This is a genomic window from Dissulfurirhabdus thermomarina (assembly GCF_012979235.1).
GTDB classification, from domain to species: Bacteria; Desulfobacterota; Dissulfuribacteria; order Dissulfuribacterales; family Dissulfurirhabdaceae; genus Dissulfurirhabdus; species Dissulfurirhabdus thermomarina.
This window is the reverse complement of the sequence record NZ_JAATWC010000003.1, coordinates 162,868-219,137: the sequence shown is the minus strand read 5'-3', so window position 1 is coordinate 219,137 and position 56,270 is coordinate 162,868. Positions and strand designations below refer to the sequence as shown.

The following is a 56,270-nucleotide window of genomic DNA, read 5'->3' as shown; positions in this document are numbered from 1 at the left end:
AGAAAAGCAAAGACCCCGCCGGGTCATCCCGACGGGGCCTCGCGTTAACTAAGAACCGCCAGAGTTGGCGGATTGAAATCTGGCTCCCCGGGACGGACTCGAACCGCCAACCTAGTGGTTAACAGCCACCCGCTCTGCCGATTGAGCTACCGGGGAACATATTCAGTTGTCATCGAGCCGCCGATCCCGCCCTGGGCGGGATTGACAGCCACCCGCTCTGCCGGAACGGCGTGAATGTACCAATGGGGCCGGGCATCGTCAACACCGGCCGATCCCGCCGCCCCGGCGGGATCGGCCGCCACCCTTCTTCACCGGCCGCCCCCGGATTATAATAGGTAGTTCCCCGGGCCGGAGGCCGGGGGCCCTTCGCCCATGGCACGCGCAAACCTGCAAAAACCCAAAACCGGCGGCCTCTCCTGGTGCGACGCGGTCCGGCCCCTTTTCCTCCCGGTGATCCGCGGCCGGGGGGAGCGCTACGCCCGGGAGGGGCGGGTGCATCTCGAGCGCGTCTCGCCGGCGGAGATTCGGGGCGTGGTCCAGGGCGAGCGCGATTACGCCGTGTGGGCCAAGCGGGACCCGCTTGCGCCCCTGGCGGTGGACCTCGGCTGCACCTGTCCCTTCTTCCGCCAGGGCTTCTTCTGCAAGCATCTCTGGGCCGCCTTGCTGGAGGCCGACCGGGCCGGCCGCCGGCCCGCCGCGGCCGTCGCTCCCCCCGAAGACTGGCGCCAGGTCCTCGACCCGGGGCTGTGGGCCCCCTCCGGGCCCGGGACCGAGCCCGAGGGCGCCCCCGGCACCTTCCGGCTGGAGTACCACCTCCAGGTGGAGCCGGTGCCCACCCTCACGGTGCAGGAACGCTACGTCCGGAAGGACGGGCGGCCGGGACGGCCCCGGCGCCTCCGAACCGCCACCCTGGACCGCGGCGACCTTCCCCGGGCGGACCGGACGCTGCTGGCCGTGCTCTCCGACGTCGCCCGGGTGCAGGGGGTGTACGGGGGCGGCTGGCGGCTGGGCCCGGGGCACCTCGAGCGGGTGGCACCGTCGCCGCGCGACCTCGAGGTCTTGCTGCCGCTCCTGGCCGAGACGGGCCGCTGCCGCGTGAGCCGGGGGGAGGAGGTCCTGGCCGATCCCCTGCGCCCCGGCGGCCCGGGCCGGGTGCGCCTCGAGCTCCGGCTCGCCCCGCCGCCCGGCGACCCGGAGGGCGATCCCCTGCTGGCGCCCGTCCTCTGTTTCCCCTCCGGCGAGACCGCCGGGCCGGAGCAGGTGGCCGAGGTCTTCCGCACCCGGCCGGTCTTCTTCGTGGCCGGCGGCCGCCTCCACGTCCTGGCGGACGTGGACCCGCGGGTCGCCCGGCGCCTGCTGGCCCGGCCGGGGGTGCCGGTGCCCCGGGAGGAACTGGCCGACCTCCTGGCGTGGGCGGAGCGGGTCTCCGGCCTGCCCCCGGTGCGGGTCGAGGGGCGGCTCGCCCCGCCGCTGGTCCGGGGCATTGGGCCCGAGCCCCGGCTGGTGGTGCGGCTCAGGGAAGACCGGGTCGAGGCCGGGCTCACCTTCTCCTACGAGGGCCTCGTGGCGGACCCGGGCGACCCGGCCGGGGAGATCCTCGACGCCGGGAGGTGGCGGCGCATCGCGCGGGATCTCTCCGCCGAGGCGGCGGCCGCCGGGCGCCTCCGCGAGGCGGGGTTCCGCCCCCTGGCGCACGGCGGCTTCGAGTGCGGCCTCGCCGCCGCAGCGAGGGCCCTCGGGGAACTGGCCTCGGAGGGCTGGCACGTCGAGGCCGAGGGCGGCCGTCCGCTCCGGGCCGGGCGGATCCGCCGCCTCCAGGTGGCCTCCGGAGTGGACTGGTTCGACCTCCGGGGCACGCTCGATTTCGGGGGCGTCCAGGTCCCGCTGCCCCGGGCCGTCCGGGCCTACCTCCAGGGGCGGCGCCTGGTCCGCCTCGACGACGGGTCCGTGGGGCTCCTCCCGGAAGAGTGGTTCGCCCGGCACGCCCCGGCCATGGAGCTGGCCGAGGCCACGGGCGGCGCCAAGGGGGGCTTCCGGTTCCGATCCTCCCACGCCCTGCTCCTCGACGCCATGCTCGCCGAGGCGGCGGAGGTGGAGACGGACGCCCGGTTCGACGAGATGCGCCGGGCCCTCGAGGGGTTCACCGGGATCCGGCCCCTCCCGGCCCCCCGGGAGTTCCGGGGCCGGCTCCGGCCCTACCAGCGCGAGGCACTGGGCTGGTTCGGCTTCCTGAAGGACTTCGGCCTCGGCGGCATCCTGGCCGACGACATGGGGCTCGGAAAGACCGTCCAGGTCCTGGCCTGGCTCCTCCGGGAGCGGGGCCGCGGCCCTTCCCTGGTGGTGGCCCCGACTTCCCTCGTGCACAACTGGGTGGAGGAGGCCCGGCGCTTCGCCCCGGCCCTCGAGACCGGGGTCCACGCCGGCCCGAGGCGCGACCGGCGCCTTTCGGGCCTGCTGCCGGACCTCCTCGTCACCACCTACGGGGTGCTCCGGCGTGACATCGCCCGGCTCCGGGAGATCCCCTTCCACTACGTGGTCCTCGACGAGAGCCAGGCCGTCAAGAACCCCGCCTCCCAGGCGGCCAAGGCCGTGCGGCTCCTCCGGGCCCGCCACCGGCTCTGCCTCACCGGGACGCCCATCGAGAACCACGCCGGGGAACTCTGGTCGCAGATGGAGTTCCTGAACCCGGGCCTCCTGGGGCCCCTGGCCCGGTTCGAGCGGAACTTCGTCCGGCCTCTCGCGGCGGGGGACCCGGCGGCGGCCGCCGCGCTCCGGGACCTGGTCCGGCCCTTCGTCCTGCGCCGCACCAAGGAAGAGGTGGCGGCGGAACTGCCCGAGAAGGTGGAGCACGTGGTCACCTGCCCCATGACCCCGGGGCAGGCCCGGGTCTACGCCCGGCTCCGGGACCACTACCGGGGGGAGGTGCTGGCCGCCGTGGACCGGCGCGGGGTTGCCCGGGCCCGGATGAAGGTCCTCGAGGGGCTCCTGCGGCTCCGGCAGGCGGCGGTCCACCCGGGCCTCGTGGGGGCGGAGGCGGCGGGTTCCGGCAAGCTCGAAAAGCTCATGGAGCTCGTCCGGGGGGCCGTGGAGGGCGGGCACCGGGCCCTGGTCTTCTCGCAGTTCACGAGTTTTCTCGCCCTGCTCCGCCAAGCCCTCGCCGACGCGGGGATCCCCTTCGAGTCCATGGAGGGGCGAACGCCGCGGGCCGCCCGGGCACGCCGCATCGCCCGCTTCCAGGCCGGGGAGGTTCCGGTCTTCCTGGTCAGCCTCCGGGCCGGCGGGGTGGGGCTCAACCTCACCGCCGCGGACTACGTCTTCCTGGTGGATCCCTGGTGGAACCCCGCCGTGGAGGCCCAGGCCGTGGACCGGGCCCACCGGATCGGGCAGGAGAGGCGCGTCTTCACCTACCGGCTGGTCAGCGCGGAGACGGTGGAGGAGAAGGTCCGGGCCCTCCAGGAGCGGAAGCAGGAGGCGGTCCGGGCGGTGCTGGCCGGCGGGCGGAACCCCGTCCGGGAGCTGACGCGGGAGGATCTCGAGCGCCTCTTCTCGTGACGGGCGCGGGGCCTCCGGCCCACCCGCCTCTTGCCGCCCTTCCACCGGCCGGCCGTTTCCCGCCCGGTCCAAAGGCCGGGCTCTTCCTGTGCCGTTCCGGCGCGCGCCGGGGGCGGGGGCTCCCATCATCGGGGCGCTTCGCCCCGCCCCTTCTTCTCGATCCGCCCGTCCGCCCCCCGGACGAGGCCCAGCACCTCGGCGCTCCGGGTGAAGACCGCCCCGGGGAACCCCAGGGCCCGCTTGAGCCGCACGTCCCGGTCCCACGGGTTCGGCTCACGGAGCACGGCCCAGAGGTCCCGCCACCCCACCCGGAAGGCGAAGAAGAGGGGCGAGACCAGGGGGGTTGCGATCAGCGGCATGTCCGTCCCGTAGACCAGGCGGGGGAAGAGCTCCGGCCGGCGGAGCAGCCGGAAGAGCCCCGCCCGCTTGTTCACCTGGGTGAGGCTCGAGACGTCGGCGTAGAGGTTCGGGTAGCGGGCGAGGAGGACGAAGAGCGTCTCCTGGTAGGGGCGGCCGCCGCGGGCGCCGTTGGCCGCGGCATGGGCCGCGATGACGGTGACCCCCTCCCGGAGGGGGAGCTCGAGCCGGGCCGGGTCGCCGAGGTCGTCCCGGGAGCGGGTGAAGGAGCGCTCCAGCCCCGTGTGCACCAGGAGCGGGAGCCCCAGCTCGCGCAGCCGGCGGTAGAAGGGGACGAGGCGCGGGTCTGCGGGGTCGATGAGCTGGACGTCGGGCAGCCACTTGACCAGAACGGCCCCCTGGCGGGCGGCCCGGTCGAGCCGTTCCAGGGCGTCGGCCCGGTAGGGGTTGATGCTGGCCCCGAAGAGGAGGTTGGGGAAGCGGGTGGTCTCGCGTGCCACGAAGGCGTTGGGCACGTAGATCTCGGTCCGTTCCCGGTCCAGGGCGCCGTCCGGCCCCACCACCCCGTCCAAGGCCAGGACCACCGCGGCGTCCACGAGGCGCGCGGCGGCGAGGCGCTCCGAAAGGCGCCGGATGAGAAGGGCGTCGCCCTCCCGGCGGAGATCCCCCTCGGTGACCCCGAAGGCCCGCAGGAAGACGGGGAAGCGCCAGTTCCGGCGGAGGGCCGCCGAGACGAAGCACCCGCTCCCCCCGGCGCCGATGCCCGCCGCGTGGCAGTGGAGGTCCACCACCGGCGGCGGGGGCGCCGCGGCGGCCGCCGCGGCTGCGGCGAGCCAGAGGCCGCAGGCGGCGGCGAGGGGCGGCCTCACGGGCCCCACGCCACCGGGATCCGCACCCGGGACCCGGCCTTGTTCCGGAAGAGGAGGTAGCCGTTTCGGCGGCCGAAGAGGTAGAGGTCGCGGGTGAGGAGCACGTCCTCGCGGCAATAGGCCGCCAGGAGGTCCATCCGGCCCTCCCGCCACCACCGGAGGGCCTGGAGCCCGTCGGCGGATTTCCGCGCCCCGAGGGTCTCGGCCGCCAGGTGGTCCAGGGAGAGTCGGTAGCCGAGCCGGCGGTGCACCTCCTCCAGGATGTCCAGGGTGGGCAGCGCGTGCCAGTCGAGGCCGCCGTAGGCGCCGAGCACCCGGTAGTCGAAGCGCTTCACGTTGAAGCCCACCAGGAGGTCCAGGGCCCGGACCCGCTCCGCGAGTTCCGGGATCCGCTCCTCGGTGAAGACATGGAAGGCGTCCCCCTCCGCCTCGTAGAGCACGGCGACGCTCACCCCCATGCGCTCCGCCCGGTGCCAGCCGCCCACCTCCTCGGCGGAACGGCGGGTCTCGAGGTCGAAGACCCCGAAGCGGGGCGAAGGGCGCGCCGGCCGTGCCCGGGGGCGCTCGGCCGGCCCGGGAGCCGCCGGGGGGGGCGGCGGCTTCGGCGGCGCCGGCCGTTCCGCGGCGGCGGCCCGCCCGGTGCAGAGCCCCTCCAGGACGGCCAGGGCGGCGGCCTTGTCGATGGGCCGGTTGCCCGAGCCGCACTTCGGGGAGTGGACGCAGGAGGGGCACCCCAGCTCGCAGGGGCAGTCCCGGACGGCCCGGAGGGTCTCCTCCAAGAGGTCCTCGGCCCGCTGGAAGGCGAGGCGCGAAAGCCCCACGCCGCCCGGGACGCCGTCGTAGATGAAGACCGCGGCGGTCTCCAGGTCCGGGTGGCGGGGCGTGGAGATCCCGCCCAGGTCGTTCCTGTCCGCGAGCACCAGGAGCGGCAGGATCCCGATGGCGGCGTGCTCCATGGCGTGGATGCCCCCCATGAAGTGGAGGAAGGCCCGCTCCACCGCGGCCTGCACCGGGGCGGGGACCTCGATCCAGAGGCCCTCGGTCTCGAAGACCCGCGGGGGCAGCTCCAGCGGCACCACGGTGAGCAGGGCCTGGCCCCGAACGCGCCGGCGCTCGTAGCCCGTCACCCGGTCGGTGACCCGGATCCGGGCGAGCCCCACCCGGGTCCCGGCCGCCGGCCGCCGGTCCAGGACCTCGAGGATCTGCGTCTCCTTGCGGCCGCGGACCCGGGTGAAGTAGTCCACCCGGGCCGGGCGGGCGCGCACCCTCCGCCCCTCGAGGTCGAGTTCCTCCACGAGGTAGGTGACGCCCCGGTGGAGGTAGACCGCGCCCGGGTGGGTCTCGCGGTGGGCGCGGTACTCGTCGATCCGCCCGATGGTCTCGCCGGTGGCCGCGTCCTCGATGTGCAGCGCGCCCCCGGCGCCCCGGAGGTCCACCCCGCGGTGCGGCCGCCGCCGGGCGGCGTGGAGCCGGGCGCCGTCGGCGCTCCGCAGGAGGCGGCCCCGGGCCTCGAGGTCCGCCGCGACACGGGCCGCGGCCGGGGAGGCCAGGAGGGCCTCGTCCGCTGCCAGGGGGGCCTCGGCGGCGGCGCATTCCAGATGCCGGGCCGCGATGACGGGGTTGTCGGGGTTCAGGACCGCGGGCTCGGGCGGGCGGCGGAAGAAGTCCTCCGGGTGGCGCATGAAGTGCTGGTCCAGGGCGTCTTCCTGGGCGATGAGCACCACGGCCGAGGGGCGTCGGGCCCGGCCCACGCGCCCCCCCCGCTGCCAGGTGGCCATCACGGTGCCCGGGTAGCCCACGAGGAGGCACAGATCCAGGGTCCCGATGTCGATCCCGAGCTCCAGGGCGCTGGTGGTGACCACGGCCAGGAGGTCGCCCCGGGCCAGGCGGGCCTCGATCTCCCGGCGTTCCTCCGGCAGGAACCCGGCCCGGTAGGCGCTGATGCGGTCCCGGTAGGGGCCGGAGCGCTCGGCGGCCCAGAGGGCGATGAGCTCCGTGAGCCGGCGCGACTGGGCGTAGACGATGGTCCGGAGCCGCCGCTCCAGCGCGGCCCGGAGGAGCTGGATGGCCGCGGCCGCCGCCCCGTCTTCCGGGTCCAGGAAGAGGACGTGGCGCTCGCCCGCCGGGGCGCCGCTCTCCGTGACCGCCTCGGCCGGGCGGCCCGTGAGGTTCCGGGCGAGCTCCGCGGGGTTCGCCACGGTGGCGGAGCTGAAGACGTAGGCCGGGCGCGAGCCGTAGCGGGCGGCCACCCGCTCGAGGCGCCGCAGGACCCACGCCATGTGGGAGCCGAGCACCCCGCGGTAGGTGTGGACCTCGTCCACCACCACGTGGGTGAGGCCGGCCCAGAAGGCGGCCCAGCTCGGGTGGTGGGCCAGGAGCGACAGGTGCAGCATCTCGGGGTTGGTGAGGAGCACGTTGGGAGGGCGTTCGCGGAGCCGGCGCCGGCGGTAGGGGGATGTGTCGCCGTCGTAGACCGCCGCCGTCGGCCGGGCCGGCCCGGGCCAGCCGGCGGTGAGGGCCTCGAGGGCCCGGAGCTGGTCCTGGGCCAGGGCCTTCAGGGGAAAGAGATAGAGGGCCCGGCTGTCGGGATCGGCGAGCACCTGCTCCAGGACGGGCAGGTTGTAGACCAGGGTCTTGCCGCTGGCGGTGGGGGTGGCCACCACCACGTCGCGGCCGGAGCGGACGAGGTCCAGGGCCCGCGCCTGGTGCCGGTAGAGGGCGCCGACGCCCGCCCGGTCCAGGATCGCCCGGAGGGGCCCGGGAAGGGGCCGGACCGGCTCCGCGAACCCGGCCGCCCGGGCGGGGATGACCTCGTGGTGGACCACCCGGCGGCCGAGCCGGGGGGCGGCCTCGAGGGCGCGGAGGAAGTCGTCGAGGCGGGATTCCGTCATGGAACGGCGCCGGCACGTGGTCCCCGCCGGCAGGGGAAATCTACCACGGCGCCCCGCCCCCGGCCAGCCGCCCCGCCCGGCGGATTCATCGGTTTTTGACAAGAGTCCGAAGAAAGATTAAGAAAAGGCCCTTTCCGACACCCGGCGCCCCCGGCTCCAGCCCGCTGCGACGCGAAGGCCAGATGACGCTCCAGATAATCTCCCTCGTCCTCACCGTGGTGGGGACCCTCCTCCTCGGGGTCTCCCTGCCGCCCATCCGCTCCATCTGCGAGGGGGACGTCTACCAGTGCCGCCGCTGGAAGGCCCTGGGCGCCCTGGTGATGGCCTTCATGGTGGGCTACGTCCTCTTCGGCGTCGAGGTGGCCCGGAGCGGGGCCGGGCCCGTGGAGCTCGTGGTGGCCCTGGTGCTCTGCGGCGGCGGGATCTTCGTGATCCTGGTGGTGCGGATGAGCCTCGCCAGCATCCGCAACATCCAGCGCATCGCCGCCCTCGAGCGGTACCGGGCCCTCCACGACGACCTCACGGAGCTGCCCAACCGCGCCCTCCTCCACGAGCGGATCCAGCAGGCCATCAGCCTGGCCCGGCGCCGGGGCGAGGCCGTGGCGGTGCTCCTCCTGGACCTCGACCGGTTCAAGGAGATCAACGACGCCCTGGGCCACTTCTACGGGGACTACATCCTCCAGCTCACCGCCTCCCGGCTGCGGGAGGCGGTGCGCGACTCCGACACCGTCTCGCGCCTCGGGGGCGACGAGTTCGCCGTGGTGCTCATCGGGGCCGGCGTCTCCGAGGCCGCGGCCGTGGCCGAGAAGATCGCCAAGGCCCTGGCCGAGCCCTTCATGGTGGAGGGCCACAGCCTGAACGTGGGGGCGAGCGTCGGGATCGCCCTCTTCCCCGACCACGGCGACGACGCCGAGATCCTCCTCCAGCGGGCCGACGTCGCCATGTACGAGGCCAAGCGCGCCGGCGAGACCCTGGCCGTCTACCGGGCCGAGCACGACCAGTACACCTGGCAGCGGCTCACCCTCATCGGGGAGCTTCGCCAGGCCATCGACAAGGGCCGCCTCGACCTCCACTACCAGCCCAAGGTGGATCTTGCCACCGGCCGGGTCCGCGGGGTGGAGGCCCTGGTCCGCTGGCCCCACGAGCAGAAGGGCCTCCTCTACTCCGACGCCTTCATCCCCCTGGCGGAACAGGCCGGGCTCATCCGGCCCCTCACGCTCTGGGTCTTCGAGCACGCCGTGCGCCAGGCCACCGCCTGGCGGCACGAGGGCCTCGTTCTCACCGTCTCGGTGAACCTCTCGGTGAAGGACCTCCAGGACGTGGACTTCCCCCGGAAGGTGGAACGGATCTTCCACCTCGAGGGCGGCGACCCCTCCCGGTTCATGGTGGAACTCACCGAGGGGAGCATGATGCTGAACCCGGAGCGGGCCCTCCAGGTCATCTCGGCCCTCCACCGGATCGGGCTCCGGCTCGCCATCGACGACTTCGGCACCGGCTACTCCTCCTTCGCCTACCTCAAGCAGTTGCCGGCCTCCGAGATCAAGATCGACAAGTCCTTCGTGCGCCACATGGTGGAGGAGGAGAACGACGCGGCCATCGTCCGGTCCACCATCGACCTCGCCCACAACCTCGACCTCCGCGTGGTGGCCGAGGGGGTGGAGAACGTCGCCACCCTGGAGGCGCTTCGCCGGCTCCGGTGCGACATGGTCCAGGGGTTCGTCGTCAGCCCGCCGCTGCCCGCCGCCGAGATCCCCGGCTGGATGCGCCGCTTCAGCCTGGGCGGGACGTGGGACGCCCGGGAGGGAACGGCGGCCCCGCCCCTTGGCACGGGGGGCGGCGGGGGTTGACAGCCCTCGCGGACGTCCTTTATTTTATGGACGCTTTCGACCCGTGAGCGGGAATAACTCAGTGGTAGAGTGCAACCTTGCCAAGGTTGAAGTCGCGGGTTCGAATCCCGTTTCCCGCTCCACATAAGGCCCACCAAAGGAACGGTCCCGGCCGTTCCTTTTTTTCATCGACCCGGGCCGCCCCGAGAGGATCCCTCCATGCTCATCGACGCCGGTCTCCTGCTCCTCGGCCTCGCCCTGCTCGTGGGCGGGGGCGAGGTCACGGTGCGCGGCGCCTCGGCGCTGGCCCGGGAGGCGGGGGTCCCGCCGGTGGTGGTGGGGCTCACCGTTGTGGCCTTCGGGACCAGCGCCCCGGAGCTGGCGGTGAACGTGGCCGCCGCCGTCACGGGGCGGGGCGGGGTCTGCTTCGGGAACATCGTGGGCTCCAACCTCGCCAACATCGGCCTGATCCTCGGCACGTCGGCCCTCCTCCGGCCCATCCGGATCCGGGGCGTCATCATCACGCGGGAGATCCCCATGATGCTGCTCGCCACCGCGGCGGCGCTGGTCCTGGGCTTCGACGGGGCGCTCCGGGGGCTCCCGGAGGCCTACGACCGCGCTGACGGGCTGGTGCTCGTCCTCCTCTTCGGGGTCTTCCTCTACTACACGGCGGCGGACGTCCTCCGCAACCGCCCGGACGACGCCCTGCTGCGGGAGGCCCGGGAGGCGGGGGCGCCGCGCCTTCGGGCGGCGGCGGGGGCCTTCTGCCTCACGGGCGTCGGCCTCGTCGCCCTGGCGGGGGGCGGGCGGCTCGCCGTGGATGGCGCCGTGGGGCTGGCTCGGGCCTTCCATGTCTCCGAGGCCCTCATCGGGCTCACCCTGGTGGCGGTGGGAACGAGCCTCCCCGAGCTGGTCGCCTCGGCCATGGCCACCCTGCGGGGCCAGGCGGACCTCGCCGTGGGCAACGTGGTGGGTTCCAACATCTTCAACCTGCTCTTCGTGGGGGGGGTCACCGCGGTCATCCGGCCCATCCGCGTGCCGCCCGGCGGTCACTGGGACCTCTGGTTCCTGGCGGCGATGTCGGGGGTGCTGCTGCCGCTGTCGATCTCCAACTCCCGGTCCATCGTGCGGCTGGAGGGGGCGGCGCTGCTCGCCGCCTACCTGGCCTACACCGCCTGGCGGTGCCTTGTGGCCCCCGGCGGCGCGGGCTAGAAGAGGGTCCGCTGCCGGGGCCGGCGGCGCCCGGCCGGTGCGGCGGGGCCCCGGGCCTCCCGGAGGGCGGGGGGGATCCGGTCCAGGAAGGGGCTCGGCCGGCCCGGGAGGCGGCGGCCGTGGAGGCGGCGCCGGCCGGCGTGGCAGAGGACGAGCCGTTCCGAGGCCCGGGTGAGGCCCACGTAGAAGAGCCGGGCCTCTTCCTCGGGGTCGGCGCCGGGCCAGGGGAGGACCTCCGCCTCGCAGCCCGCCACGAAGACCACCGGGAACTCGAGGCCCTTGGCGGCGTGGAGGGAGAGGAGGCGCACCGCCTCGAGGTCCGGGGCGACGAGGTCCGCCGGGTGGCCGAGGGCGGGGGCGGGGTCGGCCCCCGGGGGGATCCGGGCCGCCACCCGGGCGAGCGCCTCCAGGGCGGGGTCCCGCGGGTCGAGGTCCAGGGCCTCCAGGAGCCGGGGAAGGGCGCCGCCCAGGGACCGGCCGTGGAGCTCCACGCGAAGGCCGGGGAGCCGGGCCTCCCAGGCCGCCCTCCCGCCGGGCAGCCGGTCCAGGTGGAACGCCACCCGGCGGCCGCAGGCGGCCTCCCAGAGCCGGCGGACGGCCCGGACGGACGGGTGGTCCAGGGGGGAGCGGGCGTCGGCCCGCTGGAAGGGGATCCCCGAGGCGGCCAGGGCCGCGGCCACCGGGTCTGCCAGGGCGTTGACCCGGTAGAGGATCGCCACGTCCGAGAGGCTCCGGAGGCGGTCCCCGCCGGCCGTCCCCGCGTCCAGGGCGTCGTGGCTGAGCCCGCCCACCGCCCCCTCCACGGCCCGGGCGATCCACCGGGCCTCGGCCCCGGGGTCGGCGAAGGCCCGCACCTCCAGGCGGGGCCTTTCCGGGCGGTCGGCCCGGAGCCGCCCCGCCTCGGCCCCGAGCACGGCCCCGGCGGCGTCGAGGAAGGTCTGCGGGCACCGGTAGGCCTGCCGGAGCCGCACCACCGTGGTGCCGGGGAAGTCGCGGCGGAACCGCGCCATGAAGGCGGGGCTCGCCCCGCGGAAGCCGTAGATGGCCTGGTCGGGGTCGCCGATCACGGTGACCTCCCCGCCCGGGGCCGCCATGGCCCGGACCAGCTCGTACTGGGCGGGGCTGACGTCCTGGAACTCGTCCACCAGCAGGATCGGCAGGGCCCGGCGCAGGGCCGCCCTACGGCCGGGATCCCCCAGGAGCCGGAGGGCGTGGAGGATGAGCCCGTCGAAGTCCGTGAGCCCGTCCCGCCCGAGGCGGGCCTCGTAGGCGGCCGCCAGGCGCGCGAGGGTCTCGTCCGGGAGTCGGGGCGGGTGGTGCTGCCGGCCGGTGGAGACCTCCGGCCACCGCCGTCGTCCCTCCGCGGGGGAGAGGCCGATCTCCGCGGCCGCCTCGGCGCAGAGTTCCCGTGCGTCCGCCTCGTCCACGGGGGCCGGCGCCGCCGCGCCGAGGGCCTCGTTCAGGAAGGCGAGGGCCCAGCCGTGGAAGGTGGCCACGCGGACCTCGGTTCCGCCCGTCCAGGCGGCGATCCGGCCGCGGATCTCCGCCGCCGCCTGGTTGGTGAAGGTGACGGCCAGCATCCCGCCGGCCCGGGCGGTGCCGTCCGAGAGGAGGTCCGCCGCCCGGGCGGCGAGGACCCGGGTCTTGCCGGTGCCGGGGCCGGCCTCCACGAGGAGGGGCCCGCCCCGGTGGCGGACGGCGGCGAGCTGTTCCGGGTTGAGACCGGCCAGGTGGGCCGGCGGCCGGGGGGAAGGGGGCATCCGGTCTCCTCTCGCGGGTTTTGCCAGGAGGGGTGCTCCGTGCTAAATAATGCCACAGTGCGGCCGTGGCAACCGGGCGTCGGCGCGGCCGGGCTCCGGCCGGCGCACGACAGGATGCATGGGAGGCGGCGATGGGCGAAGGCAAGCGGCTGAGGGTGGCGCTCCTCTGCGGCGGCAGGTCCGCCGAGCGCGAGGTCTCGCTGGCCGGCGCGGCCGGGGTGGAGGCGGCCCTCGACCCGGCCCGCTACGAGGTCCGCCGTTACGATCCCGCCACGGACCTTGCCCGCCTCGTGGCCGAGGCGCCGGACCTCGACGTGGCCTTCATCCTCCTCCACGGCCGCTACGGCGAGGACGGGACCATCCAGGGCCTTCTCGACCTCCTCGACCTCCCCTACCAGGGCGCCGGCGTCCTCGGCAGCGCCCTGGCCATGGACAAGCACGTCACCAAGCTCCTCTACGAGCAGGCGGGGATCCCCACCCCCCGGTGGGTGCTGCTCCGCCGCGGGCGCCCCTGCGACCTCGCGGCCGTGCTGGAGGGGCTCGGCCTGCCCCTCATGGTCAAGCCCGCCACCCAGGGCTCCAGCGTGGGGATGGCCAAGGTCACCGAGCCGGAGGGGCTCGGCCCCGCCCTGGAGGCCGCATGGGAGTGGGACGAGAAGGTGATCGCCGAGGCCTTCGTCCCCGGGCGGGAGATCACGGGCGGAGTGTTGGGCCTGGACGAGCTCGAGGCCCTGCCCCTGGTGGAGATCGTCCCGGGGGAGGGCTACGCCTTCTTCGACTACGAGGCCAAGTACCGCCCCGGCGCCACCCGCGAGACCTGCCCGGCCGATCTTCCGGAAGAGACCGCCGAACACGCCCGGGCCGTGGCGTTGGCCGCCCACCGGGCCCTTCAGCTCCGGGGCTACAGCCGGACCGACATGATGCTCTCCGAGCGGGGCGAGATCTTCGCCATCGAGACCAACACCATCCCGGGCATGACCCCGACGAGCCTCTTTCCCCAGGCCGCGGCCGCCGCGGGGCTGCCCTTCCCGCGCCTCCTCGACCGGCTCATCGAGCTGGCCCTCGAGGCCCGCGGCCGGACTTGAGGCCGCCGTGGCCGACGTCCCCACCCACCACCTGGTCTACGGCACCCTCCGGGACTACCTGACGGGGGAGGAACTCCCGGACACCGACGACGAGCGCTTCCGCCAGGCCATCGCCCGGATGCTGGTGGAGGAGAAGGGCTTCGCCCGGGAGGAGATCACCCCCCGGTGCCGGATCGAGACCCTCTTCGCCGGACGGTTCGTCACCTCGCGGATCGACTTCGTGGTCCGGGTGGCGGACCGCCCCGTCATGGTGGTCCGCTACGGGCCGGGTTCCCTGGTGACCCGCGAGCGGGCCGCCGTGGCGGCGGCCCGGGTGCTCGACCCCGAGGTCCGGATCCCCTTCGCCGTGGTCACCAACGGCCGCGACGCCGAGGTCCTCGACACCGCCACCGGGAAGGTGATCGGCACGGGGCTTTCGGCCGTCCCCACCCGGGCGGAGATCTCCGGGCGGCTTCCCTCCATCCGCTTCGAGCCCTTCCCGGAGGATCGGCGCGAGCGGGAGCTGCGCATCCTGAACGCCTACGACGTGGAGGTCTGCTGCGCCGGGGGGCCCTGTCCCCTCCCCGGCGCCTCGGAGGGCTAGGCGTCTCCGGGGGGCCGATCTCCTCTGCGGTCCGGTGGCCCGGGAGTGGGTTGGCCTTGACTCGGGGGACCGGCGTCCCTAGCGTGGAACCAGAGACGCCATCCGGCCCCGGCGGGGGCGGTGCCCCCGGCGGGGCGCCGATGCCGAAAGGAGCCGGGCATGCGCGATCAGTACGGGCGACGGGACAGGCTGGTCCAGGAGGAGCGACACGACACCTACCGGGGGCGGGGCAAGCTCCCGGAGCCCGCCGTCTGCGGCCGCTGCGGCGCCCTCTTCGCCGGCGGCCGCTGGAGCTGGCAGGAGGCGCCGCCCGGCGCCGCCCGGGTCACCTGCCCGGCCTGCCAGCGGGCCGAGGACGGCTACCCGGCGGGGCGGGTGGAGATCCGGGGCGACTTCTTCCGGCGCCACCGCGACGAGATCCTGAACCTCGTCCGGAACGAGGAGGCGGCGGAGAAGGCCGCCCGCCCCATGGAGCGCATCATGGCCGTCGAGGAGACGGCCGACGGCGTCCTCGTCCTCACCACCGGGGTCCACGTGGCCCGGCGCATCGGCGAGGCCCTGGCCCGGGCCTACCAGGGCGACTTCTCCTTCCAGTACGCCGAGGGCGAAAAGCGGATCCGGGTCAGCTGGAGCCGGTAGGGGCGGGCCGGTCCCCGAGGAGGCGGGCGAAGGCGCGGGCCGCCTCGGCCGGGCGCGGCGCCCAGAGGACGGCCGAGATGAGGGCGACGCCGGCGGCGCCTGCTTCCAGGACCTCCGCGACGTTGGCGGCCTTGACGCCCCCCAGGGCGAAGACCGGGAGGGCGGCCCGGCGGCAGGCCTCGCGCAGGGGCCCGAGGCCCACCGGGGGGCCGTAGCGGGCCTTCGACGGCGTGGGGTAGACCGGGCCGAAGGTGACGAAGTCCGCCCCGGCCGCTTCCGCCTCCAGGACCTCGGCCACGCTGTGCGTGGAGACCCCCACCAGGAAACCGGGCCCGGTGATCCGCCGGACCGCCGCCACCGGCAGCGACGTGGCGGCGAGGTGGACGCCGTCGGCCCCGGCGGCCAGGGCCACGTCCACCCGGTCGTTGACCAGGAGCCGGGCGCCGTGGCGGCGGGTGAGGTCCCGCAGCTCCAGGGCCAGCGGGAGGAGGTCCCGGGGGGGGAGGTCCTTCTCCCTGAGCTGGACGGCCCCCACGCCCCCCTCCAGGGCCTCTCGAACGGCATCCAGGAGGCCGCGGCCGCCGGGGATGCCCCGGCGGCCCGTGACGAGGTAGAGGGAGAAGTCCACGGCGGCCGCCGCGTTCGAGGCGGGGCGCCCGCTGCGGCCCGGCCGCTCCGCGGCGGCCGTCACGGCGCGGCGGCCCGGCCCGGGGGGGGCGCCGGCTCCGCGAATCGCCGGAGGGTTCGGGGCGGGCGGCGGCGCCACCTGCGGTGCATCCAGACCCACTGCTCGGGCCGGCGGCGGATGGCCGCCTCGATCAGCCGGGTGAAGAGGGCCGTGTTGGCCACGATGTCGGTCTCGAGGTCACCGGTCTGCACGAGTTCCAGCGGGCCCTCGATGGTGATGGTGTGGCGCCCGTCGGGGTCGCGATGGGTCCAGCCGAAGACCACCGGGGCGCCGAACTTGAGGGCCATGGCCGCGGCCGCGGTGGGGGTCCAGGCGGGGCGGCCGAAGAAGTCCACGTAGGCGCCCTCCACCTTGGTGTCCTGGTCGATGAGGATGCCGAGGGCCCGTCCCTGGCGGAAGACGCGGATGAGTTCCCGGGCGGCGCCGGGCCGGTCCCGCAGGATGGTCCGCACGCCGAGCCGCCGGCGAAGTGCCACCACGAGGTCGTTGACCGGCTCGGGCTTCACGGGCGCGGCCACCACGCTCACCGGGTACGCCTGGGCGATGGCCGCCCCCATGAGTTCCCAGTTGCCCACGTGGCCGGTGACGAAGACCACGCCCCGGCCCATGTCCATGGCCTTCCGGAGGTTGTCCGCCCCGACGAACCGCGTGACCTCGCCGAGCCGGTCGGGGCGCGCCAGGGCCAGCTCGAAGATGGCCCTGCCGATGTGGGCGAAGCAGGCCCGGGCGGTGGCGGCGTGCCAGGCCTCGTCCCGTTCCGGAAAGGCCTGGGCCAGGTGGGCCAGGGCCCGCTCGCGTTCCCGGCGGAGGAACGGGTACAGGAGATTCCCGAGCGCGCCCCCCGCCCGGACGCCGAGCCGGTAGGGCACGAAGCGGGAGAGCAGCCACACGCACCGGGCGAAGCCCCGGAGGGCGGCGGCGTGCCAGGCCTTGCGGAGGCGGACCCGGAGGGGGCGCTTCCGGGCCTCGAGGGTGAAGACCTTTCCGTCCACGGTTTGTCGGGTGCGTTCTTTCATGGCGCGGCCTCGCCCCGTGGCGCCTCGGCCGGGGCGGGCGGTCCCTTTTTATCCCGCCGGCGCAGTTCCTGCAATTTCCGCAGGACCCGGTCCGCCCGTTCCACGTGGCTCCGGGCCAGGCTGTTGTCGGGGTCGATCCGGAGGACCTCCTCCCACCGGGCCTTGGCCTCCTCGATGTGCCCGCCCCGGTAGAGGATGCTCCCCTCCCGGAAGAGCTCGGCCACGCGCCGCCTCGTGGCCGCCTCGAGGTCCGCCTGGAAGGCCTCGGCCGCCGTGCCCGAGGCCCCGAGGGTTACGAGGTCCTCGGCGAGCCTTCGGGCCCGGACGAGGTCCCCGGCGGCCAGGGCCCGGCGGGCGGCCTCGAGGGTCTCCGCGATGCGCCGCGTCTTCTTCTTCCGGGTCTTCTTCTCCACCCGGAGCTTGACCCGGCGGGCCCGTTCCGCCTGTATCCCCCTGAGCCGGGCCAGTGCCTGGCGGGCGGCGGGGGTGTCCTTCAGCCGGGCGGAGAGGGTGAGGAACTCGTCCGCGGCCGCGAGGTCACCGGAACGGAGCCGCTTGAGCCCGCGGTCCAGGAGCTGGTCGGCGATGGCGGCCAGCTCGAACTCGATGCGGCGGGCCCGCCAGCGGGCCTTGAGGTTCTTGGGCGGGGCCTCCACCCGGGCGATGTCGCGGTAGACCGGGAGGGATTTTTCGAGGTGCTCGGCCCTGAGCAGGAGCAGCCGGTCGTCGAGGCGGCCGAGTTTTTCCTCCTGGCGGCGCCGGAGGTCCTGGTCCGCCTGCTCGAGGCGTTTCCCCTGCGGATACTTCTCCAGGGCGGCGTCCAGGGCCTCCGAGGCCCCGTACCAGTCGTCCCGGGCGAGCCTGGCCTTCACCTCGCGGAGGACGCGCTCCTCGTAGGCGCGGGCCCGGGCCTCGATCTCGGGCCGCCGGGCCCGGAGCCTCTCGGCCTCCGGGTCGGTCCCCTTGACCCGCTCCAGGGCGAGGAGGGCGAGGCCGTACTCGTCCTCTTCCAGCCACTGGTCGATGCGGTCCATGGTGGTGGGCTGGAGGAGGAGGGAGATCCGGGCGCAGCCGCCGGCCAGGCACAGGCAGAGGGCGGCGAGGATGATGGCCGGGAAGAGGCGCGGGCGCATCAGGCCGCGGCCTCCGCGAGGATCCTTTCGATATCGGCCTGCATCCGGCGCTCCACCTCCGGGACGACCCCCTGGACCACGTAGGTGGTGACGGGATCGGTCCGCCCGCGGACCCGGATGGCGGCATGGGGCCGGGCGATCACCCGTTCCCGGACCGCCGGGTCCGCGTGAACGTGTTCCGGTATCACCACCTGGCCGGGGTCCGCCGTGGAGCAGAGGCGGGAGGCGAGGTTCACGGCGTCCCCCACCACGGTGTATTGCATGCGTTCGCGCGAGCCCATGTTGCCGGCGAGCATCTCGCCGGTGTTGATCCCCATGCGGAACTCCACGGGCACCTCCCCGCGCTCCGTGCGCCGCCGGTTGAGCTCGGCCACGAGGCGCTGGATGAGCACGGCGCAGCCCACGGCGTGGAAGCAGTGCTCCGGGTCGCTTTGGGGGGCGCCGAAGACCAGCATGGCACAGTCGCCCATGTACTTGTCCACCGTCCCCTGGAAGCAGGAGCCGGCCCGGGCGATGAGCGAAAAATAGGCGTTGAGGAAACGGACCACCTCGTCCGGCTTCATCTTCTCGGAAAGGGACGTATATCCTACGATATCGGCAAAGAGGACGCTGGCCGTGACGTGTTTCCCACCGAGCTCCACGTGGTCGAGGTTGTCGAGGACCTCGCGGGCCACCTCGGGCGAGAGGTAGCGGGAGAAGGCCGCCTCCACCTGGGTCTTGTGGAGGAGGCCCTCGGCCATCTGGTTGAAGGAGGCGATGAGGTAGCCCAGCTCGTCGTTCCGCCGCTCGCGGATGCGGTAGCGGTAGTCGCCCTCGCCGATGGCCCGGCTGGCGTCCATGAGGTGCCGGATGGGCCGGGAGAGGCGGCGTCCCATGAAGAAGGCCAGCCCGATCCCCACGAGGATCATGAAGACCGTGGCCGCCAGGACCACCCGGACGGAGTCCTGGAGGACCTTGTTCATGGTGCCCCGGCTGAAGGTGAGGGTCACGTAGCCGGCGATGACGTCACGGAACCGGACCGGCGCCACGAAGGAGACGTTGTGGGGGTCGCCGTGGGCGCGGCCCGCCTGGCGCCACTCGAAGATCCGGACCTCGGGGCCCAGGAAGTCCTTCTGGCGCCCGGCGTAGGGGGCCCCGGGGTCGAAGGGGCTGAGGCCGTTCTTCGCCAGGAGCTTCCCGTCCACCGAGAAGACGGCCGTGCCGAGGACCGCCGGGTCCTTGGCCAGGTTGGTGGCGAGCATCTCCAGGGTGAGGGTGTCGCCGGCCAGGATGGGCTCCTTGGCGGCCTCGGCCATCTGGTTGACGATGGTCATGCCGTAGGCGCTGATCTGGTTCTGGAGGAGGCGGGTCTGGTTGTTGAGGATCACGAGGCCGAGGCCGGTCATCCCCAGCACGATGAGGAGCGAGATGGCCAGGGCCATCTTGATGGCGATGGGGACGTAGCCGGGGCGCAGGCGGTCCAGGAAGGGGACGCGGGGGCGTCCGCCGCGGGTCTCGACGGTCCCGTTCTGTGCCAAGGATCCTCCCGGCGGCCCGGCGGGCCGCCCCGTGTGCTGGCGCCGTGACATGTCCGCGAGAGGCGGCCGGCCCCGGAGCCTACCGGCGGCCGGGGGATGGGTCAAGGCCGCGTCCTTACCTGGTTCTTCCTCGGCCGCCGGCGCCCCCGGGGTTAATCTCCGGGTGCGGCGGGGCGGCGGAGCCGCTTGATGTGCGACCGGCGCCGCTTGGCCTCGAGGCGCCGGCGGCGCGAGGTCCGGGTGGGCCGGGTGGCCTTGCGCGGCGCCGGCCGCTCGGCGGCCCCCTGGATGAGCCGGACCAGCCGGGCCAGGGCGTCTTCCCGGTTTCGGGCCTGGCTCCGGAAGCGGTTGGCCTCGATGACCAGCACCCCCCCGGCGCTCAGCCGGCGGCCCGCCGCCCGGCGGAGCCGCCGCCGGACCTCGTCGGGCAGCCCCCGGGCGCGGTCGACGTCGAAGCGCAGTTGGACCGCTGTGGCGGCGGTGTTGACGTGCTGCCCCCCGGGACCTGGGGCCCTCACGAAGCGGAACTCCAGGTCCGCCTCGTGAAGGACGATGTGCGGAGTGACCCGGATCACGGCAAGCCCCATTTTACGTCCGGCCGCCGGGTTCGCCAACGCCCCGCGGGATGGCGTCCCGACGATGGGCTACAATGAAAAGGCGGCCCGGAGCCCCGGCCGCCGGAGGAGAGGCCGCATGGATCCCGGAGATCTGCTCATACCCGAGACGCCGGTCTCCCCGGAGGAGGCCGAGCTCGTGGCCCTGGTGCTCCGGGCCCGGGGGATCCCGTGCCGCGTGGTGGCCGCCGGGGGCGGGGCGCGGGTGGCGGTGCGCGCCGGGGACGCCCCCCGGGCCCTCCGGGAGATCGAGGCCTACCGGGCGGAGAACCCGGACCGGCCGGCGGCGCCGCCGGCCGGTCCCCGGGTGGCGCGGCCGGCGCCCTGGGCCTTCCTGCTGGTCGCCGGGCTCCTCGGCTGGGCCCTCCTTGACCCGTGGCACGCGCGGCTCGTGGAGGCCGGGGCCGCCGACGCCCTCCGCATCCGACAGGGGGAGTGGTGGCGCCTCGTCACGGCGCTCACCCTCCACGCCGACATCGAGCACCTCTTGGCCAACCTCGCCGTGGGCGGGCTCGTCCTGTACCTCCTGGCCGGCCGGGTGGGCCCGGCGGCGGCCTGGTGCCTGGCCCTGGTCTCCGGCACCCTGGGGAACCTGGCCAACGCCCTGGCCGTGACCCCGCCTCACGTCTCCATCGGGGCCTCCACGGCGGTCTTCGGGGTCATCGGGGCGTTGTGCGGCCTCCAGGCGGCGGCGCCCGGGGACCGGCGGTCGGCCGGGGAGCTGGTCCGGCCCGTGGTCGCGGGGGTGGTGCTCCTCGCCTTCCTCGGCACAGGCGGGGAACGGACGGACGTGACGGCCCACCTCTTCGGGTTCCTCGCCGGCCTGGCGGCCGGGGCCGCCGCCGGGGCGGGTCCCCTGCGCGCCGGCCCGCCGGGACCGCGGGCCTCCCTCTGTCTCTCCCTGGCGGCCTGGGTCGGCCCCGCCGCGGCCTGGTGGGCGGCCCTCCGCTGAGGGGGGGGCGGTCAGCGGACGAGGACCAGGGAGAGCGCGGGCCAGTAGGTGATGACCAGGACCGCCAGGAGCAGGATCGCCAGGAAGGGGAGGCTGGCCAGGTAGAGCTCGGTGACGGGCTTCTTGAAGCGGTAGCTGGCGATGAAGAGGTTGATGCCCACCGGCGGGGTGCAGTAGCCGATCTGCATGTTGGCGAGGAAGATGATCCCCAGGTGCAGCGGGTCGATGCCGTAGCCCACGGCCACCGGCAGGACCAGGGGGACCACGATCACCAGGGCCGAGAAGATGTCGAGCAGCATGCCGAGGACCAGGAGGAAGAGGTTCAGGAGCAGGAGGAAGGTCAGCCGGCTCTGGATGTGGGCCTGGATGAAGGCGAAGAGACGGGCCGGCACCTGGGCGTCGATGAGGTAGTTGGTGGAGGCCAGGGAGACGCCGAGGATGACCAGCACGCCGCCCACCAGCACCATGGACTCGCGCATGATGCGCGGGAGATCCCGCGGCCGGACCTCCCGGTAGACGAGGACCTCCACCACCAGCACGTAGAGCACCGAGACGGCCGCCGCCTCGGAGATGGCGAAGTAGCCGGAGTAGATCCCGCCGAGGACCACCACGGGGAGGGGCAGCTCCCAGGCCGCGGCCCGGAGGGCCGTCCAGGCCGCGCGGGCGGAGAAGGCCGCGACGGGGGCGGTGCGCCGCCGCCCCCACCACACGCAGGCGGCCGACAAGAGCGCCACCATGAGGAGCCCCGGCAGAAGCCCCGCCAAGAAGAGGTCGCCGATGGCCACGGTGCCTCCCCCGGCGTCCAGCTGCTGGGCCACGATCCCGTACAGGATGAGGGCGATGGAGGGCGGGAAGAGGAGCCCCAGGCTCCCGGAGGAGGTCAGGAGCCCCAGGCTGAACCGGTCGTCGTAGCCCGCCTGCCGGAGCGCCGGGTAGAGCAGGGCCCCGAGGGCGATGATGGTGACCCCCGAGGCCCCGGTGAGGGCCGTGAAGAAGGCGCAGGCCACGAGGGCCACCACGGCGAGTCCCCCGGGCATCCAGCCGAGGAGGGCGTCGGTGAGGGCCACGAGGCGCCGGGAGGCCCGGCTCTCGCTGGCCACGTACCCGGCGAAGGTGAAGAGCGGGATGGCGAGGAGGACCGGCGTCTCCGTGATCCGGTAGATCTCCATGGGCACCACGGAGAGGTCCACCCCGGCGGCGTGGAAACCGAGGAGCGCCGCGGCGGCGATCACCGCGAAGAGCGGCGTCCCGGCCAGGGCCGCGGCGAGGAGCAGGAGCCCGGCGAGGATCACGGCCGCTTCCTCCCGAGCCATTCCGCGGCGCGGGTCCAGGCGAAGGCCAGGTAGCGGAGGGCGATGACCCCGAAGGCCAGGGGCAGGATCGCCTCGCAGGCCCAGGCCGGGACGCCGGGCATGGCCTCGGTGCCGTAGCTCCAGTCCATGTAGGCGAAGCGGGCGGCCTGGGCGGCCACCACGCCGGCCACCAGGGCCGTGACGAGGTCCGAGGCGGCCTCGATCCCCGGCCGCCACCTGTCCGGGAGGAAGCGGCGGAGGGCGGAGATGCGGATGTGGTCGTCGTCGCGGGCGGCCACCATGGCGCCGGCCATGCCCACCCAGAGGACGAGGATCCGGAGCAGCGGCCCGGACCAGGCGAGCCCCGAGCCGAAGAGCTCGCGGAGCACGATCTGGAGCCCCGCCAGGGCCACCATGGCCCCGAGGAGGGCCACGAGCAGGGCGTCCTCCAGCCGGGCGAGGAGCCGGAGGAGGGCCGGCCCCGGGCGTCCGCCGTCGGGCACTGGCTAGGGCCCTCCCCGTGCCGCCGCGGCCCGGCGCCGGTATTCGGCCAGGTGTGTCCTGAGGGCCGCCAGGGTGGCCGGCCGGTAGACGCCCTTTCCGGCCAGGTCGTCGACGGCCCCGGCGGCGATCCGCTTGAGCTCGGCCACCTCTTCCGGCGGCGCCTCCACGAAGGTGATCCCCTGGCGGCGGAGGGCCTCGAGGGCCTTGCGGTTCTCGTCGCGGTTCTGGCGGTCGAGTTCCCGGAAGACCCGGGACATCACCTCCCGCACCACGGCCTGGTCCGCCGGCGACAAGCGCGAGAAGAGGCGCCGGTCCACCACGAGGAGCCCGTAGACGTAACTCAGCGGGATGTCGGTGAGGTACCGGATCCGGGTATGCCACTGGAGGGCGATGGCCCCGATGGGGGACGTGGCCACCGTGTCCACCAGGCCGGTCTCGAGGCCGGTGAGCACGTCCGCCAGGGGGAGCGGGATGGGGGTGACGCCGAGGGCCTTGAAGACGGTGGTGCTCACCACGTCGCCGCTGGGCACCCAGACCTTTCGGCGCCGGAGGTCCGCCACGGCGCGGATGGGGGCCGCGGACATGAGGTAGACGAAGCCGCCCTCGGCCAGGCCGAAACTCACGAAGCCCCGCTGTTCGAGCCCCTCGAGGATGCCGGGGTCCATGCGCCGGCGGACGTAGTCCACCTCGTCCAGGGAGTCGAAGAGGAAGGGGATGCCGTAGACGGCGACGTCGGGGAAGACGGAGGAGAGGCTGCCGCCGGTGACGGCGCCGCCCCCGAGCTGGCCCACCCGGATCTTGCGGAGCACGCTCTGGTCGTTGCCCATGACCCCGCCGGGATAGAACTTGAAGGCGACCCGGCCCGAGGTGCGGCGGGCGATCTCCGCGGCCCCCTCGCGCATGTGGACCATCCAGGGCGCCCCCTCGGGGGAGAGGGTGGCGATCTTGAAGACCACGGTGCCCGCGCCCGCGGGCGGGGCCGGGGCGAGGACGGCGGCGAGGGCGAGGACGGCGGCGAGGAGGGCGGCGGGTCGGATCATGGGGGGTCTCCCGGGAGCGAGGGGCTCACCCGGGATTATTACCCGGGATCGCCCTTCGGGCCAAGGGGCGCGGGGGGAGGCACCGGGGCCGGGCGCTCAGAAGTAGGCGTCGCTCTCGGCCAGGAGCCGCCGCGCCCGCTCCTGGGCCAGGGTGTTCGTGAGGGTGAGGCCCGGGGCCGAGGGGTCGGCCGCCAGGACCTCGCGGAGCAGGCGGTCGTGGAGGGCCTTGTCGAAGACCATCCGGGCGTAGCGCTCGGCGTAGAGGACCTTGGCCATGAGGTTCCGGCCGCCGGAGAGGGCGATGGCCCGCTCGAAGTGGCGCCGCGCCGCCTCGGGCCGCCCCCCCAGGGCCGGCGGGCGGAGGGCGAGGAGGGCGCCGAGGTAGAGGTGGGCCTCGCCCGCCCGGTAGCCCTCGTCCAGCTCCAGGATCCGCCGCAGGAGGGCCTGGACCTTGGGGAGTTCCGCCACGGCGTTCCAGTCGTTGGCGTTGGCCTGGATCCACCCGGTCCAGGCCGTGGCGAGGCCGAAGAGGGCGGGGACGTCGCCGCGGCCGAAACCGTCGAGGGCCGAGCGGAAGGCGTCGAAGGGGAGGCCCCGGAGGGCGCAGGCGGCCGCGCGGCGCCGGCACAGGGCCCGGGCGCCGTAGCCGAGGGCCTTTCCGGCCAGGCGCCGGGCGCGGGCCGGGTCGTCCACGAAGAAGCCGGCGTAGGCGCCGTAGAGCGAGGCCCCGGCGGAGAGGAGTTCCTCGTTGTCCGGGGACCCGGCGATAAGGGCGTCCACCAGGAGGAGGTAGGCCGGGCCCCCCTGGCGCACCGTCTCCGGGTCGTCCTGGTTGCGGATGGCCTCGGTGAGGTCGGCGGCCAGGCGGCTCGTGGCGCGGTCGACCATCCAGCCGCAGGAGGAGAGGCACAGCGGGAGGAGGAGCCAGAGAAGGAGGCCGCGGAGCCGGGCGGAGGGGGCGGCGGCCCTGGGAATGCTGGGCATGGATGGACTCGCGGCCGGTGGATCCGGCGGGCCCGCCTGCACGGGAGCGCCTCCACGCTAGCACGGTCCCGGCCGGGGATGCAAGGCCCGGCCCGGCGGCGGTCAGGCGGGCACCGTGACCTCGAGGGGCTCGGCCCGGCCCAGCTCGCCGTGGAGGGCGTGAATGTGCCCGATCTCGCGCCAGTCCCTCCCGAGGAGCCCCGCCCCGTAGGCATCCAGGGCCACCGGGTCGAAGCCGGCCACGAGGCGGTTGACCGGCGGGCGGCAGGCGGGGCCGGCGAGGTGCGAGAAGGGCAGGCCGGCCGAGGCGTCCAGCAGGGTGAAGTCCGGGGCCCGGTAGCGGGCGAGGTCCGCCACCGCCGCCTGCATCCCCTCGTGGAAGGCCGACTTCTTCCAGTGCCCCGGCACCTGGTAGCGGCCCGGGGGCGCCAGGCCCATCATGTTCTTCAGCGTGAGGGTGACGCCGGCCAGGGTGTGGACCTTGAGCACCGGGACGGAGACGAGGAAGGCCTCGAGCGCCACCCGGGGAAGGTGCATCTCGGGCCACCGCCCCAGCTCCGGCCGGCGGAGGCGGACCGTGGGGGCCCGGTTGAGGTCCAGGAGTTCCACGTCCTTCTCCCGGGCCAGGGCCTCGTAGCCCAGGGCGCGGAAGACCTCGCCCGTCTCGAGGCGCCGGGCGCCGGTCCCCTCTCCGATGACGACCCGGGCCCCGGGGGCGGCGGCCCGGACGAAGTCCACCACGGCCCCCACCAGGGCCGGCGGCGTGGTGACGGGCGGCGGCAGCGCCTCCACCAGGTTGGGCTTCACCAGGACGGTCTCCACGCCCGAGAGGGCCGCGGCCAGGCCGCAGGCCTCGAGGAGCCGGGCGGCGGCGCCCGCGGCGTCGGCGGCGATCTCCCAGATCCGGCCGGGGGCCCGTGGCGTGGCGGGCGGCACCGGCTACCCGTGGAGCTTCCGGCAGAGCGCCGCGACCCGGGCCCCCAGCTTGGCGGCGTCGGCCTCCGCGGTCGCGTCCGGCTCGCCCACGCAGCCCACCCCGTAGTGGCCGGAGGCGTCCAGGGGGTCGCCCACGATGATCATGCCGTAGATCAGCATGCACTGGAGGATGGAGAGGATGGTGGTCTCCTTGCCCCCGGTGGGATGGCCGCCGGTGGCGAAGGCGGCGCCCACCTTGCCTTCCATCCGGCGCCGCAGGCCCACGAACTCGTCGAAGACCCGCTTGAGGTCCGCGGCCATGACCCCGAAGTAGACCGGGGAACCGGCGATGACGCCGGCGGCCGCCTCGAAGTCGGAGCGTGTGACCTCGGCGGTGCTCCGGAGCACCGGTTCGCCGCCGCCCTCGGCCACGCCGCGGGCCACGGCCTCGGCCAGCTTCCGGGTGTGGCCGCCCTTGGAGTAGTAGAGCACCAGGACCTTCGGCATGGTCGTCACCTCCTCGATGTCTCGGGATGTCTCGGGGTGGGGCGGGGCCGCCATCCCATCGTTATTAAAGCCCGGCCGCGGCGCCCGCCGCAAGGGCCGCGCCGCCTATTGACGGGCGGGGCCGGATAAGGTAGGGGTCGGAGGAGGTCCGGCCGGGTGCGGCCGGCCCGGCATTCCACGGGCGCCCGGCGCCCCCACGAGGAGAATCCTTGCCATGAAACGGGGTATCGTCTTTCGGCTGGTGCAGGGGATGATGGTGCTGGTGCTCGTCCTGGCGGGCGCGGCGTGCCAGCGGCAGGAGGCCGCCTCCTCCAAAGGCGGGGCGGGGCAGGGCGAGGCCGCCGCCCCGGCCGCCGCGGGCCTCATCCGGGGCACCGTGGTGGAGACCATGAACAGCGGCGGCTACACCTACCTGCGCCTCGACACGGGGACGGGCAAGGTCTGGGTGGCGGTCCGCGAGATGAAGGCCGCCGTGGGCGACCGGCTGACGCTCAAGCCCGGGACGGTCATGCACGACTTCCAGAGCCGGACCCTCAACCGGACCTTCCCGGAGATCGTCTTCTCGGAGGGGCCGGCGGACGGGCCGGGGGCGACGGCCCCGGCCCCGGAGGCCGGCATGGGTTCCGGGACCAAGGCCTCCGCGGGCGGGCACCCCCTGACGCCCCGGGCGGACGTCCACGTCCTCAAGGCCGAGGGTGAGCATGCCTACACCGTGGCCGAGATCCACGCCGGCCGGGACCGGCTCGCGGGGAAGAAGGTCCGGGTCCGCGGACAGGTGGTGAAGGTGAGCCCCAACATCATGGGCCGGAACTGGATCCACCTCCAGGACGGCACCGGGGACGAGACCGCCGGGACCTACGACCTCACCGTGACCTCCGCGGACCTTCCCGCCAAGGGCGAGGTGGTCACCGTGGAGGGGACCCTGGCCGTGGACAAGGACTTCGGGGCCGGCTACCGCTACGGCGTGATCGTCGAGGGGGCCAAGGTCACCCGGTAGCGGGCCTCCCCTTGCCGGTCCCCGGGTCGTTCGGGCCGCGGCGTCCGGGGCATCCCGTCCGAGGCACCGCCGCGGCCCGGGATCCTCTTTGCGACGCCATCAGGTGATGACCGAGGGCCGGTCGCGACCCGTCCGCTCCTCGATCTCCCCCAGGGCCCGGGCGGCGGCCACGAGATCCGCCAGCGCCGCCTGGGGGTCGTCGTGCTGGCGGGCCGGGTCCGGCTCGTGGCGCTCGAGGTAGAGCCGGAGGGTGGCGCCCTCGGTGCCGGTTCCCGAAAGGCGCCAGACCATGCGGGCGCCGTCTTCGAAGACGATCCGGATCCCCTGCCCCGTGCTCCGGCTGTGGTCCACGGGGTCCGTGTAGGCGAATTCGTCGGCCGCCCGTACCCGCCGCCCCCCGACCTCCCGGCCGGGGAGTTCCCCGAGCCGTTGTCTCAGGTGATCCATGAGCCCCGCGGCCGCCGCCGGGTCCAGGGCCTCGTAGTCGTGGCGGGTGTAATAGGTGCGCCCGTAGCGCCGCCAGTGGTCCTCGAGGATCTCCGCCACCGGCGCCCGCCGCACGGCCAGGAGGTTCAGCCAGAAGAGCACGGCCCAGAGCCCGTCCTTCTCCCGCACGTGGTCGGAGCCGGTGCCGAAGCTCTCCTCGCCGCAGAGGGTCACGCGGCCGGCGTCCAGGAGGCTGCCGAAGAACTTCCATCCCGTCGGGGTCTCGTAGCAGGGGATTCCGAGGTCGGCCGCCACGCGGTCCACGGCGGTGCTGGTGGGCATGGACCGGGCGACGCCCTTCAAGCCCCCGGCGTAGCCCGGGACGAGCCGGGCCTCCGCGGCGAGCACCGCCAGGCTGTCGCTCGGTGTCACGAAGCAGCCCCGGCCGAGGATCATGTTGCGGTCGCCGTCGCCGTCCGAGGCGGCCCCGAGGTCGGGCGCGTCCGGGCCGTTCATGAGGGCCACGAGGCCGCGGGCGTGGACGAGGTTCGGGTCCGGGTGGCCGCCGCCGAAGTCGGGGAGCGGCGTCCCCCGGACCACGGTGCCCGGCGGCGCCCCGAGCCGCCGCTCGAGGATCTCGGCGGCGTAGGGCCCGGTGACCGCGTGCATGGCGTCGAACCGCATCCGGAAGCCGTCGGCGAAGAGGGCCCGGATCCGGTCGAAATCGAAGAGCCGCTCCATGAGCTCGGCGTAGTCGGCCACGGGGTCGATGACCTCCACCTCCATCCCGCCCAGGCGCTGGATGCCGGGCCGGTCCAGGGGGAGGTCCGGGGCCTCGGCGGTGCGGTACTCGGTGATCTCACGGCTCCGGCGCCAGAAGGCCTCGGTGACCTTCTCCGGCGCGGGGCCGCCGTTTTCCACGTTGAACTTGAGGCCGAAGTCGCCGCCGGGGCCACCGGGGTTGTGGCTCGCCGAGAGGATGAAGCCGCCGGCGAGCCCGCGGCGGCGGATGATGCAGGAGGCCGCCGGGGTGGACAGGAGGCCCCCGCGGCCCACCAGCACCCGGCCCACCCCGTTGGCCGCCGCCATGCGGAGGATGGCCTGGATGGCCACGTCGTTGTGGTGGCGGCCGTCCCCGCCGAGCACCAGGGCCTTGCCCGAAAGGTCCAGGGTGTCGAAGATGGACTGGACGAAGTTTTCGAGGTAGTGGGGTTGGGAGAAGACGGCGACCTTCTTGCGGAGGCCGGAGGTGCCCGGCCGCTGGTCCGGAAACGGGGTGGTGGCGACGGTGCGGATCTGCATGGGGCCTCCTGTGGGTGGGGGAAGGGGCGCCCGGCGCCCGGGCCGGGGTGCCTCCTCCGTATCGGGCGGCGGCCCTCCTGTCAAGGGCCCCGGCCTTTCGCCGCCGGGGCGGCCGTGGTAAATCCGGGGGCCGGGGCGTTCGCCCCGTGATCCCGTGCTGCCGGAGGTCCGCGTGAAGATCGCCGTCATGAGCGACACCCACGACCACGTCTGGAACGTCCGGGCGGCCGTGGCCCAGGCCCGGCGCCTGGGGGCCGAGGTCCTCCTCCACTGCGGGGACCTCGTCTCGCCCTTCGTCCTCGAGGAACTCGACGCCTTCCCCGGCCCGGTCCACCTGGTGCTGGGCAACAACGCCGGCGACCAGCTGCTGCTCGCCCGGCACTGCCAGGCCCGGGGCGGCCGGGTGGTGCACCACGGCGCCTTCGGGCGGATCGAGGCCCCGGGCGGGCCGGTGGCCTGGGTCCACGACCCGGACTGGGGCCGGGCCCTGGCCCGGGCGGGGGAGCACCGGCTGGTCTGCTTCGGCCACACCCACCGGTTCCTCCTGGAGGAGGCGGGGGGCGTGCACCTCCTGAACCCCGGCGAGCTCCTCGGCCGGAAGGAGCCACCGGGGTGGGCCCTGGTGGACGGGCGGGACTTCTCCGTGACCCGCGTCCTCCTGGAGGGCGGCCGTGGGTGAGGCGCCGGCCAGGGTGGGGGTGGACACCGGGGGCACCTTCACGGACTTCTTCTGCCGGCTCCCGGACGGCGGCACCCGCCGGTGGAAGACCCTCTCCACCCCGTCCGATCCCTCGGCGGCGGTCATGGAGGGGCTCGCCGCCCTCTTCCCCGACCTCGACCCCGCCGGCCTCGAGGTGGTCCACGGCACCACCGTGGGGACCAACGCCTTCCTGGAGCGCAAGGGGGCACGGATGGTCCTGGTCACCACCCGGGGCTTCGAGGACGTCCTCTGGATCGGGCGCCAGGACCGCCCGCGCCTCTACGACCTCTTCGCCGCCCGCCCCGCCGAGATCCTGCCCCGGCACCGGGTGACCGGCGTCCGGGAGCGGATGACCTGGCGGGGGGAGGTGCTCGAGCCCCTGTCCGGGGAGGAGGTGCGGCGGGCGGTCCGGTTCTGCCGGGCCCGGGGGGCCCGGAGCGTGGCCGTGTGCCTGCTCCACGCCTACGCCGGCGCCGGCCACGAGGCGCGGCTCGGCCGGGCGCTCGAGGCGGCGGGCTTCCCGGTCTCCCTCTCCTCGCGGGTGCTCCCGGAGTTCCGCGAGTACGAGCGCCTTTCCACCACGGTGATCAACGCCTACCTCGGGCCGGTGGTGGGCGGCTACATAGAGCGGCTCCGGCGGCGGCTCGAGGGGGCCCGGCTCCTCGTCCAGCTCTCCAACGGGGGCTGCCGCCCGGCGGCGGGGGTGGGGGCGCACGCGGTCCAGACGCTGCTGTCCGGGCCCGCCGGGGGCGTCCAGGCCGCCTGGGAGCTCGGGCGGGCCCTGGGGTTCGACCGGGTCCTCACCCTGGACATGGGCGGGACCTCCACCGACGTGGCCCTGTGCGACGGGGGGCCGAGCCTCACCCGCGACTACCGGCTCGAGGGCTATCCCGTGGCGGTGCCCCTCATGGACATCCACACCGTGGGGGCGGGCGGCGGGTCCCTGGCATGGGTGGATGCGGGGGGGCTCCTCCGGGTGGGGCCCGAGAGCGCCGGGGCGGACCCCGGCCCCGTCTGCTACGGCAAGGGGACGGGGATCACCGTGACCGACGCCAACCTGTTCCTCGGCCGTCTCCGGCCCGAGGCCTTCCTCGGGGGGCGGCTGGCCCTGGCCGCGGACCGCGTGCCGCCGCGGATGGCGGAGTTGGCGGCCCGGGTGGGGCTCTCCCCCCGCGAGGCCGCCCTCGGCGTCCTCCGGCTGGTGGACACCCACATGGTGCGGGCGCTGCGCGCCGTGAGCCTGGAACGGGGCCACGATCCCCGGGGGGGCGCCCTGGTGTGCTTCGGCGGGGCGGCGGGGCTCCACGCGGCGGCCCTGGCGGCGGAACTCGAGATCCGCACCGTGATCCTCCCCGACCGGGCGGGGGTGTTCTCCGCCCGGGGCATGGCCGTCTCCGACCTCCTCTTCGACGGTTCCACCGCCTTCTTCGCCGCCGGCCGCGGGGCCTCGGACATCGACCCGGGCCCGGCGGTCCGGGCGTTGGCCGCCCGGCTGGCGGGCGACATCCGGGGAACGGGCCTCGACCCGGCCGCCGCCCGGAGCGAGTTCTTCGTGGACGTCCGTTACCGCGGCCAGTCCTACGAGGTCACGGTCCCCCTCGAGGGTGACTGGGGCGCGGCCTTTGCCGAACGGCACCGGTTCTTGTACGGTCATGACATGCCGGGTGCACCGCTGGAGGTGACGGCGGTCCGGGCCCGGGCCCGGATCCCGAGGGGCGGGGCGGACTTCCGGGAGGCCGTCCTTCCCCGGCCCGCCGCGCCCTGGCACGGCCGCCGCGCCCCCGTGGAGTTCGAGGGCGGCCCCCGAAGCGCCCTGCTCCTCGACCGGGCGGCGCTCCGGCCGGGGGAGCGGCTTTCGGGGCCGGCATTGGTGCTGGACGATTTCACGACCCTGCTCCTGCCGCCGGGGTGGGGCGCCCGGGTCCTGGACGGCGGCCACGTCCTCATGGAACGGGAGGGGGAGCGCCATGACGGAGACGGGAACTGAGGCGCCGGACATCCGCGCGGGGTGGGAGGTCCTCGACCGGCTCGGCGTCCCCTTGCTGCTGGTGGCCGGCGACGGCGAGGTCCTTCGGGCCAACGCCGCCGCCGCCCGGGTCTTCGGGGAGCCCGCCTCGGGGCTTCGGGACCGGCACTTCCGGGACTTTTTCCTGCCGGAGGACCAGGAGATCCTCTGTCACAACATCCTGGAACTCACCCGGCGCCGGGGGGGCTTCGAGGGCGAGGCCATGGTGCGCCGCCCGGACGGGGCGGCCTTCATCGGGCTCCTGTCCACCACCCCCGGGCGCTGGGACGGGGCCGACGTGGTGGTGCTCGCCGTCCAGGACGTCTCGCGCCTCAAGCACCTCGAGCGAGTCATGCGCCGTTCCGAGCGCCTCGCCTTCCTGGGCCGGATGCTCGAGGACATCAGCCACCAGATCCGCAACCCCATCCAGGCCATCGGCGGCTTCGCCCGGCGGCTGGCCCGTCGGCACCAGCCGCAGAACGAGTACGTCCAGGTGATCCTCAACGAGAGTTCGCGGCTGGAGGCACTGCTGGCCACGCTGACGGCCTTCATCCGGCTGCCGCGGGCCGAGCTCCGTCCGATCCGGGTGGAACGGCTGCTGGCCAAGGTGACCGCCGCGGTGCGGGGCCTCGTGGAGAGCCACGGCGGTACACTGGAGGTCACGGTGGGCGAGGGGCTGGAAGGGCGGCGGGTCATGGCCGACCCGGACCTCATGGTGATGGCCGTGGAAGCCGTGGTCCGAAACGCCTGCGAGGCCTACGAGGGACGGGAGGGGCCCCGGCCCGTCGTCCTCGAGGTGGCGGCCCCGGAACGGAGCCCCTGGGCCTGCGTGATCACCGTCTCGGACTCCGGCGCGGGGATCTCTCCGGCGAACCTCCCCCTGGTCTTCGACCCCTTCTTCACCACCCGGACGGGCCAGGTGGGGATGGGGCTCACCTTCGCCCGGCGGATCATGGAGGAGCAGATGGGGCGCATCGGGATCCAGTCCACCCAGGGCAAGGGGACCCAGGTGCGGCTTTCCCTTCCCGGAGAGCGGCGCCGTGCCGTGCGCGTGCGCCGGATCGGCGACGGCGGGGACGAGGCGGAGCGCCCTTGACGGGGGCGGGCGGAGGCGGCCCATGGTGAGCCCCGTGGACATCGAGGTGGTCAACCGCCAGCTGGCGTCGGTGGCGGAGGAGATGGGGATCGTCCTCCAGAGGTCCGCCTTCTCCGCCAACATCAAGGAGCGGCGGGATTTCTCCTGCGCGGTCTTCGACGGGGCGGGCCGGCTGCTCGCCCAGGCGGCGCACATCCCCGTGCACCTCGGGGCCATGCCGCTCACCGTGGAGCGCGTCCTCGCCCGCCGCCGGCCGGGGCCGGGGGACGTGGTCCTCACCAACGACCCCTTCCTGGGCGGCACGCATCTGCCCGACCTCACCCTGGTGGCGGGGGTCTTCGCCGGGGCGGCGGACCGGGAGCCCCTCTTCTACCTCGTCACCCGCGCCCACCACGCCGACGTCGGCGGGCGGACGCCGGGGTCCATGGGGCTGGCCCGGCGGATCGAAGACGAGGGCGTCCGGATCCCCCCGGTGGCGCTGGTCCGCGGCGGGCGGCTCGACCGGGAGGTCCTCGACGGTTTTCTCGCCCGGGTCCGGAACCCCGCCGAGCGGGAAGGGGACCTCCGGGCCCAGCTCGCCGCCTTGGAACGGGGCCGGCGCCGGCTCCTCGACCTCGTCGGCCGGGAAGGCCCGGAGTCCTTCTGCCGGAAGCTGCCGCCGCTGCTCGACTACGGGGAGCGGGTCATGCGGGCCGCCGTCTCGGCCCTGCCGGACGGGGAGTACCGCTTCGAGGACGCCCTGGACGACGACGGGCTCGGCTCCCGCCCCGTCCCCATCCGGGTCCGGCTGCTGGTCCGGGGCGACGAGGCGGTGGTGGACTTCGGGGCCAGCGCCGGCCAGGTGGAGACGGGGCTCAACACCGTCCGGAGCGTCACCTGTTCCGCGGTGGCCTACGTCTTCTTCTGCCTGGCCGGCGGCGACTACCCCCTCAACCACGGCTCGCTCCGCCCCATCGAGGTCCGGACCCGGCCGGGCAGCCTGCTCGACGCGCGCCCTCCCGCCCCCGTGGCGGCGGGGAACGTGGAGACTTCGCAGCGCATCGTGGACTGCCTCCTCGGCGCCCTGGCCCAGGCGGCGCCCGACCGGGTCCCCGCCGCCGCCTGCGGCAGCATGAACAACGTGGCCGTGGGCGGGCCGGGCGGCGGTGCCGGGGGGAGTGGGTACGCCTACTACGAGACCATCGGGGGCGGGATGGGGGCGGGGCCCGGCGTGCCGGGCCTCTCCGGGGTCCAGGTCCACATGACCAACACCCGCAACACCCCGGTGGAGGCCCTGGAGCAGGCCTATCCCTTCCGGGTGGAACGCTACGGGTTCCGCCGGGGTTCCGGCGGGCGGGGGGCCTTCCGCGGCGGGGAGGGCATCGTCCGCCGGTACCGGTTCCTCGAGCCCGCCACCGTGACGCTCCTCACGGAGCGGCGGCGCCTGGCCCCCTGGGGCCTCCGGGGCGGCGGCCCGGGCCTCCGGGGCCGGAACCTCTACTTCCCGGCCTCCGGCGGGCGGACCCGGGTGCTGCCCGGGAAGGTCGTGATCCAGGTTGCGCCCGGCGACGTGCTCGAGGTGCGCACCCCGGGGGGCGGCGGCTGGGGCGCGCCGCCTCCCGGGAGGCGTGGAGGCCCCCGCTAGGCGCCGCCCGAGGCCTCGTACTCGTTGAGGAAGTCCTCCAGGACGTCCACCTTTTTCTTCCGGACCACCATGTCGAAGATGGCGTCCTTGACCTTCCGCGGCAGCAGCTCGATGCTCCGGGTGGTGGAGGCGTCGAACTTGGCCGTGGGGAAGAGCTTCAGGATCCGGTCCTTCTGGGCCTCGGTGGCGAAGACCTGGATGACCTTCATGCCCGCCAGCTTCTCCTGGCACAGGTGGGCGAGCTCCGCCTCGTGGAGCTTCTGGTAGCGTTCCTCGTTGACCCATATGTTGATGGGGAACTTTTCTTCCGCCATGGCGCTGTGCTCCTTCCTTGTCGGCCGCGGCTTCAGCCCAGCGGGGGGATGGTGAAGACCGGGGTCCGCTTTGCGAGGTACTCGTCGGTGACGAAGGGGGAACCGAACCCGTAGCGGTCCGCGCATTCCATGACGAGGTCGAAGACCTCGGGCCGGAAGATGAGCCGCGGCGGTTTGACGCCGTCCATGACGATGCTCCGGATGAGGGTCCCGCTGAACTTCTGCCACTCGGACTTGTGGTTGCAGAGTCCCTCCGAGGTGATCTCCCCGCAGTGGGGGCAGTAGAGCCAGTTCATGGAATAGACCGGCGTGATGTTGAGCTTCTCCTTGGGGATGCTCTGCAGGAGCCGGTGGGCGTCGTAGGGGTCGTAGTAGTCGCCCACGCCGGCGTGGTCGCGGCCGTACATGTGGTGCGTGCAGCCGAGGTTGACCCGGATGCAGGCGTGGAAGACGGCCTCCTTCGGCCCGGCGTAGCGCATGTCCCAGAAGGTGAGGGAGGTCATGTGGTTGTGGTCGCCGAAGTAGCCCGCCTTGCGGAGCTCGTCCTGGCACAGGATGATGGCCTCGTCGATGTAGTCGCCCTTGCGCTTCTGGCCGATGATGGCGTTGACCAGGACGCCCACCATGGGCCGCTCGATGGGGAGCCCCCCGTAGGCCTGGGCCCAGGCGCCCTTCATGAGCCACTCGTGCCCCGTGTGGGGGACGTTCCGGGTCTGGTGCACCACGATGGCGGCCCAGCCCTTCTCCCGGAAGCGCCGGCGCATCTCCAGGGGCGGGATGAAATAGGGCTCGAAGACGGGGTTGATCCGGGGCCGGTTGACCAGGGTGACCTTGCCCCCGATGAACTTCTCCTTGTAGCCGCAGGTGCGCGCCACCCCCGGGTGCTTCATCTCGGCGGTGCCGAAGATGGCGGTGCACATCTCCTCCATGTCGTAGGTCCAGATCTCCTCCACGTCGAGGATGGCGAGGGGGTTCCCCTGGTAGGTGAGCAGCAGCCGGCCGCCCTCCTTGACGCCGTACTCGGCGATCTCCGCCTCGCTCATGTCGAAGACGATGGGGATGCTCCAGACGGTGCCGTCGGCGAGCTCCATCTTCCGGATCACGGAGTCGGCGTCCGCCCGTCCCATGAAGCCCTCGAGCGGGGTGAACCACCCGTAGGCGATGTCGATGACCTCGTTGGCGATCTGGTCCCGGACCGGGTAGGGGGTGAGCCCCTCCACGGCGCGGGCGGCCTCCCCCGGGGGGAGGATCCGTTCCACGATCTCCTTGCCGCCATGTCCGATTTCCGCCATTTTCCGCCTCCTTGGCCGAATAGTGGGATGCCGTTTCCGATGGGGGCCGCTTGCCGGGGTCGCGGCCTCAGGGGGGGCGGGGCGGCCGGGCGGGATGCCGCGGACGGCGCGTGCCCTGCGGCAGAGCAGGGTCTCCCCGGTGGATGGCGGTCGGAGGCCGCATCCGGACCTCCCGTGGATGGAGATTTCGGGAGAAAAGATACTTAATCTCGATGAAAATTAGCCGACAGCCCGAATATCTCCGTGTCTAAAGGTTATAGACCTCAAGAAAAGGTCTTTCGCCGGATTCCACAGTCATTCGCTATCAAAGGCCGGGCCGGCTGTCAAGGGCGGCCGCCCTTGACAGAGCCAGCCGGATTGGCGATAACGATGTCCGCTGGTTCCCCGGCAGCGCCGGGGAGCCATGGGAAAGGAGCCCTTTTCATGCGGAAACGGTACCTCATGGCGCCGGGACCCGTCGCCGTGGCCCCGGACGTCCTGCTCAAGATGGCCGAGCCCATCATCCACCACCGCTCTCCCCAGTTCTCCGCCATCCTGGAGGAGGTCCGGGGGGGGCTCAAGTACCTCTTCCAGACCCGGAACGACGTCCTGGTCCTGGCCTCGTCCGGCACGGGGGGCATGGAGGCCTCGGTGGCGAACCTCTGCGCGCCCGGGGATACCGCCGTGGTGGTCCGGGGGGGGAAGTTCGGCGAGCGCTGGGCGGAGCTCTGCGAGGCCTACGGCGTCCGGGCGGTCAACGTGGACGTCGCCTGGGGCCGGGCCGTGGACCCGGCGGACGTGGCCGCCGCCCTCGAGGCGCACCCGGAGGCCCGGGCGGTCTTCGTCCAGGCCCACGAGACCTCCACCGGCGTCAAGCACCCGGTGGAGGCCCTGGGGGAGCTGGTCCGCCCCCGCCCCGAGACCGTGCTGGTGGTGGACGCCATCAGCGCGCTCGGCGTCTACGACATCCGCACCGACGACTGGGGTCTCGACGTGGTGGTGACCGGCTCGCAGAAGAGTCTCGGGCTCCCGCCGGGCCTGGCCATGGTGAGCGTGAGCGAGAAGGCCTGGGCCCTGGCGGAGCGCTCGACGCAGCCCCGCTACTACTTCGACTTCCGCCGGGAGCGCAAGGCGCTCGGCCGCCGGACCACGGCGTTTACGCCGGCCGTCTCCCTCATCATCGGGCTCGAGCGGGTCCTCGCCCGGGTCCGCGAGGTGGGCCTTCCGGCCCTCTTCGCGCACCACCGGCGGCTGGCCGAGGGGACCCGCGCCGGGGTCCGCGCCCTGGGGCTCTCCCTCTTCCCCGAGGCGCCCTCCGAGGCGGTCACGGTGATTCGGGCCCCCGAGGGCATCGACGGGCAGGAGGTGGTGAAGCTCCTCCGCGAGGAGTACGGTATCACCATCGCCGGCGGGCAGGCCCAGGCCAAGGGGAAGATCTTCCGCATCTCCCACATGGGGCACCTCGACGAGTGGGACATGCTGGTGGCCCTGGCCGCCGTGGAGCGGGCCCTCCACCGGCTCGGCCACCCCGTGGAGCTGGGCCGAGGCGTGGCCGCCGCCGAGGCCTGGTTCGCGGGTGCCGCGGCCTGACCCGCCACGGCCGGCGGCCCCGCCCGCCCCCGCGGGAATGACCCGCTGCGGCGCGGGGCCGTCCGGGTGCGGGGCCTCCGCTCCGCCGCCGAAATAAATAGCTGAGGAAGCGAGGACGCATTCGAAATGAAGGTACTCATCACCGATCCCATCGCCCGGGAGGGCGTCGACATCCTCCGCCAGGCCGGCCTCGAGGTGGAGGAGCGCCTCGGGCTCGCCCCGGAGGCCCTCCTCGAGGCCGTCAAGGACGCCGACGGGCTCGTCATCCGGAGCAACACCAAGGTCACCGCCGAGGTGGTGGCCGCCGCCGACCGCCTGAAGGTGGTGGGCCGGGCGGGCACCGGCCTCGACAACGTGGACATCGAGGCCTGCAACAAGCGGGGCATCGTGGTCATGAACACGCCCGGGGGCAACACCAACTCCGCGGCGGAGCACACGGTGGCCATGATGCTGGCCATGTCCCGGCACATCCCCCAGGCCACCGCCTCCATGAAGGCCGGGAAGTGGGAGAAGAAGCGCTTCCAGGGTCAGGAGGTGGCCGGCAAGACCCTGGGCATCATCGGCATCGGCCGCATCGGGAGCATCGTGGCGGAGCTGGTCCAGGGACTCCGGATGAAGGTGGTGGCCTTCGACCCCCACATCCGCCCGGACCTCGCCGAGAAGTTGGGGGTGGAGCTTGTGGACCTCGACGAACTCTGCCGCCGGGCGGACTACATCTCGGTCCACACCCCCCTCCTCCCCGAGACGAAGGGCCTGCTCAACAAGGACCTCTTCGACCGGATGAAGGACGGCGTCATGGTGCTCAACTGCGCCCGGGGCGGCATCGTCAACGAGGCCGATCTCTACGCGGCCCTGAAGTCGGGCAAGGTGGCCGCCGCCGCCCTGGACGTCTTCGAGAAGGAGCCCACCACCCTCGAAAACCCCCTGCTCGGGCTCGACAACTTCATCTGCACGCCGCACCTCGGCGCCTCCACCCGCGAGGCCCAGGAGAACGTCGCGGTGGCCGTGGCCAACCAGATCGCGGCCTACCTCACCAAGGGCGAGGTGCGCAACGCCGTGAACGTGCCCTCCGTGGGCGGCGAGGCCCTCGTCCGCCTCGGCCCATTCATCCGCCTGGGAGAGAAGCTCGGGGCCTTCCTCGCCAACATGCAGGACGGGGCCATGGAGGAGGTGGAGATCGGCTACCTCGGCGACGTGGCGGAGTACGACACCGCGCCGGTGACCGTGGCCGTCCTGAAGGGGCTCATGGCCCCGTATCTCCGGGAGGAGGTCAACTACGTCAACGCCCCGATCCTGGCCCGGGAGCGCGGCATCAAGGTGACCGAGGCCAAGAGCCAGACCTCGGAGGATTTCACCAACCTCCTCCAGGTCACCGTCCGCTCCGGCGGCGGCACCAACCTCGTGGCCGGCACCATCTTCGGCAAGAAGGAGCCGCGCCTGGTCCGCATCAACGACTTCCGGCTCGAGGCCGTCCCCGAGGGCCACATGCTGCTCATCTACAACGAGGACCGGCCCGGGGTGATCGGACGGATCGGCCTCACCCTGGGCGAGGCGGGCGTCAACATCGCCCGCATGCAGGTGGGGCAGGATACGGGCCACCACCGGAACGTCATCCTCCTCACCATGGACGAGCCCGTCTCCCCCGATGTCCTCGCCCGGCTCCAGGAGCAGGACGGCGTGACCTCGGCCCGCCCCGTGGAGCTCTAGACCGCTTTCCCCCACGGACGCCTCAGGGGGCCGGAGTCTTCCGGTCCCCTTTTTTATGCCTGGGACCGGGCGCCGTTTTTTGCGTGAATCATGGAAGTTCCGGTTGACAGCTGCGGCTCGTTCTGCCACATTCGTCAAGAGGTGTGCCGCCGCTGGGCTCTTCCGGGCGCCGCGGCATGGGAGAGGCACACCCGGACAGGGAGGGAGACGTGATGCGACGGTCCGGCCGCCGCGTCTGACATCGCCCCGCCTGCCCAGGCTGGGCGCTCCAGTGCTTGGAGGCCTTCGGGCCCCGCCGTTTCGGCATCTTCCCTCCATCTTCTCCGCTCTCACTTTTCCGATCTGAAATACCTTCGACCCGCGTCCATGCCCGCGACGGCCCCCGAAAGGGGCGCCGCGCCGGAGCCGCCGCCTCCCGCCGGGGCCGGCGGGACACCCTGCGAAGGCCCCTTCCCGTCGGGGCCGAACGTGAAGGGAGGTGAGACCGCCGGAGTCGCCGAAGAAGGATCGCCCGTGATGGAAGCCTTGAGGCTCCCGCCCGGCCGCCGCCGGGGGGTGCCGTCGATGGAATCGAATCCAACAGGTTGGAGGGACATGGGATGATCAAGAGATTGCTGGTTCCGGCCGCCGGTCTGGTGCTCCTGATCGGCTGCGCCCAGATGCTCGGCAAGCGGGCCGACTACATCAAGGCCCCGTCGGTCGCGCCGGGCGCCGCCTACGTGGGGAGCGAGGCCTGCCTCGAGTGCCACGAGGGCTACGCCCATGACCGGAACAACGTCCACATGCGCATCGCCGCCTTCGAGGTGCCTGGCGGCTACAAGACGGGGTGCGAGGGGTGCCACGGCCCCGGCTCCGCCCACGTGGAGGGCGGGGGCGATACGGAGAAGATCCTCCGCTTCACCGAGGGAGGCCTGGAGGCCGAGGAGGTGGCCGGCGTCTGTACCACCTGCCACCAGGTGGGTCCCCACATGAACTGGGCCGGCTCGGCCCACGCCGAAAACGGCGTGGCCTGCACCGCCTGCCACCGGGTGCACCTCAACGGGAACAAGCGGCTGCTGGCCAAGAAGCAGCTCGACCTCTGCGCGGGCTGCCACCAGGACGTCAACGCCCAGGGCTACTTCGCCTCCCATCATCCCCTGAAAGAGGGGAAGATGGTCTGCACCTCCTGCCACAACCCCCACGGGACGGCCAATACCGTGCCCGGCATGCTGAACACCGACGAGCGGGTCAACGACCTCTGCCTCGACTGCCACACCCGGTACCAGGGGCCCTTCGTGTTCGAGCACGACCCCGTGGTGGAAGACTGCCTCATCTGCCACGACCCCCACGGGACCGTGGCGAACAACCTCCTCCGCCAGCAGGAACCCTTCCTGTGCCTGACCTGCCACGAGGCCCATTTCCATGCGGCCCGGGCCTCCAACGACGTGGCCACGGTGATTGCGCCCGGGGATCCGGCCAACACCATCGGGCCCACGGACCACGGGTTCCAGAAGTCCTTCATGACCAAGTGCACCCAGTGCCATTCCCAGGTGCATGGCTCCGACCTGCCGTCCCAGACGGTGCCCGGCGGCGGCCATGGCCTGACCCGGTAGCAGAGGAGGTGAGCCGATGAAACGCATTGCAGGGATCGGACTGCTGGCCGCCCTGGCCCTGGCCCTCGTGTCGGCGTCGCCGGCCCGTTCCGAGGAGGGCAAGGCCCTCGAGGGGCGGGTGAGCGTCGGCGGGGCCTGGACCCTGGACGACGTGGACGAGGACGAGTCCGCCGCCAAGGGCGCGGCCGAGTACAACAGCATCCTCGAGAAGAACCTCACCGTGGACCTCGCCGGTGACGTGAGCCTCCGGACGGGCCTCGTGGACCTCGACGCCGACGCCCATTACCAGGACGGCGACGACCAGGAGTACGGGGGGGCCCTCTCCCTGGCCCGCATCCTCACGGTGAAGACCACCTACAACCGCTTCCTCCACCAGCTGGGCCACGACGAGCTGGACAACCTGGAGGCGCACATCTTCAGCAACACGGTGGCCGGGCCCGTGGCCGGGACGCCCTTCACGGCGCCGGTGGCACCGAGCACCGTGGGTTCGGCGGCGGTGTACCACACCGACTTCAACCCCACGGACGAGTACGCCATCACCCGGTCCGAGATGCGAAACAGCGCGGTGATCCACGTCCCCGCCCTGCCCATGCTCACCGTGGGCTTCGACCATCGCTACGAGAAGCGAGAGGGGATGGAGCAGGCCCGGACCATGAGCAAGTGCTCCGCCTGCCACGTGGTGGGGGTGAGCAAGGAGGTCCACGAGCTCACCAACGAGTACACCCCGAAGGTGAGCCTCCGGATGGGAACCTTCGCCCTGGAGTACTCCTACATGCACCGGGAGTTCGAGGACAAGAGCGACGAGCTCTCCCTTACCTACAACGCCTTGGCGGCGCCGACCCACTTCGGGCTCTTCACCAACCGCTTGCAGTTCGACAACGCCGAGGGGGCCCTCCCCTTCGCCCGGACGCCCGACAGCACCAAGGACGTCCACACGGCCAAGGCCCGGTGGGACATCGACCCCCACAACACCCTGACCGCCGCGGTGGTCTACTCCACCAGCACCAACAACGAGGCGGACGGGGCCTACGACGCCTTGCGCGGCGAGTTCGACAAGGAGCTCGAGCTGGAGAGCACCGCCGTCATGGCGCGGTGGCACAGCCGGCTCTCCAGGGCCCTCTCCCTCACGGTCCACGGCAAGTACCAGACCATGGACAACAGCGACGTCTTCGTGGACGTGAACGATCGTCCGAATCCCGGCACCATCCCCCTGGGCGGGAGCACCACCCTCAGCCAGGGCTACGGGCTCGGCGCCGGGTACTGGGACCACGTCCGCGAGTCCGGCAACGACCTCGACATCACCACCGCGGGCTTCGACGTGGTCTGGCGGGCGCTCCCCCGCTTCACCGTTCGGGGCGGCTACGAGTACCAGCTCGAGGAGCGGGACAACCACGAGGCGGTCCCCGGGGAGACCACGGAGCACACCTTCAAGGTGTCGGGTGACTGGCGGGCCACGCGGACCCTGCGCCTTCGCCTCGGCTACCGGTTCGAGCTGGTGGACGACGCCTACGGGCTGAAGCGGGCCTCCTGCACCCCCGACAACTCCTTCGGCGCCTACGGCGGGCCGAACCCGGACCTCTACGACTACAGCCGGTCCTATCGGCCCACCATCTACGAGGCGCGCACCGCCTTCCGGTCCAACCAGGCCAACAGCGCCCACGAGGTGAACCTGCGGGCCGGGTGGACGCCGGTGAACAACCTCACCGCCGCCCTCCACGCCAAGTACCGCTACGCCCAGAACGACGACGTGGACGGCAACGACTGGAAGCAGAACCTCTTCACCGGGGGCGTGGACCTCACCTACGCCCCGAGCGAAAAGGTGGTCTTCAACGTGGGGTACACGTATTTCTATGATCAGTACGATTCCATGTACTGTATCGCCGTCTACGACGGGTGAGCGAACCTCATCACAACGAACCAGTATGGTTCGGAACACACGGACATGGAATACGAGACGAAAGCCGGCACCCTGGTCGCCGGCCTCCAAGTGAAGCCCGTCCCAAAGCTCTCGCTGAAGACCAACCTGAGCTGGACCACCGGCACCGGCGAGATCAGCGACCTCTTCTTCAACAGCATCTACCCCACCGGGGACGCCAAGCTGGACCTCGATACGTCCTCGGTGAACCCCAACCAGCCGCACCTCTATGACACGGCCTACATCAACGGTAGCGACGCCTATTCCGACCTCGACTTCGACGAGATCAACGTCACCGTCGGGGTGAGCTACAAGGTGACCGAGGCCCTCGGCGTGGGGGTGAACTACTACTTCGACTACTTCCGGGACGATCAGCCCTACGTCTACGGGGACCAGGATTCCGGGATCCAGTCCGTCATGGGCTACGTGAGCTACGGGTTCTAGGCCCTGGCAGGAGTGGAAAGCGCAAGGCGGGGGCCTTCGGGCCCCCGCCTCTTTTTCATGCCCGCTTCAGGCGGTCTTCTCCGGCCAGGGGCAGAGCGGTCTCAGCGGGCAGCGGGGGCAGAGGGGGCGGCGGGCCCGGCAGACGGCCCGCCCGTGCTCGATGAGGAGGTAGGAAAGGGGCCCCCACTTCTCCTTCGGGAAGAGGGCCATGAGGTCGCGCTCGATGCGGTCCGGCCGGGTCTCGGCGGAGAGGCCGAGCCGGCCGGCGAGTCGCTTGACGTGGGTGTCCACGGCGACCCCCTCGGCCCGGCCGCAGGCGTTGTAGAGGACGATGTTGGCGGTCTTGCGGGCCACGCCCGGCAGCGCCAGCAGGTCTTCCATCCGGCAGGGGACCTCCCCCCCGTGGCGTTCCACGATCCGGCGGGCGGCCGCCTGGATGTTCCGGGCCTTGTTGCGGAAGAAGCCCGTGGGGCGGACCAGGGCCTCGATCTCCTCGAGGGGGGCCTCGGCCATGGCGGCGGCGTCGGGAAAGCGCCGGAAGAGCTCCGGGGTCACCTGGTTCACCCGCTCGTCCGTGCACTGGGCGGAGAGGATCACCGCCACCAGGAGCTGGAAGGGGGTCTCGGAGCGGAGGGCGATCCGGGCCCCGGGGTAGGCGGCCTCCAGGGCCGAAAGGATCCGCGCGGCGCGTTCCCGCGCCGCGGCCTTCGCAGGTGTCGTGGCCATGTCGGTGCCTCCTTCTCGTCTTTCCCGCCCGGTCAGAACCGGAGCCGCTTCACCAGGCCCCAGCCCGCGCCCCACAGGAGGGCGTGGACGAGCAGCGGGGCGAGGGCGGGGGGCAGGACGCCGGTCCGGCCCAGGATCAGGGCCGCGCTCCAGAGGACCCAGGCGCCGAAGCCGAAGAGCAGGCCGAGGCCGAGCCCGACGCCGAGGTGGCCACGGTCCTGGGCGAGGATGAGCGGCAGGGCCATGGCGAGGAGGCTGAGCCCGAGAAAGGGGTAGAGGAGCGCCGCCGCCAGGGCCGTGGCCACCTCGGCGGCGGGCTGGCCGGCCTCTTGGAGCCGGCGCAGGGTGGTCCAGAGTTCCGCCGGCGTCATGGCGGAGGGGGCGGCCCGGACGGCGATGAAGGTCTCCGGCGTCTCCGGGAGGCGGCGCACCATCTCCTTGAAGGGTCGGACCTCGAGCCCCCCGGGGGTCATGACCTTGTCCTGCCCGTCCAGGAAGTGCCAGGCCCCCTCCCGGTAGACGGCCCGGCGCGCGGCCAGGTATTCCCTCATCCGGTAGCCCGGGTCGAAGCAGAGGATCCGCACGTCGCGGAGCCGGCTCGCGTCCCAGTTCTCCACCATGAGGGTCCAGATGCAGCCCTCGCCGTGGTAGTAGAGCCGGCCCTTGAGCCAGATGCCCAGGAGCGGGGTCCGGCTGACCTCCTCCTGGTAGATCCGCTGGGCCCGCATGGCGGCCTGCGGCACGACGAAGACCTCGGCCGCGAGGAAGACGGCGCCCACCAGGGCGGCGGCCAGGAGGAAGGGGCGGACCACCCGCCCCGGGGCCACCCCCAGGGCCCGGAGGGCGAGGATCTCCGAGTGGCGGCTGAGCACCGCCACGGTGAGCAGGCCCGACAGCAGCACCGCCATGGGGGCGAGTTGCGAGAGGATCTCCGGCGTCCGGAGCAGGAAGTAGGCCAGGGTCACCTGGGCCGGGACCCGGGCCTCGATGAAGTCGTCCACCCGTTCGAAGACCTCCACCAGGAGGTAGAGGCCCGCCAGCCCCGGCAGGATCACGGCGAGGAGGGAGAAGAAGAACCGGGCGAGGTAGCGGGTGAGGACGGTCACGGCTCAGCCCCGGACGGGCCCCCGCCGGTGGAGGTGCCGGAGGAGCCAGGCGGTGGCGGCGGCGAAGACGAGGTTCGGCGCCCAGAGGGCGGCGGGGGGCAGGGTCCCGGCCTCGGCGAGGTTGGCGCCCACGGCCACCAGGAGGTAGTAGGAGAGGAAGGCGCCCAGGCCCAGGGCCACGCCGCCGGAGAGGCCGGTCCGGCCGAAGAGGATCCCGAGGGGCATCCCGAGGAGGGTCAGGATGAAGGCCCCCACGGGGAGGGCGAGCCGCTTGTGGAGTTCCACCACGTAGCGGCGATGGTCGTCCGGCGCAAGGTTCCGCCGGGCGGCGAAGGCGGCCAGCTCCCGGAGGCCCATCTCGCCGCGGCTCGGGAGCCCGCCCGTGTCGCGGAAGGCGAGGCGCAGCATGTAGGAGCGGAAGAAGAGGGTGTCGGAGACCCGGGGGTCGGCCTCGGCGGGGTGGAAGACCCCGTCCGAGAGGCGGAGGATGACCTCCCCGCTCCCCGGCCGGCTGAAGATTTCGCCCCACCGCGCCAGGACCACCTGGAGGTGCTTGAGGTCCCGGGCGTCCACCATGTAGACGCCCTGGAGGATCCGCCCGTTCTTCCGGCTCTTGTGCACGTACATGGCCAGGGTGGGCACGGGCAGGAGGAAGGTCTTTTCCGGAAGCCCGCGGGCGATCCGCCGCTCGGTGAGGTTGCGGATGAAGGCGCCGGTGGCCTTCTTCGACATCGGGAGCACGGTGGCCGCGGTGGCGAAGGTGGCCGCCCACGTGACCAGGGCCACGGCGGCCACGGGCAGGACGAGCCGGAGCGGCCCCACCCCGCAGGCGAGCAGCGCCAGGACCTCGCTGTCCCGGGACATCCGGAGGAAACCCACCACCACGCCGATGAGCGAGGCCATGGGCACCACCAGCACCAGGAAGGTGGGGATGAGCAGCAGGAGGAAGTGGCCGAGTTCCCCCGGGGTCACCCCGGCCCGGAGCAGCGTCTCGAGCAGCGGCACCAGGCGTCCGAGGAGCAGCAGGGCGCTGAGCGCCGCCATGGCGAAGCAGATGGGAACGGCGACGTTCTTGACGATGGTGCGGAAGAGGAGGCTCATGGGCGGGCGGGCGCGGGCCGGGGGACGAAGGGCGGGGCGGCGCCCGTCGAGATCTCCGCCATCGTCATGGTCCCGGGGCCGACCCGGCCCCCGGGGGGGCGCGTTCCGCATCCGGTGTGTTTTTCGGCTTGTTGCGCCATTCCGTGGAGGTTTTGGAGCCGGGGAGAAGAGCTGGAGCCGTGGCGGCATCGCCCCATCTCTCGTACCATCCCCCCGGCCGGTCTGCAAGCCGGAGCGGGGCGGGGCCGGGTGGATGACACGGGGGCGGCCGGGCGGTATGCTGGTTCCGCCCGGCCGGGGCCCCGGCGCCGGGCCATCATCACTCTCGGCAGGGGGAGGCGCACCATGCCCCACAGGATCGAAGTCATGCTGAAGGCCCACCTCCGGGACGCCCTCGGGGAGAAGACGGCCCGCCGGGCCCGGGAGGACCTGGGCCTTGCCGTGGAGGCCGTCCGGACGGTCCAGGTCTACCTCGTGGACGCGGCCATGGGCGAGAAGGTGGCAGTGGCCGCCGCCGCAGGGCCCTTCTCGGATCCGGTGACCCAGCTCTACGGTGTCAACCGTCCCCTGGCCCAGGAGCTGCCCTTCCCGTGGGAATGGCTGGTGGAGGTGGGGTTCCGCCCCGGCGTCACCGACAACGAGGGCCGAACGGCCCGGGAGGCCCTGGAGCTCTTGCTGGGCCGGCGGCTGGGCCCGGAGGAGGGGGTCTACACCGCCCGCCAGTACTGCCTCCACGGGAAGCTCTCCCGGCAGGACGTCGAGCGCCTGGCCCAAGGGCTCCTCGCCAACGACCTCATCCAGCGGACCACGGTGGTCTCGGCCGCGGAACTGGCGGAGCTGTGGGCGGCCCGGCCGAATCCCCTCTATCAGGTACCCCGGGTGAGCGGTCGGACCGAGGTCCGGGTGGAGGAGGTGGACCTCGGCGCCCTCTCCGACGAGGCCCTCGTCCGCCTCTCCCGCGACCGGGTGCTGGTCCTGAACCTCCAGGAGATGCAGGCCATCCGCGACTACTTCCGGCGGCCCGACGTGCTGGCCCGCCGCCGCGAGGTGGGTCTCTCCGGGGCGGCCACCGATGTGGAACTCGAGGTCCTGGGCCAGACCTGGTCGGAGCACTGCAAGCACAAGATCTTCAACGCCCGCATCACCTACCGGGACGAGGACGGGCGCGAGGAGATCGTCGACGGCCTCTTCGACACCTACATCCGCCGCGGTACCCAGGAGATCCGCGACCGCCTCGGCGGGGACGACTGGTGCCTGTCCGTCTTCAAGGACAATGCCGGGGTCATCCGCCTGAACGACCGCTACGGGGTCGCCTTCAAGGTGGAGACCCACAACAGCCCCTCGGCCCTCGACCCCTACGGCGGGGCGCTGACGGGCATCGTGGGCGTCAACCGCGACCCCTTCGGGACAGGCATGGGGGCGCGGCTGGTCTTCAACACCGACGTCTTCTGCTTCGGCCCGCCCGACTACCGCGGGGAACTCCCCAAGGGGCTCCTCCATCCCAAGCGGATCTTCGAGGGCGTCCGGGAGGGCGTGGAGCACGGGGGCAACCAGAGCGGCATCCCCACGGTGAACGGCTCCATCCTCTTCGACGAGCGCTACCTCGGAAAGCCCCTGGTCTTCTGCGGGACGGGCGGGGTCATCCCCCTGGAGGTCTGCGGCCGGCCGGGACACGAGAAGCGGGCGCGGCCCGGGGACCACATCGTCATGTGCGGCGGCCGCATCGGGAAGGACGGCATCCACGGGGCCACCTTCTCCTCCGAGGAGCTGCACGAGGGTTCGCCCGCCACGGCGGTCCAGATCGGGGACCCCATCACCCAGAAGAAGATGACCGACTTCCTCCTCCGGGCCCGGGACCTCTGCCTCTACAACTCCATCACCGACAACGGGGCCGGGGGGTTGTCGAGCTCCGTGGGGGAGATGGCCGAGGAGACCGGCGGCTTCGAGCTGCACCTCGACCGGGCGCCCCTCAAGTATCCGGGGCTCCAGCCGTGGGAGATCCTCCTCTCCGAGGCCCAGGAGCGGATGACCGTGGCGGTGCCTCCGGATCGGCTCGAGGCCTTCATGGCCCTGGCCGCCAAGATGGGGGTGGAGGCCACGGACCTCGGCGTCTTCACCGACTCCGGCGTGTTCCATTGCCTCTACGAGGGGCGGACGGTGGCCTACCTCGACATGGACTTCGTGCACCACGGGGTGCCGCGGCTCGAGCTCCGGGCCGAGTGGCGGCCGCCGCGGCACGAGGAGCCGGAGATCCCGGAGCCGGCGGACCTCGGGGCGGAACTCCGGGCGATCCTCGGCCGCTGGAACGTCTGCAGCAAGGAGTACGTGGTGCGCCAGTACGACCACGAGGTCCAGGGCGGCAGCGTGGTGAAACCGCTGGCCGGCGCGGCCCACGACGGCCCGAGCGACGCGGCGGTCCTCCGGCCCGACCTCGATTCCTTCGAGGGGCTGGTGGTGGCCCACGGGATCTGCCCCCGCTACAGCGACATCGACACCTACCACATGGCGGCCTGTGCCGTGGACGAGGCGGTCCGCAACGCCGTGGCCGTGGGCGGCGGGCTCGACCTCATGGCGGGCCTCGACAACTTCTGCTGGTGCGACCCGGTGCAGTCCGAGAAGACCCCTGACGGGCACTACAAGCTCGCCCAGCTCGTCCGGGCCAACCGCGCCCTCTACGACGTGTGCACCGCCTACGGCGTCCCTTGCATCTCGGGCAAGGACAGCATGAAGAACGACGCCGTGATCGGCGGCGTCAAGATCTCCATCCCCCCCACCCTGCTCTTCTCCGTGGTGGCCCGCATGGCGGACGTCCGCCGGGCCGTGACCCTCGACGCCAAGCGCCCCGGCGACCTGGTCTACGTCGTGGGCGTCACCTACCCGGAGACCGGCGCCTCCGAGTACGCCGCCCGGCACGGGTTCGTGGGGAACGCCGTCCCCCGGGTCCGGACCGAGTCCGCCCGGGCCCGCTACCTTGCCCTCTCCGAGGCCATCCGGCGGGGGCTCGTGGCCTCGTGCCACGACTGTTCCGACGGGGGCCTGGGGGTCGCGCTGGCGGAGACGGCCTTCAGCGGGGGGCTCGGGATGACGGTGGACCTCGGGGCGGTTCCGGCCGAGGGGGTGGACCGGCTCGACGTCCTGCTCTTCAGCGAGTCCCAGAGCCGGTTCGTGGTGACGGTGGCCCCGGGGGCCCGGGCCGAGTTCGAGGCCCTGGCGGCCGAGGCGGGCGCCGCCCTGGTGGGGGAGGTCACCGAGGCGCCGGAGCTGCGCCTGGACGCCGGGGGGCGGGCCGTCCTCCGGGAGGGGATCCCGGAACTCAAGGCGGCCTGGCAGCGGCCCATGGCCTGGTGAGACTCGTCCGGGCCTACTTCCCGATACAGAAGCGGCCGAAGATTTCGTCCAGGATATCGCCCCCGGCGTCGAGGCCGAAGATCTCGTCCAGGCGGGCCGCGGCCTCGGCCACCTCCACGGCGGTGATCTCGGGGGGGAGCCCCCGCTCCAGGGTCTCCACGGCCCGGCCCAGCGCGGCCTCGGCCTGTTCGAGCAGCGCCGCCTGGCGGGCGTTGGGGACGTAGGGGGGCGGGGCGGTGGCGCCCCCGAGGAGGCGCCCTTCCAGGCGGCGGCGGAGGTCCTCCAGCCCGAGGCCGGTCAGGGCCGAGACGCGGGGGGCGGGCAGGGCGTCCTCGGGCAGGAGGCCCGGGGGGGCTTTTCCCCGAAGCCACGCCTCCACCGGCGTCTCCTCCCCGGCGGGGAAGAGGTCCGCCTTGTTGATCACCGGGAAGACCCGCCCATCCCGCGGAAGGGCCTCCCGGACCTCCCGGTCGCCGGCCTCCGGCGGGCGGCTCCCGTCGAGGACCCAGACGACGAGGTCCGCCGCCCGGACGCGGTCCTTGGCCCTGGCGACCCCGAGGGTCTCCACCTCGTCCGCGGGGGCCCGGATCCCGGCCGTGTCCACCAGGACCACGGCGATCCCCCCCAGCGAGATCGTCTCCTCGACCCCGTCCCGGGTGGTGCCCGGCACCGGGGTGACGATGACCCGGTCCTCGCCGAGGAGGGCGTTGAAGAGGCTGGATTTCCCGGCGTTGGGCCGCCCGGCCAGGACCACCCGGGCCCCCTCGCGGTGGACCCGTCCTTCCCGCCGCGCGCGGATCAGGGCCGAGACGGGGCGGCGGACCGCCTCGTCCAGGCGGCGGCGCAGCTCCGCGGGCGGGGCGAGGTCGAGGTCCTCCTCCGGGTGGTCGATGGCCGCCTCGAGCTCGGCCCGGACCTGGACGAGGGCCGCGCGGGCCGGGCCGAGGCGCCTTTCGAGGTCGCCCCGGAGGCCGGCCGCCGCGCTCCGTCGCTGGGCCTCCGTCCGGGCGGTGGCGAGATCCAGCACCGCCTCGGCCTGGGCGAGGTCGATCCGCCCGTTGAGGAAGGCCCGCCGGGTGAATTCCCCCGGCTCGGCCGGCCGCGCGCCTTCCCGGAGGACGAGTTCCAGGACGCGGCGGAGCACCGCCGGCCCGCTGTGGCACTGGAACTCGAGGACGTCTTCCCGGGTGTAGCTCCGGGGGGCGGGCATGAGGACCGCCAGGGCCTCGTCCACCACTTCCCCCGCGGCGGGGTCCACCACCCACCCGTAGGCGAGACGGCGGCCGGCGGTCCCGGCGCCGGGCCGGGCCGGCCGGAAGAGGCGGCGGAGGAGGTCCGGGGCGAGGGGGCCGCTGACCCGGACGATGCCGATCCCGCCCGGGCCGGGCGGGGTGGCCACCGCCGCGATGGTGTCGCCGTCTCGAAGGACGCGGCCGCTCACGAATCTCCGCGGCGGTGCCGGGGCCGGCGGTCCCGCCCGGGGCCGACCACCACCTTCCGCCGGGGTTCCTCCCCGGAGCTCCAGGTGCGGACCTCCCGGTGGTCGCGGAGGGCCAGGTGGACGATGCGCCGTTCCCGTGGCGGCATGGGGGGGAGGGAGACCGGGCGGCGGAGCCGAAGGGCCTTTTCCGCCGTGCGCCGGGCCAGGGCCTCGAGGGAGCGGGCCCGTCTTTCCCGGTAGCCGCCGGCGTCCAGCCGGATGCGGGCCGACGTCTCCGCGCCGCGCCCGGCCAGGCGGTTGAGCAGGTACTCCAGGGCGTCGAGGGTCTGGCCCCCCCGCCCGATGAGCAGGCCGACGTCCGGGCCGGAGATCTCCACCCGGAGGTCGCTGCCGTCGGGTGTCACCGCCACCTCGGCCTCGAAGCCGCCGCGGCCGAGGATCTCCCGGCAGAGCCCGGCGACCCGGCCGCCGAGGTCCCCGGGCGCCTCTGCCGCCCCCGCCGCGGTCTCTGCGGGTGTCCCGGCGGGATGGAGGGCCGCCTCCGCCGCGACCCGTGCCAGGATGCGGGCCTTGCGCCCCCCGATCCCGAAGAGGCCGGTGGAGCCCCGGGTCAGGACCTCGACCTCGAGGGCCTCCGGGGCCACGCCGAGGCTCCGGGCCGCCGCCGCCACGGCCTGGTCCACGGTGTCGGCCTCGAATTCCGCGGGGGGCTCCCGGCCCTCGCCGCTTCGGGGTTCGAGTCGATCGGTCATCTTTCCCTTCCCGGTGCGCCTAGTCCGGGAGGCGGTTGATGGCCGCCTGCTGGACGATGGAGAGCACGTTGTTCACCAGCCAGTACAGCACCAGCCCGGACGGTAAGCTGAGGAACGTGAAGGTGAAGACCACGGGGAGGAAGAGCATCAGCTTCGCCTGGGTCGGGTCCAGGGAGGAGGGGCTCATCTTCTGCTGGGCCCACATGGAGACCCCCATGAGGATGGTGAGGACGGGGATCCCCCCCAGGAAGGGGATCTCGACGCCGGGGATCATCAGGCGGTCCGGGGCGGAAAGGTCGTTGATCCACAGGGCGAAGGGGGCGTGGCGCATCTCGATGGACAGGAGCAGCACCTTGTAGAGGGCGAAGAAGACGGGGATCTGGAGCAGCATGGGGAGGCAGCCGCCCACGGGGTTCACCTTGTAGGTCTTGTAGAGCTGCATGAGCTCCCGGTTCATCCGCTCCCGGTCGTCGGCGTACTTCTCCTTGATCTTGGCCAGCTTGGGCTGCAGCTTCTGCATGGTCTTCATGGACTTCATGCCCTTGTGCGCCAGGGGCCAGAAGAGCAGCTTGATGAGCACGGTGAGCAGGATGATGGCCACGCCGTAGTTGTGCAGGAACCGGTGGAAGAACTTGAGGACCCAGAGGAGGGGACGGGCGATGGGGTCGAACCAGCCGAAGTTGACGGCCTTTTCGAGGTGGTGGCCGGCGGCGGCCAGGATGTCGATCTCCTTGGGCCCGAGATAGAGCTGGAACCGGGCGGGCGGGGCGGAGAAGTCGGGGGCGATGCGGCTTTCGATCCGGTCTTCCCCGAGGCGGCGGAGGTGCAGCCGGCTGGAAGGGGCCCCCTCGGGGATGACGGCGGAGAGGAAGTAGACGTCGCCGTGGCCGAGCCATTCCAGGGGCCCGGCGTAGTCGTGGGTCTCGCCCGCTTTCTTGAGCCTGATCTCCTGGAGCCCGTCCGGGGTGTAGTAGGAGATGCCGGCGAAGGTGTAGCGGTTTTTCTGGCCCGCGGGGCTTGCGAAGTCCACCTCCGTCGGCATTGGGACGGGGTGCCCGGCCGCGTCCCGGACCTCCACCGTCATGTCCACCAGGTAGGAGCCCCGGTGGAAGGTGTAGGTCCGGGTCACCCGGCCGCCGCCGGCCAGGGGGGCGGTGAAGCGGAGGGCCGCCGCCTCGGCGGTGCCCAGCTCCACCGAGGTCCGGTCGGCGGTGAAGGTCACACCGGAGAGGTCGAGGAGGCCGCCCTGGCCGAGCCGGAGCCCGAGGGGCGCGGCGGCGGCGGGCACCCGGACCAGTTCCAGGGGCGGGGAGTCCGGGGCTACGCTCTCCCGGTAGCGCAGGAGGCGGCAGCTCGTCAGGCGTCCGCCCAGCTCCGTGAAGGCGAGTTCGTAGAGGTCTGTCTTCACGGTCACGGTCCGGGCCGGCCTCCGGGGCGCGGCCGGCGCCGGTGCGGGGGCGAGCGCCGCCGGTGCCGGGGTCGCCGCCGGTGCCGGGGTCGCCGCCGGTGCGGGCGGCGTCTTCCCGGCGGCCGGTGCTTCGGCCGGGCCTTGCGCCGGGACCCGGGGCTGGGGCGGCGGGGCGAAGAAGTACTGGAAGAGCATCAGGACCAGTACGGAGAGCACGATGGCGAGCAGGGTGCGTTGTTCCATGGAGAATCTCTGCCTCAGGCCGAGCCGCGGGCGGCCGGTGTGTCTTCGGGGCGGGTGGCGCCGGGCCCCGGGGGCACCGGGTCGTATCCGCCGGGGTGGAAGGGGTGGCACCGCAGGAGCCGGCGCACCGCGAGCCAGAGCCCGCGCCGGGCGCCGTGGAGCCGGACGGCCTCCCGGGCGTAGCGGCTGCAGGTGGGGTGGAAGCGGCACGCCCCGGGAAGCACCGGGGAGAGGAAAAGCTGGTAGGCGCGCAGGGCGCCGTCCAGGATGCGGGCTGGTGCAGAGGGGGTCATCGGGTTTCGTTCCTCCTGGCCGCCGGCCGCCGATCCCGCGCCAGGGCCCTGGCGATGGCCGCCTCCAGTTCCCGGGTGGACATCTCCAGGAGGCGGGCGCCGGGGATGAAGACCACGTCGTGGCCCGGCGGGAAGAGGGCCTTGTTCCGGCGGAAGATCTCCCGGCAGACCCGCTTGGCCCGATTTCGCTTCACCGCGCCGCCCAGCCTCCGGCTGGCGCTCAGCCCGATGCGCGAAAAGGGGAGACCGTTGGGGGCGAGGACCAGGGTGAGCCCGGGCAGCCGGATCCTGCGCCCGGAGCGGTAGGCGGCCTCGAAGTCCGCCCGGCGCCGCATGCGTTCCCGCTTGCGGAGCCGGGCCCCGGGCGCGGCGTCCATGGCGCGGCGGCCGTCCGCCGGCGGGCGGCGGGCCGGTGTCAGCCGGCCAGCCGCTTCCGGCCCTTGGCCCTCCGGCGGGCGAGGACCTTCCGCCCCGCCTTGGTGCTCATCCGCTGGCGGAAACCGTGGGTACGTTTCCTCTTGGTCAGACTCGGCTGAAAGGTTCTCTTCATGGCGCGTCTGGTTCCTCGGCGTTGTCGTCGTCTTGGGCCCCGGCGCCGCCGGCGCCGGGGGCGCGGTTTCCAGGAATCCCACCTTTTACTCCGGGCACGGGCCGGCTGTCAACCTGGGCCCGTGGCGGCCTCGGGATGCATCGGGCCGAGTTGCCTGGAAATTCAGGCCCGGGGCGGGCATGGCCCTCCGTGGCGGACTCCCCCCGCCCCCCCGGGGCGCCCGAAGGGGCCGTCTGCCCCAAGTCGGCGACGCGCCGATGATGGCGTCGCAAAAAAATGCGCGGGCTGCGGCGGTGCTTTGGATGCGCCCGTCATTGCGGGTACCGTAGGGTGCGCCTCTTTCCTCGACATCCTCGCGCCTTGCCTGCGGCGATTTTTGCCGAGCCATCCCCCCGGTTTGCGAAGCCATCCAAATCAGGGCCTTTTGTGACGTCACACCCGGTGCAGGTGGCGCCCGTGGCGGCGGCCCCGGCGGGAAGGGTCAGGGGGCGGCGGCGAGGCGCCGGAGCCGCTCCAGCTCGGCCGGCGTGTTGGCGTTTCCGAGAACGGCCTGGAGACGGGTGGGGTCTGCGGGGAATTCTTCCGGGCGGACGCGCCGGTGGGGGACCATCTCCACGAGTTCCCGGAGGGATCGCCGGCCGGCCGCGAGCCGGCCTCCCACCAGGGGCAGGAGGGAGCGGTGGTAGACGGCGTGGAGGGGTTCCGGGCCTCGCTCCAGCCAGGGGATCACCACGGGGGCCCAGGTGGGCAGGCCGGTGAGCCAGCGGATGATGCCCGGGTCGATGAGCGGCATGTCGCAGGCCGCCAGGAAGACGCGGGGGTGGCGGGCGGCGGCGAGGGCGGCCTGGAGCCCGGCCAGGGGCCCGGCGCCGGGGTGGCGGTCCGGGACGCACCGGAGGCCGAGGTCCCGGAAGGCCTCGGGGCGGTTGGTGACCAGGACGACCTCGGGACAGGCGGCCTTCAGGGCCGCCGCCACGGCGTCGATGACGCGGCCGCTCCCCCACGGGGCCAGGGCCTTGTCGCTGCCGAAGCGCCGGCTCCGCCCCCCGGCGAGGAGTGCCCCGGTACAGGGCGGGGGGGCGGAGAGGGCGCGGGGTGGCGTCACGGGTGGCACGTGCCGGGGGAGGTCCCCTGGCTCTGTAGTAAATGATGTGTCATTCAGCGGGGTGCGGGCGCCGTCACCGGCCGGCGCCGCCGGTCCGCGCGCCGGGCATGTTCCACGATAGCCCCTGTGGGCGGGGGCTGGCAAGCGCCGGGCCGCAAGTCCGTTCCCGGGGGCGATCTTCAGACTTTCCTCTTGACATTTCGAGGGGCCGCGAATATAAATCCACTCTACGGGAATGAGTGGAGATTCAGTAGGCGATGCCCCTCGTTTGGGGCGGTCGCCGTCGCCGCGGCACCGCGAGGCCGCGGGAAAGCGATCGGCCTGTCCCCGCGCGTTCCCGCGGCAAGGGGTACGCCGCCGGGGGCGCCGCCCGGGGAGGGCGGATTGCGGCCCTCGAAAATTCAATCCAGTACCGGAAAGGAGAACCAGGATCATGGCACTTGTGAACCCGCATGGCTCGAAGAAACAGCTCATGCCCCTCCTGCTCAAGGGCGCGGAGCGCGAGGACGAGATCAAGCGCGCGGAGAAGATGCCCCGGGTGGAGATCACCTCCAAGGAGTCGGGCGACATCCTCATGCTGGGCATGGGGGCCTTCACGCCCCTCAACGGCTTCATGGTGAAGGACGACTACGAGGGCTGCATCGAGGAGATGAAGCTCCGCAAGGTCGACCCCGGCGTCATGTGGCCGCTGCCCGTCACCCTGGCCATCGACGAGGACACCCGCAAGAGCATCAAGGAAGGCCAGGAGGTCGCCCTCTACGACAAGGAGACCGGCGAGCTCATGGCCACCATGAAGGTGGAGGAGATCTGGGAGCCCGACAAGCGCAAGGAGTGCGAGCTCTGCTTCAAGGGCGCCGGCGCCGACAGCGAGCGCTTCTGGGACGTGGCCCTGGAGGATCATCCGGGGGTCCAGCAGGTCATGAACGCCCCGAAGTATTATGCCGGCGGCCCCATCAAGGCCCTCTCCGAGAAGGACTTCGCCCAGAAGTACGGCGAGGCCTACATGCACCCCTCCGTGGCGCGGAAGATCTTCGAGGAGCGCGGCTGGAGCACCGTGGCCGCCTTCCAGACCCGGAACCCCATCCACCGCTCCCACGAGTATCTGTGCAAGATCGCGCAGGAGGTCCTGGACGGCGTCTTCATCCACGCCCTGGTGGGTAAGCTCAAGCCCGGCGACATCCCCGGCGAGAAGCGGATGGAGTGCTACAAGGTCCTCATCGACAACTACTTCAACAAGGAGCGCACGGTGCTCGGGGTCTATCCCCTCGAGATGCGCTA

The 56,270-nt window shown here is 73.2% G+C and carries 45 protein-coding genes and 2 tRNA genes (1 of these 47 running past the window's edge); 19 read left to right on the top strand and 28 right to left on the bottom strand.

The window, feature by feature from the left end; translation table 11 throughout:
* Positions 1-80: 80 nt before the first annotated feature.
* Positions 81-156 (bottom strand) — tRNA-Asn (locus tag HCU62_RS05850).
* Between the two features lie 216 nt (positions 157-372).
* Between HCU62_RS05850 and HCU62_RS05845 the strand changes: the two genes are divergently transcribed.
* The gene (locus tag HCU62_RS05845; RefSeq protein ID WP_163297761.1) at positions 373-3,552 is read left to right on the top strand and encodes a DEAD/DEAH box helicase; all 3,180 of its coding nucleotides are present in this window, start codon (positions 373-375) and stop codon (positions 3,550-3,552) included.
* A gap of 125 nt (positions 3,553-3,677) precedes the next feature.
* On the opposite strand, the gene HCU62_RS05840 is transcribed toward HCU62_RS05845, so the two are convergent.
* Complete coding sequence (locus HCU62_RS05840; protein WP_374001929.1) at positions 3,678-4,778, bottom strand: amidohydrolase family protein; 1,101 nt, start codon at positions 4,776-4,778, stop codon at positions 3,678-3,680.
* A complete protein-coding gene (locus tag HCU62_RS05835; protein WP_163297762.1) occupies positions 4,775-7,669 on the bottom strand; it encodes a DEAD/DEAH box helicase in 2,895 nt (964 codons plus the stop codon). The genes HCU62_RS05840 and HCU62_RS05835 overlap by 4 nt, the downstream gene beginning before the upstream one ends.
* Before the next feature lie 182 nt (positions 7,670-7,851).
* On the opposite strand from HCU62_RS05835, the gene HCU62_RS05830 reads away from it, so the two are divergent.
* The 3 genes from HCU62_RS05830 to HCU62_RS05820 all read left to right on the top strand — a co-directional run bounded on the left by HCU62_RS05830 (position 7,852) and on the right by HCU62_RS05820 (position 10,707).
* On the top strand, positions 7,852-9,516 hold the full coding sequence (locus tag HCU62_RS05830) for a putative bifunctional diguanylate cyclase/phosphodiesterase (RefSeq protein WP_163299885.1): 1,665 nt from the start codon (positions 7,852-7,854) through the stop codon (positions 9,514-9,516).
* A 47-nt stretch (positions 9,517-9,563) separates the two neighbouring features.
* Positions 9,564-9,638: transfer RNA gene (locus tag HCU62_RS05825), tRNA-Gly, on the top strand.
* 76 nt (positions 9,639-9,714) lie between these two features.
* Positions 9,715-10,707, top strand: coding sequence for a calcium/sodium antiporter (locus tag HCU62_RS05820; protein ID WP_169755494.1), 993 nt, complete (start codon positions 9,715-9,717; stop codon positions 10,705-10,707).
* Here the strand turns inward: HCU62_RS05820 and HCU62_RS05815 are convergent.
* Positions 10,704-12,467 (bottom strand): ATP-dependent helicase, encoded by a 1,764-nt coding sequence (locus HCU62_RS05815; protein ID WP_169755493.1) that lies wholly within the window; start codon positions 12,465-12,467, stop codon positions 10,704-10,706. The two genes, HCU62_RS05820 and HCU62_RS05815, sit on opposite strands and share 4 nt — an antisense overlap.
* Before the next feature lie 131 nt (positions 12,468-12,598).
* Here HCU62_RS05815 and HCU62_RS05810 point away from each other — a divergent pair, with 131 nt between their 5' ends.
* From HCU62_RS05810 to HCU62_RS05800, 3 genes are all read left to right on the top strand, one after another.
* Complete coding sequence (locus HCU62_RS05810; RefSeq protein WP_163298793.1) at positions 12,599-13,552, top strand: D-alanine--D-alanine ligase family protein; 954 nt, start codon at positions 12,599-12,601, stop codon at positions 13,550-13,552.
* 7 nt (positions 13,553-13,559) lie between these two features.
* Positions 13,560-14,135 (top strand): type I restriction enzyme HsdR N-terminal domain-containing protein, encoded by a 576-nt coding sequence (locus HCU62_RS05805; RefSeq protein ID WP_163298794.1) that lies wholly within the window; start codon positions 13,560-13,562, stop codon positions 14,133-14,135.
* Positions 14,136-14,294: 159 nt separating this feature from the next.
* Positions 14,295-14,774: a BCAM0308 family protein gene (locus HCU62_RS05800; RefSeq protein WP_163298795.1), complete on the top strand. Its 480-nt coding sequence runs from the start codon at positions 14,295-14,297 to the stop codon at positions 14,772-14,774.
* On the opposite strand, the gene thiE is transcribed toward HCU62_RS05800, so the two are convergent.
* The 5 genes from thiE to arfB all read right to left on the bottom strand — a co-directional run bounded on the left by thiE (position 14,758) and on the right by arfB (position 19,703).
* Positions 14,758-15,465, bottom strand: coding sequence for a thiamine phosphate synthase (gene thiE / locus HCU62_RS05795; protein ID WP_163298796.1), 708 nt, complete (start codon positions 15,463-15,465; stop codon positions 14,758-14,760). The two genes, HCU62_RS05800 and thiE, sit on opposite strands and share 17 nt — an antisense overlap.
* Positions 15,462-16,478 carry a lysophospholipid acyltransferase family protein gene (locus HCU62_RS05790; protein WP_163298797.1) on the bottom strand — a complete coding sequence of 339 codons (1,017 nt, stop codon included), beginning with the start codon at positions 16,476-16,478 and terminating at the stop codon, positions 15,462-15,464. Before HCU62_RS05790 ends, thiE begins: the two co-directional genes overlap by 4 nt.
* Entirely contained in the window at positions 16,475-17,611 is a 1,137-nt protein-coding gene (locus HCU62_RS05785) for a coiled-coil domain-containing protein (RefSeq protein ID WP_163298798.1), read from the bottom strand. Before HCU62_RS05785 ends, HCU62_RS05790 begins: the two co-directional genes overlap by 4 nt.
* Positions 17,611-19,128 carry an adenylate/guanylate cyclase domain-containing protein gene (locus HCU62_RS05780; protein WP_163298799.1) on the bottom strand — a complete coding sequence of 506 codons (1,518 nt, stop codon included), beginning with the start codon at positions 19,126-19,128 and terminating at the stop codon, positions 17,611-17,613. Before HCU62_RS05780 ends, HCU62_RS05785 begins: the two co-directional genes overlap by 1 nt.
* A 152-nt stretch (positions 19,129-19,280) precedes the next feature.
* A complete protein-coding gene (gene arfB, locus HCU62_RS05775; RefSeq protein ID WP_163298804.1) occupies positions 19,281-19,703 on the bottom strand; it encodes an alternative ribosome rescue aminoacyl-tRNA hydrolase ArfB in 423 nt (140 codons plus the stop codon).
* A gap of 118 nt (positions 19,704-19,821) precedes the next feature.
* On the opposite strand from arfB, the gene HCU62_RS05770 reads away from it, so the two are divergent.
* Complete coding sequence (locus HCU62_RS05770) at positions 19,822-20,694, top strand: rhomboid family intramembrane serine protease (protein WP_163298800.1); 873 nt, start codon at positions 19,822-19,824, stop codon at positions 20,692-20,694.
* A gap of 11 nt (positions 20,695-20,705) precedes the next feature.
* Here the strand turns inward: HCU62_RS05770 and HCU62_RS05765 are convergent, their stop codons facing one another.
* The 6 genes from HCU62_RS05765 to HCU62_RS05740 form a co-directional block, all read right to left on the bottom strand.
* Positions 20,706-22,007 carry a TRAP transporter large permease gene (locus HCU62_RS05765; RefSeq protein WP_163298801.1) on the bottom strand — a complete coding sequence of 434 codons (1,302 nt, stop codon included), beginning with the start codon at positions 22,005-22,007 and terminating at the stop codon, positions 20,706-20,708.
* Positions 21,983-22,489 carry a TRAP transporter small permease gene (locus HCU62_RS05760; RefSeq protein ID WP_163298802.1) on the bottom strand — a complete coding sequence of 169 codons (507 nt, stop codon included), beginning with the start codon at positions 22,487-22,489 and terminating at the stop codon, positions 21,983-21,985. Before HCU62_RS05760 ends, HCU62_RS05765 begins: the two co-directional genes overlap by 25 nt.
* 3 nt (positions 22,490-22,492) lie before the next feature.
* Positions 22,493-23,530 (bottom strand): TRAP transporter substrate-binding protein, encoded by a 1,038-nt coding sequence (locus tag HCU62_RS05755; RefSeq protein ID WP_169755491.1) that lies wholly within the window; start codon positions 23,528-23,530, stop codon positions 22,493-22,495.
* A 96-nt stretch (positions 23,531-23,626) separates the two neighbouring features.
* Positions 23,627-24,514 (bottom strand): TRAP transporter TatT component family protein, encoded by an 888-nt coding sequence (locus HCU62_RS05750; protein ID WP_246325302.1) that lies wholly within the window; start codon positions 24,512-24,514, stop codon positions 23,627-23,629.
* Positions 24,515-24,616: 102 nt separating this feature from the next.
* Positions 24,617-25,450, bottom strand: a complete 834-nt coding sequence (locus HCU62_RS05745) for a DUF362 domain-containing protein (protein ID WP_163299354.1) — start codon at positions 25,448-25,450, stop codon at positions 24,617-24,619.
* Positions 25,451-25,453: 3 nt separating this feature from the next.
* Entirely contained in the window at positions 25,454-25,936 is a 483-nt protein-coding gene (locus HCU62_RS05740; protein WP_163299353.1) for a flavodoxin family protein, read from the bottom strand.
* 214 nt (positions 25,937-26,150) lie between these two features.
* On the opposite strand from HCU62_RS05740, the gene HCU62_RS05735 reads away from it, so the two are divergent.
* Positions 26,151-26,933 carry a DNA-binding protein gene (locus tag HCU62_RS05735; protein ID WP_163299352.1) on the top strand — a complete coding sequence of 261 codons (783 nt, stop codon included), beginning with the start codon at positions 26,151-26,153 and terminating at the stop codon, positions 26,931-26,933.
* 99 nt (positions 26,934-27,032) lie between these two features.
* Here HCU62_RS05735 and HCU62_RS05730 read toward each other — a convergent pair whose 3' ends face one another.
* The gene (locus HCU62_RS05730) at positions 27,033-28,661 is read right to left on the bottom strand and encodes an alpha-D-glucose phosphate-specific phosphoglucomutase (RefSeq protein ID WP_163299351.1); all 1,629 of its coding nucleotides are present in this window, start codon (positions 28,659-28,661) and stop codon (positions 27,033-27,035) included.
* Between the two features lie 172 nt (positions 28,662-28,833).
* Between HCU62_RS05730 and HCU62_RS05725 the strand changes: the two genes are divergently transcribed.
* Genes HCU62_RS05725 through HCU62_RS05710 form a run of 4 tightly spaced genes read left to right on the top strand, consistent with a single transcriptional unit; the run spans position 28,834 to position 34,086 of the window.
* Positions 28,834-29,340, top strand: coding sequence for a YfcE family phosphodiesterase (locus HCU62_RS05725; protein ID WP_163299350.1), 507 nt, complete (start codon positions 28,834-28,836; stop codon positions 29,338-29,340).
* Positions 29,333-31,348, top strand: a complete 2,016-nt coding sequence (locus tag HCU62_RS05720; protein ID WP_343066722.1) for a hydantoinase/oxoprolinase family protein — start codon at positions 29,333-29,335, stop codon at positions 31,346-31,348. Before HCU62_RS05725 ends, HCU62_RS05720 begins: the two co-directional genes overlap by 8 nt.
* Complete coding sequence (locus HCU62_RS05715) at positions 31,329-32,462, top strand: two-component system sensor histidine kinase NtrB (RefSeq protein WP_163299716.1); 1,134 nt, start codon at positions 31,329-31,331, stop codon at positions 32,460-32,462. Before HCU62_RS05720 ends, HCU62_RS05715 begins: the two co-directional genes overlap by 20 nt.
* Before the next feature lie 22 nt (positions 32,463-32,484).
* On the top strand, positions 32,485-34,086 hold the full coding sequence (locus tag HCU62_RS05710; protein ID WP_169755490.1) for a hydantoinase B/oxoprolinase family protein: 1,602 nt from the start codon (positions 32,485-32,487) through the stop codon (positions 34,084-34,086).
* Here HCU62_RS05710 and HCU62_RS05705 read toward each other — a convergent pair.
* Positions 34,083-34,400 (bottom strand): DUF6955 family protein, encoded by a 318-nt coding sequence (locus HCU62_RS05705; RefSeq protein ID WP_163299919.1) that lies wholly within the window; start codon positions 34,398-34,400, stop codon positions 34,083-34,085. The two genes, HCU62_RS05710 and HCU62_RS05705, sit on opposite strands and share 4 nt — an antisense overlap.
* A 32-nt stretch (positions 34,401-34,432) precedes the next feature.
* Complete coding sequence (gene sat, locus HCU62_RS05700; RefSeq protein ID WP_163299917.1) at positions 34,433-35,692, bottom strand: sulfate adenylyltransferase; 1,260 nt, start codon at positions 35,690-35,692, stop codon at positions 34,433-34,435.
* Between the two features lie 423 nt (positions 35,693-36,115).
* Here sat (HCU62_RS05700) and HCU62_RS05695 point away from each other — a divergent pair, with 423 nt between their 5' ends.
* From HCU62_RS05695 to HCU62_RS05680, 4 genes are all read left to right on the top strand, one after another.
* The gene (locus tag HCU62_RS05695; RefSeq protein ID WP_163299047.1) at positions 36,116-37,261 is read left to right on the top strand and encodes a pyridoxal-phosphate-dependent aminotransferase family protein; all 1,146 of its coding nucleotides are present in this window, start codon (positions 36,116-36,118) and stop codon (positions 37,259-37,261) included.
* Positions 37,262-37,387: 126 nt separating this feature from the next.
* Positions 37,388-38,968 carry a phosphoglycerate dehydrogenase gene (gene serA / locus HCU62_RS05690; protein ID WP_163299048.1) on the top strand — a complete coding sequence of 527 codons (1,581 nt, stop codon included), beginning with the start codon at positions 37,388-37,390 and terminating at the stop codon, positions 38,966-38,968.
* Between the two features lie 599 nt (positions 38,969-39,567).
* The gene (locus HCU62_RS05685) at positions 39,568-40,560 is read left to right on the top strand and encodes a GSU2203 family decaheme c-type cytochrome (RefSeq protein WP_163299049.1); all 993 of its coding nucleotides are present in this window, start codon (positions 39,568-39,570) and stop codon (positions 40,558-40,560) included.
* Between the two features lie 16 nt (positions 40,561-40,576).
* Complete coding sequence (locus HCU62_RS05680) at positions 40,577-42,919, top strand: GSU2204 family CXXCH-containing (seleno)protein (RefSeq protein ID WP_254884777.1); 2,343 nt, start codon at positions 40,577-40,579, stop codon at positions 42,917-42,919.
* Positions 42,920-42,985: 66 nt separating this feature from the next.
* Here HCU62_RS05680 and nth read toward each other — a convergent pair whose 3' ends face one another.
* The 3 genes from nth to HCU62_RS05660 are packed head-to-tail and all read right to left on the bottom strand — an operon-like array spanning position 42,986 to position 45,852.
* Positions 42,986-43,645: an endonuclease III gene (gene nth / locus HCU62_RS05670; protein WP_163299052.1), complete on the bottom strand. Its 660-nt coding sequence runs from the start codon at positions 43,643-43,645 to the stop codon at positions 42,986-42,988.
* 32 nt (positions 43,646-43,677) lie between these two features.
* Positions 43,678-44,751, bottom strand: coding sequence for an LptF/LptG family permease (locus HCU62_RS05665; RefSeq protein ID WP_163299053.1), 1,074 nt, complete (start codon positions 44,749-44,751; stop codon positions 43,678-43,680).
* Between the two features lie 3 nt (positions 44,752-44,754).
* Positions 44,755-45,852 carry an LptF/LptG family permease gene (locus tag HCU62_RS05660; RefSeq protein ID WP_169755488.1) on the bottom strand — a complete coding sequence of 366 codons (1,098 nt, stop codon included), beginning with the start codon at positions 45,850-45,852 and terminating at the stop codon, positions 44,755-44,757.
* 345 nt (positions 45,853-46,197) lie between these two features.
* Between HCU62_RS05660 and HCU62_RS05655 the strand changes: the two genes are divergently transcribed.
* Positions 46,198-49,200: an AIR synthase-related protein gene (locus tag HCU62_RS05655; RefSeq protein ID WP_163299698.1), complete on the top strand. Its 3,003-nt coding sequence runs from the start codon at positions 46,198-46,200 to the stop codon at positions 49,198-49,200.
* Positions 49,201-49,213: 13 nt separating this feature from the next.
* Here HCU62_RS05655 and mnmE read toward each other — a convergent pair whose 3' ends face one another.
* The 7 genes from mnmE to mobA all read right to left on the bottom strand — a co-directional run bounded on the left by mnmE (position 49,214) and on the right by mobA (position 54,992).
* Positions 49,214-50,641 carry a tRNA uridine-5-carboxymethylaminomethyl(34) synthesis GTPase MnmE gene (gene mnmE / locus HCU62_RS05650; protein ID WP_169755487.1) on the bottom strand — a complete coding sequence of 476 codons (1,428 nt, stop codon included), beginning with the start codon at positions 50,639-50,641 and terminating at the stop codon, positions 49,214-49,216.
* The gene (jag, locus tag HCU62_RS05645; protein ID WP_163299492.1) at positions 50,638-51,393 is read right to left on the bottom strand and encodes an RNA-binding cell elongation regulator Jag/EloR; all 756 of its coding nucleotides are present in this window, start codon (positions 51,391-51,393) and stop codon (positions 50,638-50,640) included. The genes mnmE and jag overlap by 4 nt, the downstream gene beginning before the upstream one ends.
* 19 nt (positions 51,394-51,412) lie before the next feature.
* The gene (gene yidC, locus HCU62_RS05640) at positions 51,413-53,044 is read right to left on the bottom strand and encodes a membrane protein insertase YidC (protein ID WP_169755486.1); all 1,632 of its coding nucleotides are present in this window, start codon (positions 53,042-53,044) and stop codon (positions 51,413-51,415) included.
* A gap of 14 nt (positions 53,045-53,058) precedes the next feature.
* Entirely contained in the window at positions 53,059-53,337 is a 279-nt protein-coding gene (yidD, locus tag HCU62_RS05635; protein WP_163299496.1) for a membrane protein insertion efficiency factor YidD, read from the bottom strand.
* The gene (rnpA, locus tag HCU62_RS05630) at positions 53,334-53,714 is read right to left on the bottom strand and encodes a ribonuclease P protein component (protein WP_163299498.1); all 381 of its coding nucleotides are present in this window, start codon (positions 53,712-53,714) and stop codon (positions 53,334-53,336) included. Before rnpA ends, yidD begins: the two co-directional genes overlap by 4 nt.
* 38 nt (positions 53,715-53,752) lie before the next feature.
* Entirely contained in the window at positions 53,753-53,887 is a 135-nt protein-coding gene (rpmH, locus tag HCU62_RS05625; protein ID WP_163299500.1) for a 50S ribosomal protein L34, read from the bottom strand.
* Between the two features lie 481 nt (positions 53,888-54,368).
* A complete protein-coding gene (gene mobA, locus HCU62_RS12830) occupies positions 54,369-54,992 on the bottom strand; it encodes an NTP transferase domain-containing protein (protein ID WP_169755485.1) in 624 nt (207 codons plus the stop codon).
* 433 nt (positions 54,993-55,425) lie between these two features.
* Here mobA and sat (HCU62_RS05615) point away from each other — a divergent pair, with 433 nt between their 5' ends.
* Positions 55,426-56,270, top strand: partial view of a sulfate adenylyltransferase gene (gene sat / locus HCU62_RS05615; protein ID WP_169755484.1) — the 5' portion only. It continues 421 nt past the right edge of the window; 845 of the gene's 1,266 nt are visible here — the first part of the coding sequence; the start codon lies at positions 55,426-55,428; its stop codon lies beyond the right edge, outside the window.

Bases quoted from the DNA above. Each gene is read 5' to 3' on its own strand.
- HCU62_RS05845 (WP_163297761.1), top strand. From the start codon at position 373: ATGGCACGCGCAAACCTGCAAAAACCCAAAACCGGCGGCCTCTCCTGG.
- HCU62_RS05835 (WP_163297762.1), bottom strand. From the start codon at position 7,669: ATGACGGAATCCCGCCTCGACGACTTCCTCCGCGCCCTCGAGGCCGCC.
- HCU62_RS05830 (WP_163299885.1), top strand. From the start codon at position 7,852: ATGACGCTCCAGATAATCTCCCTCGTCCTCACCGTGGTGGGGACCCTC.
- HCU62_RS05820 (WP_169755494.1), top strand. From the start codon at position 9,715: ATGCTCATCGACGCCGGTCTCCTGCTCCTCGGCCTCGCCCTGCTCGTG.
- HCU62_RS05815 (WP_169755493.1), bottom strand. From the start codon at position 12,467: ATGCCCCCTTCCCCCCGGCCGCCGGCCCACCTGGCCGGTCTCAACCCG.
- HCU62_RS05810 (WP_163298793.1), top strand. From the start codon at position 12,599: ATGGGCGAAGGCAAGCGGCTGAGGGTGGCGCTCCTCTGCGGCGGCAGG.
- HCU62_RS05800 (WP_163298795.1), top strand. From the start codon at position 14,295: ATGCGCGATCAGTACGGGCGACGGGACAGGCTGGTCCAGGAGGAGCGA.
- HCU62_RS05790 (WP_163298797.1), bottom strand. From the start codon at position 16,478: ATGAAAGAACGCACCCGACAAACCGTGGACGGAAAGGTCTTCACCCTC.
- HCU62_RS05785 (WP_163298798.1), bottom strand. From the start codon at position 17,611: ATGCGCCCGCGCCTCTTCCCGGCCATCATCCTCGCCGCCCTCTGCCTG.
- HCU62_RS05770 (WP_163298800.1), top strand. From the start codon at position 19,822: ATGGATCCCGGAGATCTGCTCATACCCGAGACGCCGGTCTCCCCGGAG.
- HCU62_RS05765 (WP_163298801.1), bottom strand. From the start codon at position 22,007: ATGGCTCGGGAGGAAGCGGCCGTGATCCTCGCCGGGCTCCTGCTCCTC.
- HCU62_RS05755 (WP_169755491.1), bottom strand. From the start codon at position 23,530: ATGATCCGACCCGCCGCCCTCCTCGCCGCCGTCCTCGCCCTCGCCGCC.
- HCU62_RS05750 (WP_246325302.1), bottom strand. From the start codon at position 24,514: ATGCCCAGCATTCCCAGGGCCGCCGCCCCCTCCGCCCGGCTCCGCGGC.
- HCU62_RS05740 (WP_163299353.1), bottom strand. From the start codon at position 25,936: ATGCCGAAGGTCCTGGTGCTCTACTACTCCAAGGGCGGCCACACCCGG.
- HCU62_RS05735 (WP_163299352.1), top strand. From the start codon at position 26,151: ATGAAACGGGGTATCGTCTTTCGGCTGGTGCAGGGGATGATGGTGCTG.
- HCU62_RS05730 (WP_163299351.1), bottom strand. From the start codon at position 28,661: ATGCAGATCCGCACCGTCGCCACCACCCCGTTTCCGGACCAGCGGCCG.
- HCU62_RS05715 (WP_163299716.1), top strand. From the start codon at position 31,329: ATGACGGAGACGGGAACTGAGGCGCCGGACATCCGCGCGGGGTGGGAG.
- HCU62_RS05710 (WP_169755490.1), top strand. From the start codon at position 32,485: ATGGTGAGCCCCGTGGACATCGAGGTGGTCAACCGCCAGCTGGCGTCG.
- HCU62_RS05705 (WP_163299919.1), bottom strand. From the start codon at position 34,400: ATGGCGGAAGAAAAGTTCCCCATCAACATATGGGTCAACGAGGAACGC.
- sat (WP_163299917.1), bottom strand. From the start codon at position 35,692: ATGGCGGAAATCGGACATGGCGGCAAGGAGATCGTGGAACGGATCCTC.
- HCU62_RS05695 (WP_163299047.1), top strand. From the start codon at position 36,116: ATGCGGAAACGGTACCTCATGGCGCCGGGACCCGTCGCCGTGGCCCCG.
- serA (WP_163299048.1), top strand. From the start codon at position 37,388: ATGAAGGTACTCATCACCGATCCCATCGCCCGGGAGGGCGTCGACATC.
- HCU62_RS05685 (WP_163299049.1), top strand. From the start codon at position 39,568: ATGATCAAGAGATTGCTGGTTCCGGCCGCCGGTCTGGTGCTCCTGATC.
- nth (WP_163299052.1), bottom strand. From the start codon at position 43,645: ATGGCCACGACACCTGCGAAGGCCGCGGCGCGGGAACGCGCCGCGCGG.
- HCU62_RS05660 (WP_169755488.1), bottom strand. From the start codon at position 45,852: ATGAGCCTCCTCTTCCGCACCATCGTCAAGAACGTCGCCGTTCCCATC.
- HCU62_RS05655 (WP_163299698.1), top strand. From the start codon at position 46,198: ATGCCCCACAGGATCGAAGTCATGCTGAAGGCCCACCTCCGGGACGCC.
- jag (WP_163299492.1), bottom strand. From the start codon at position 51,393: ATGACCGATCGACTCGAACCCCGAAGCGGCGAGGGCCGGGAGCCCCCC.
- yidC (WP_169755486.1), bottom strand. From the start codon at position 53,044: ATGGAACAACGCACCCTGCTCGCCATCGTGCTCTCCGTACTGGTCCTG.
- yidD (WP_163299496.1), bottom strand. From the start codon at position 53,337: ATGACCCCCTCTGCACCAGCCCGCATCCTGGACGGCGCCCTGCGCGCC.
- rnpA (WP_163299498.1), bottom strand. From the start codon at position 53,714: ATGGACGCCGCGCCCGGGGCCCGGCTCCGCAAGCGGGAACGCATGCGG.
- rpmH (WP_163299500.1), bottom strand. From the start codon at position 53,887: ATGAAGAGAACCTTTCAGCCGAGTCTGACCAAGAGGAAACGTACCCAC.